This is a genomic window from Anaerofustis stercorihominis (assembly GCF_005844425.1).
GTDB classification, from domain to species: Bacteria; Bacillota; Clostridia; order Eubacteriales; family Anaerofustaceae; genus Anaerofustis; species Anaerofustis butyriciformans.
This window is the reverse complement of sequence record NZ_SPHL01000009.1, coordinates 1-55309: the sequence shown is the minus strand read 5'-3', so window position 1 is coordinate 55309 and position 55309 is coordinate 1. Positions and strand designations below refer to the sequence as shown.

Here is a 55309-nt window from a genome sequence, read left to right as displayed (position 1 = left end):
GTTTTGACCACTGAAGATTCCATTTAAATTATCTTCTCTATCCATATCTACCTCTCTTTTAAGTTTGTAAATATTTTTCAGTTGGATTATAAAAGCAATGTTTTCCTATTTTGGTTATTAAACTTCCAACTTCGCTTGGAAAAAAATCTCTACAGTTATTTTGAAAAGGGTTATAAAACCAAAGTGCGTATCCAAGATTATAAAGCCGTCCTCCCGATATTGCCCAGTCTGCTATTTGATAATGAATATTTGTAGGATTCATATTGTATATGTTTTGTGGGTTATATTCTCCGTTTACAGTTTCCATGGCACAGGTAAATTGTCCTTTTTGATATATTATGTTTCTGATACTTCCTCCGTTTGAAACTCTTGAATATTCTCCATATGGAGTATAAACTCTGTTCATGACTACACTTGCTACTGCGGCCATACCTTCATTACCTTCGCCTCCCGCTTCGCACTCAATTAATCTTGCTAAAAGTTCTCTGTCCGAATAAGCCATTGCTTCCTCCAATAAATGTTATAATATATTTATATTGTGTTATTTTCTTAATATGACAAAATAAAAAAAGGATTTGTTTTAACTGGATTAAAAAAAATTTTGATAAATTATTATTAATTTAAAAATACATATGGAAATGAAAATGTATTAATATTAAAATGCAACTTAATTAATTCATAAAATATAAATTTTATATTTTATTACAATTTATTATATTTTATTTATAAATTATAAGATATATTATCCTATGAATTAAAATGAAAATATGATAAAATATACTGATACATAAATAAAGAATAATATTAAATTTACATATGTGAGGTATGAACTTGGCAAGAAAGAAAACAACGGCAAGGAAAAGAACTCAAACATCATCAAGAAGAACTACAAAAAAGCAGCTTGAACAAGAAATGTTTAAAAAGAAAATAATTCAAAATGAAATAATAGGTGTTATTATTTTCTTTTTTGGTGTTTTTATGCTTTATTCTATATGGTCAAAAGACAGTGGTGTTTTTGGAAATAATTTGCATAATATTTCTATGTTTCTATTTGGTAGTGTAGGAGCTTTTTTAATAGGAGTATCATTTTTAGGTCTTGGTGTTTATATAACATCTAAATTAAAACCTTTTAGTGAAACACTTACTTTAGCTTGTATTGTTTTTATTATATTTAACATAATGGCATTTTTTAATGTTGGAGGAGACCTTTTAAAATATGGTGCTTTTACAAATCAGCTTTTTAATGCTGTGCTAAATGTTGTAACAAAAGGCGGCATAATAGGTATATGGCTCGGAGGTTTATATACGACTTTCCTTGGTGAAACAGGTGCATATATATTTATTTTTGCCTGCATTATAGTTTGTTTAATATTAATATTCAAAGACAATATTGCAAGTTATAAAGAAGATAGAAAAGCAATAAGACAAAAAGAAAGAGAAGTAAAAAAAGAGATAAAAGCTCAAAGATTGACAAAGAAAATACAAGACAGAGAAGAGCAGTTAAGAACAAAAGCAGATAGACAACCTGTACGAACATCTTTCTTTCCTTCTTTTAAAAGTAAACTTATAAAAAATCCATATGATGAAAAAGATGCAATAAAAACAAGTAAGGATAAAGAAGAAGTTTTAAATAAATGGGAAGATGAATATAAGAAAAGCAAAAATCCATTTAAGAAAAAAGATAATAGTGAGAATGTAAAACAAGAAGTAAAGAAAGAAGAACCTATAATAAGGACTTATTATAGAAATGAAAATGGAGACTTTAAAAAAGAAGTTAACGAAGAAAAGCCAAAAGAAGAAGTTATTCAAAATGAAAAACTAAGTAAAGAAGAGATAAAAAACAAAGTAAGAGAAGAACAAGGCTTTGATGAGATAATAAAAGAAACTCAGGAAAAGCAAGATGAAACAAATAAACAAATTGAAAGAACAAAAGACTTTGTAAATCATAAACCTATAAATAAAGAAGATTTTATTGAAGATGGGGAAGAAATACCTATTGAAAGAATTGATATAAGTGATATAGACAGAGCCAATAAAGCTCAAAGAGAGCAACTTGATAAATTAAGAGTTGCAATGGATAACGGAAGTATTGCAAAAATTACGGAAATAGAAGATAAAGAACCTTTAGTTACAGAAAAAGATCAGATACCTTATGTATTCCCTGATTCATCTCTTTTAAAACCAAATAAAAATAGAAATAATAAAGGGGAGAGAGACAGGGTTTTAGAAAACACAAGAATACTTGAAGAAACTCTTGCAAACTTTAAAGTTGGGGCAAGAGTAACTGAAGTTAGTATAGGACCTACAGTTACAAGATATGAAATGGAACTTGAGCCGGGTATAAAAGTAAGTAAGGTTGTAGGGCTTCAAGATAACTTGGCAATGGCTCTTGCAGCAAATGGAATTAGAATGGAAGCTCCTATTCCAGGGAAAAGTGCAATAGGTATAGAAGTTCCTAATAAAGAAGTATCTGTTGTAGGATTTAGAGAAATTGTAGAAGATGAAAAATTCAAAAATGCAAAATCTAAATTATCTGTTGCCCTTGGTAAAAATGTTACGGGAGATATGGTTATAATGGATATAGCCAAACTTCCGCATTTATTAATTGCCGGTGCCACAGGTTCAGGAAAAAGTGTTTGCATTAACGCAATAATAAATTCTATTTTATTCCACGCAGATCCAAACGAAGTAAGGCTTATTTTAATAGATCCTAAAATGGTTGAGCTTAATATATACGAAGGCATTCCTCATTTGCTTGTACCAGTAGAGACAGACCCAAATCATGCGGCAGGAGCTCTTAAGTGGGCTGAAAAGCAAATGAAAATAAGATACGATTTATTTGCTCAAAACAGAGTAAGAGACATAAACGGATATAATAAGAAAATGGAAAAGACCGGTGGAGAAAAAATGGCACAGTGGGTTATCATTATAGACGAGCTTGCGGATTTAATGATGACTTGTGCTTCTCAAGTTGAATCGGCAATATGTAGACTTGCTCAGCTTGCAAGAGCTGCAGGTATACATTTGGTTTTAGCAACTCAGCGTCCATCTGTTGATGTTATTACGGGGCTTATTAAAGCAAATATACCTTCTCGTATATCCTTTGCCGTATCATCGCAAATTGATTCAAGAACGATTCTCGATATGGCAGGAGCAGAAAAACTTTTAGGAAGAGGGGATATGTTATATTCTCCTGTGGGAAGTAATGCTCCTATGCGTGCACAGTGCGCTTTTATTAGTGATGAAGAAGTTGAGTCGGTTGTAAAATTCATTAAGGAAACACAAAGACCAAATTATGATGAAGATGCAATAAAAGGTATTGAAACAGTTTCCGCTGAAGAAAATATGCCGGGAAGTAAGGAAAATCTTCACAAAGAAGATTTCATTGACGAAAAGTTTAATGATGCACTTAACTTAGCATTTGAACTTGGGGAAGTTTCAACGTCAATGCTTCAAAGAAGACTTAGAATAGGTTATGCAAGGGCTGGAAGTATTATTGATGAATTGGAACAAAGGGGAATCATTTCTCCTAAAGATGGAAGTAAACCAAGAAAAGTTTTAAAAAAGAGAGAGGATTTCTTCTCCAATAGTGTTGTAGAAAGTGATGAAGTTTATCCTGAGGGAACACTGGATATAGAAGATGAAATAATGTAATGGAGATAGATATGAAAAAAGTATTTATTTTAACTTTGGGATGTCCAAAGAATACCGTAGACAGTGAAAATATAATGTATTTATTAAAAGAGCAAGGGTATGAGATTGTTGATGATGCAACAATAAGCGATTATATAATAATCAATACTTGTACTTTTATTCATGATGCAATGGAAGAAAGCATTAATTCGATACTTGAAGCTACTTTGGTAAAAAAAGACAGAAATGAAGTAAAAATAATAGTTACTGGATGTCTTGCTCAAAGATATCATGAAGAGTTATTAAAGGAAATACCTGAAGTTGATGCTTTTGTTGGAACAGGTGAATTTTATGATATGGCAAAAGTTCTTGAAAAACTTGATAAAGATAGTGAAAGTACTTTAGTTAATGTTGAAAATATAAATTGTCCTATTGTTGAAACAGACAGAATATTGTCTACACCTTCATATACGGCTTATTTAAAGGTAAGTGAAGGATGTGATAAACATTGTACATATTGTGTCATTCCAAGTATCAGAGGAAAACAAAGAAGCAGAAAGCTTGAAGATATAGTATCTGAGGCAAAAAGACTTGCCCAAAGAGGAGTTAAAGAAATAATCTTAATAGCTCAAGACGTTGGAGAATATGGTACTGATTTATATGGTAAGAGAAGACTTCCTGATTTGCTTGAGGAATTAAATAATATTGAGGGCTTAAAGTGGATAAGAGTTTTATATATTTATCCTGAAACTATTTCAGATGAGCTTATCGATAAACTTGCAAAACTTGATAAAGTTGTAAAATATATAGATATGCCTCTTCAACATATTAATAACGATATATTAAAGAAAATGGGAAGAAGAACTTCAAAAGAAGATATACTTTCTATTATAAGGAAATTAAGAAAGAATGTTGAAGGAATAAAAATCCGTTCTACATTCATTACAGGTTTCCCATCAGAAACAAAAGAGCAGCATGAAGAACTTTTAGAATTTATAAAATTATATCAACTTGACAGGGTAGGGTTCTTTAAATATTCCAGAGAAGAGGGAACGCCTGCTTACAATATGGATAACCAAATTGATGAAGAAATTAAAGAAGAAAGATATATTGAACTTATGCAAGCTCAGGAAGAAGTTTCTGAAGAGCTTATGGAAATGTATCTAGATAAGACATTAGAGGTTCTTGTTGAAGAAGAAGTAGAGGGAGAAGATAATGTTTATATAGGAAGAAGCTATATGGATTGTCCTGAAATTGACGGAGAAGTTTATATTTATGCCCATAAACCTTTAGAAATAGGTGGGTTTTATGATATATTAATAGAAGATTCAATGGAATATGATTTAATAGGAAGGACGATATAATGAATTTAGCAAATAAAATTACGTTATTCAGAGTTTTTATGATACCTGTATATGTTGTTTTTATGATGCTTACAGGTATACAAAATAATTATATGATTGCTGGAGCGATATTTATCATTGCTTCAATATCAGATTTTGTTGATGGTCAGATTGCAAGAAGATGTAATATGGTTACAGATTTTGGAAAATTTGTTGACCCTCTTGCAGATAAACTTCTTGTAATGGCAGCGATGCTTTGCTTCGTTGAAATAAACTTTATTCCTTCATGGGTTGTAATTGTAATTCTTGCAAGAGAGTTTATTGTAACTGGGCTTAGAGTTCTTGCTGCATCTGCGGGAGTTGTTATAGCAGCTGATAAAATAGGTAAGTTAAAAACGACTACTCAAATGATAGCATTGGTATTAATGCATTTTTCAGCTTTAAGTAATATTATTTTTAATATTTCTTTAGGCCTTATGTATATAGCATTAATTTTAACTGTAGTTTCAGGAGTAAATTATTTATATTTAAACAGAAGTTTATTTAATGTAAAAGAGTAATTTTAAATTACTCTTTTTTTATAAAAATAAAATATATTAATAAATATGGTTTTGAAGATAAAAAATATAACACTATAATAAGTATAAAATATTTTAAATAATATATAGAAAAATATGTAAATTGATACAATTATAATGTAGTATTTTATGAGTATATGAAAGTTTAAGTTATGAGAGGATGTATAAAAATGATAACTGTTAATATAAAAGATGTTATAGATAGTGATATACATAAAGTTTGGGAAATGACTTTAAATGTTAGTAAATATAATACATGGCGAAGTGACCTAAGTAAAACAAAAATTGTTAGTCAAAATCAATTTGTTGAATATACGAAAAAAGGTTATTATACAATTTTTACAGTTACTTTATTACAGCCTTATAAAAGATGGGAATTTGATATGGAAAACAGCAATATAAAAGGTCATTGGATTGGCGTTTTTACGTCAAAAGAAGATAAGACTCAGGTTGATTTTTCAGAACATATAACAGTAAAGAAAAAAATTATGAAGCCTTTTGTAAAATTATATTTAAAGAAACAACAGAAACAATTTATTAAAGATTTAAAAAAAATATTAGAATAAAAAAATATGAAATAAAAAAGCCTCTATAAAGAGGCTTTTTGTTTTAGAAGAATAAAACTGTTTGTGCAAGTATTAATGCATTTAATATTAAAGCTTGTATAAATGCGTTTAGTCTCGTTGGTGAATCAACGGCTTTTAATAGTTTTCCAACTGCAAGTACAAACACAAGTAGGAAAACAAGTCCCATAAAACTTATTGCAATCGAAAATTGACCCATTATTAACATTACTATGGCAACAATAGGAATAATAAGGAAGTTAAAACATGATATTATAAATCTTTGCATTTGTGTTGCAATCATAACTTCTTTTTCTCTTTCTTCTATGTAGAATATAAAATAACATAGTATTGTTGAAAGTATTAGCCAAAATACTTTTATTGATGTAATGTTGAAAACAACATTGCATCCTGCTACCGAAAGAAGGTATAGTATTGCAATTATACCAATAGCAACAATTAAACCGCCTTTAACATTCTTTTTAGGATCTTTATAAAATATCTGACTTCCTATATCGCAGGCAAAATTTGTTCTATAGTAAAGATAGAATATTATCATTCCGTAGCATGATAACAATGATAATTTAACTAAAGTGTAATACGGAATTGACATAATCGGACTTAATAAAAAGTATAGTGCTACCGGAAGTAGGAATACCATAATTAAGGATGGTATTACTGCCAAAAGTTTTGATATTACAAATTCCTTGTTAAAAGGTATTGTTCCTTTTTCTTTATAATAATCTTTTTCAACTATTTTATAGGAAAGGAATATTATAAAGAAAGCAATTATGCAAAGTACAGCAGGTAACATTGTTTTTAATGTTAAGAATTTACTTGGGGTATATTCATACCCATCTCTTTGAGCTATATAACTTACTGTTTCTTTTATTATTTTGCTGCTTGTAATTTCATTTGTTGGTAAAACATTTTGTGTAACTGTTAGAGTTACTTCATTTTCTTCTGGACTTCCTGTTTTTCCTTGTTCTAGTCTTGTTTTTAAAGCTTCGTTTTCTTTAACACTTGATTGATCATTTAAGTTTGATGTTATTAAGTGAATATTTTCTCCGGGGTTTGAAGCATTAAGTTCTTTCATGAACGTAACATTTTCTTCTTTTACAAAGTTAATTACATCTAAATCGATTTTTCCAAGTATATTTGTTTTAGTTGAAATTAATGTTAGATCTTTAGGGTTGAAAAATCTTTTAGTTGCTGTTTGAAGAGCTGTTCTTGCACTTTCACCTACGGCAACAATATGTATGTTTTCTTCATTTAGTTTTGCCATTTGCGAAAATGCTACAATAGCCGAATAATATTGTTCTGCCAAGTATTCATTTTGTTTATATCCAAATTCGATGTGTCCATCAGAATGTCCTTGACTTGGATAATCAAAAACATAAACGCTGTAACCAAGCTTTGCAAATTCTTCAACCATAAACCATGTGTCTTTTGCGTTGGCGCTTAAATCATTTGCTATAAATACACCCATGTTGGTAGAACCTTTATAATATCTTGCGGATATTTCTTCTTCATCTAAGTTGTAAAATTCTACTTTATCCATTTTATAATATGTATTTGTTGAGTATAATTGCGTAAAGCATCCAGCTATAAATAAAAATATTAATATTATTAATGCAATTTTTCTTTTTGAATTTATTTTAAGTTTCATGTTAAACCTCTGTTTGGGGATTAAAAATTTACTGATAATAAATTATATCATAATATTTTTTTTTTAACAATAAACATAATATACTTGTTCTTTAGTTTCTTTATAAATAAAAAACAAGCATATTGCTTGTTTTTTTATAAAGTAAGTTTTGCTATATTATAAACTATTAAAGCAATTACATAAGCTATTCCTGTTTGGTACATAGCAGTTAAAACAGCACCTTTAAATGAACCTATTTCTCTTTTTGCTGCTGCAAAAGCTGCTGCGCAAGGCATATAAAGAAGCGTAAATGTTAAAAATGATATTGCAGCAGGAAGAGAGAGCATTGTGCTTAAAATTTGAGGTAATGTATTTAGTGTACTTCCCGTAAGTACTGCAAGTGTACTTACAACGACCTCTTTTGCACTAAATCCTGCAATAAGTGAAGTTACGAATTTCCAATCTCCAAAACCTAAAGGTTTAAAAATTATTGCAAGATAGTTTCCTATTGAAGCAAGTATGCTTGAAGATGGGTTGTCCACCATATTAAATCTAAAATCAAAGTTTTCAAGTACCCATATAAGTACACTGGCAACAAATATTATAGTAAATGCTCTTGTTACAAAATCTTTTGCTTTTTCATAACTAAGTCTTGTAAGAGATTTGATTGATGGAAGTCTGTATGGAGGAAGTTCCATTACAAAAGGCATTGATTCTCCTTTGTAAATTGTATTTTTTAATAAAAATCCTGAAAATACAGCTGTTAATATTCCAAGCAGATAAAAACAAATCATTACAAGAGGAAGATTATCTCCAAAAAATGCTGCCGCAAATACAGTATATATAGGAAGTTTTGCACTGCATGACATAAAAGGTGTTAAAAGCACCGTCATTTTTCTGTCTCTTGAACTTGTAAGAGTTCTTGTTGCCATAATTCCCGGAACAGAACATCCAAAACCTATTAGCATAGGAACAAAGCTTTTACCGCTTAAACCTATTTTTCTTAAAGGTTTGTCCATGATAAATGCTATTCTTGCCATATATCCGCTGTCTTCTAGTAATGATAAGAAGAAGAATAACGTTACAATGATAGGTAAGAACGATAATACAGATGATATTCCGTTATATGCTCCGTCTATTATTAATGAACGAAGTGTTGGGTTTATTTGAAGTGTTGTAAGTCCTCCGTTTAAAAAAACTTTTATGTGTTCAAGTAAAAGTTCAAATGCATCGCTTAAAAATGCGCCGATAACTCCAAAGGTTAGATAAAATATTGCTCCCATAATAAGTATAAAAATAGGTATTGCAAAGTATTTGTTTGTAAGGAAATTATCTATTTTTACGCTTTTAATATGTTCTTTTGTATGAGAGACTTTATGTACAGTGTCTTTGCATAGGTTTTCTATAAAATCATATCTCATTTCTGCAATTGCAGCGGCTCTGTCAAGACCTACATCTTTTTCCATTTCGTCTACAATGTGCATTATTATATCTTTGTCCGCATCGCTAAGTTCAAGTTTATCTTCCATTAAGGAATCACCTTCAACTATTTTTGAAACACAAAATCTTACAGGAAGATTTTTTTCTTCTGCATTTGCTTCTATTATATGAGATATTGAATGTATTGCTTTATGAATATATCCGCTACAAAAATCAATTTTGCCTCTATACGCATTTTCTTCAAGTAAGTCCGTTGCAACGGCAATAAGTTCTTCTGTTCCTTGATTCTTTGCGGCTTGTATAGGAATACATTCTACATTTAATCTTTTTGAGATTGTATCAATATCTATACTATTTCCGCATGCTATCACTTCATCCATCATGCTAAGTGCAATAACCATTGGAATATTTAATTCAAGTAGTTGAAGTGTAAGATATAAATTTCTTTCTATATTGGAAGCATCTATGATGTTTATTATTAAATCAGGTTTTTCTTCCATTAGAAAGTCTCTTGTAACTATTTCTTCACTTGTATAAGGTGAAAGTGAATATATACCCGGCAGGTCTACAAGGTTTATGTTTTCATGTCCTTTTATTGGACCTTCTTTTTTGTCTACTGTAACACCTGGGAAATTCCCAACATGAGCATTACTTCCCGTAAGGGCATTAAATAATGTCGTTTTACCACAGTTTTGATTACCTACAAGTGCAAAGGTTCTTTTCATATTAAAGCACCTCTACTTCAATTTTTTTTGCGTCTTCTTTTCTTAAAGTAAGTTCAAAACCTCTTAGATTTATTTCTATCGGATCTCCAAGAGGGGCTACTTTTCTGATAAATACCACTGTTTTAGGTATTAGTCCTATATCTAAAAGTCTTCTTCTTATGGCAGGTTCTCCGCCTGTACTTTTTATTACTGCTTTTTGACCAATTTCAAGTTTGTCTAAAGTCATTTTTTATCCCTTCTTTTTTATGTCGTTTGTTCCGTTTTTGATTATACATTCAATATAATATTTAAGTCAATGGGAAAGAGCATTGTTATTAGTGAAAACTAACAAAATATTTTCATCTATGAACAAATGTTTGTTTTATTCCCGTTTGTGTGGTATATTTTTATTATAAGAAAGGTGAGTAAGAAAAATGGAGAAAATTATATTTCACATTGATGTTAATTCTGCGTTTTTATCATGGCACTGTGCGTATAATAAAAAAATCAATCCGGACTTTTTGGATTTAAGGAAAGTTGCTTCTGTGATAGGTGGCGATGAAGAAGCAAGAAAAGGTGTTGTTCTTGCAAAATCAGAAGAGGCGAAAAGGTATGGTATAAAAACGGGAATAAGTTTATTTGAAGCAAAGAGGCTTTGTCCTAATCTTGTAATAGCTAAACCTGACTTTAAAATTTATAGGATGTATTCAAAAAAAATGTTTGAACTTCTTTCAATGTATAGTGATAAAATAGAGAGGTTTTCCATTGATGAAGGATTCTTGGATATGAGCGAGAGCATAAAGCTATTTGGTCAGCCTGTTGAAGTTGCATATAAAATAAAAGAAAGAATAAAAAAAGAGCTTGGATTTAGTGTGAACGTGGGAGTTTCCTGTAATAAACTTCTTGCAAAGATGGCAGGGGATTTAGAAAAGCCCGATAAAGTAATAACTCTTTTCCCAGATGAGCTGGAAGAAAAATTATATCCCCTTGGTATAGATAATCTTTTTATGGTTGGTAAAAAAACAAAAGAAAAACTTAATAAGCTTGGAATAAATACAATTGGTGAACTTAGTAATTGTTCCCTGCAGTATCTTATTACTCACTTTAAAAATTCACAGGGGATAATGCTTTATAATTATTCTCATGGCATAGATGATTCTAAAGTAGAAGTTGAAAGAAAAATAAAATCTGTTGGAAATAGTACAACCTTAAGTGAAGATACTTCTGATATTTTAAAAATAAGAAAAATTATTCTTGCTTTATGCGATAGCATAGGTTCAAGGCTTAGAGAGAAAAATGTAAAAGGAAATGTTATTGTTGTTACAATAAAATATAGTAATTTTAAAGTATTTTCACATAGAAAGACCTTGTCATTTTATACCAGCTCCACTGATACAATTTATAAGCAGGCTTTATTATTGTTTGATGAATTATGGAACGGAAACAGTGTAAGACTGCTTGGTGTTAGTATATCCGGAGTAAGTGAAAATACAGTATCTCAACTGTCATTAATTGAAAATAATGCTGAAAATGATAAAATGGGAAAAGTGGAGAAAGTTATGGATAAACTTAGAGAGAGTTATGGTAAGGATATAATAAAAAGAGGTATGCCTGAGGGAAAGGTTAGTAAATCAATAAAAGATAAATGGGAATAAAAAAGAGAATATTAATATTCTCTTTTTTTATAATACTAATTTATCTCCGTCAAACTTATAATCTTTATTTTTTTCTTTCATTAATGTATGTTTTATAAAATGTAGAAGTTCTTTTTCACCTTTATCTCTTAACATAATAAGAAGATATTCTGTAAGTTTCTTGCTGTCTTCGTCAATAATATAGAAGTCTTTTCCTTTTAGCCAGTATTTTAAAGGTTCGTCTTCTTTGTAATTTCCGTTTAAATAATTTTTTGAAGCGCTTATTCTATCAATTACCATTTCTGCAACATATCTTTTAGGCATTTTTACGCCCATTAATCCTTCGTGAGGATTAGGTTTATAATCTATCCAATATTCAAAATGATGTCTATTTCTTCCTTTATGGTGAAGCCAGCCAAGAGCATATCCATTAACTTCTTTTTCTTTGTTTATTGGGCTTCTTTTGCCTCCTTGGTAGTATTTTACGCCTCGTCCAAATTCTATAAAGCTGTATTTTGAAAGGTCATGAAGCAAACCTTGTTTATATAATCCTGCTTTAAAACAGGTTTTTAAAACTATAATTTTGTGTCTTGTGATGGTATAAAAATGTCCCCAAATTTTGCTCATTGTTTCACTCCTGTTTTATAAATCTGCATTTTTATTATAACAGAAATAAACTTATAATGTTATTCAAAATATTAAATTTTACTTTTTTAAGACAAATGTAACTTTTGTGACTAAAATGTGACCTGTTTGCTTCATATTATTGTCTAAATGTTTTTCGTGTATATAATAAAATCAGAATAAAATTTTATTCATATTATTTTATGATAAAAAAATAATATTGATAAAAATGAGGGATTGGTATGAGTAGTATATTGAAAGATTTATATGAGGGCAATATAAATCCTTATGCAGAGATGAAAATTGCTTTGGATGAATATGCTTTAGAACTTAGAGAGATGACTAAAACGGAAGAGAATTTTATAAAAAAGCTGGATGAAGATATGCAAAATGAATTTTATAAAATTATAGAAAGATGGATAAGTTTATATCCTTTAGAGCTTAGAGATGCATATATAAAAGGATATAAACTTGGGGTAAAGATGATGGCAGAAGTTTATAAATAAAAAAAAGGAGCATACTCTTTTTTTATTTTATATATTCTTCCCATTCTTTTTCTTTAAATCCTGTAAGTATTTTATCTTTACCTATTATTATAGGTCTTTTTACAAGCATGCCGTCAGTGGACAAGAGAGAAATCATTTCATCTTCATTCATTTCCTTTAATTTATCCTTTAGGTTAAGTTCTCTGTATTTCATACCGCTTGTATTAAAAAATCTTTTTATTGGTAGATTACTTTCTTTAATCCACTCTGTAAGTTCTTCTTTTGTAGGGTTATTTTCGATTATATGTCTTGATGTAAAATCAATATCATTTTCAATAAGCCATTTTTTTGCTTTTTTGCAAGTAGAACATTTTGGGTATTCTAAAAATAAATATTTCATTGTAATTTCTCCATAATATTTTTATTTTATTTCATATTTTATTATACATAAAAAAATAAAAAAAATAAATTTTTAAAAAAATTTTTGTTTATTAATAAAAAATATGGTAAAAATTATTGATAAATGTTACAATTTTTTTACGTAAAATTTTTATAAAAAAAATAAAAAAAAATGTAAAAAAAGCCTTGCATTATAGGGTTTTATAGTGTATTATTAGTAGGCTATGACAGAAGAAAATGCGTTGAAGCGGGAGGTTGCCGTGTGAACGGGTTTTTCCGTGGAGTATGTCACCATCTAGAATGGGGCGGCATGCTTGGTGTTTTTGTGCGTCTAACTCACAAGTGAAACACACGGAACAGTGTATCAAGCATGGTCGTACTGTCGAATCATAATTAGGAGGAAGAAAGTATGGCAAATCAAAAAATCAGAATTAAGCTAAAAGCCTATGATCACGCAGTGATTGACAAGTCAGCAGCTAAAATTGTTGACACAGCAAAAAGAACAGGAGCGGAAGTATCTGGTCCTATTCCACTTCCAACACAAAAGGAAGTAGTTACAATCATCAGAGCGGTTCATAAATATAAGGATTCTAGAGAACAATTTGAAATGAGAACTCATAAGAGAGTTGTAGACATCCTTAACCCAACACCAAAAACTGTTGAAGCTTTAATGAAATTAGACTTACCAGCTGGTGTTGATATTGAAATCAAGTTATAAAATTATGACTACCAAAAAGTAGTCCGCTAATGGAGGTAAAAACATGAAAAAAGCTATTATGGCTAAAAAAGTCGGAATGACTCAAGTTTTTGCAGAAGACGGAAGAGTTATTCCAGTAACTGTATTACAAGCTGGTCCTTGCTGTGTATTACAAGTTAAAACAATCGAAAAGGACGGTTATGAAGCTGTACAACTTGGTTACGGTGAAATTAACGAAAAAAATGTAAACAAACCTTTGAAAGGTCACTTTGAAAAAGCAGGTGTTAAACCTGTAAGAAAAATCCAAGAATTCAGATTTGAAGATTGTTCAGGTTATGAAGTTGGAAATGAAATCAAAGCTGATGTATTTGAAGCCGGAGATAAAATTGATATTACAGGTATCAGCAAAGGTAAAGGATACCAAGGTGCTATCAAAAGACACGGTCAATCAAGAGGTCCTATGGGGCACGGTAGTAAATCTCATAGAGTAGTTGGTGCTATGGGTGGAGCTTCTTTCCCTGGTAGAGTTATGAAGGGTAAGAAAATGGCCGGACATATGGGTAGCGAAAAAGTAACAGTTCAAAACTTAACTGTTGTTAAAGCTGATAGTGAAAATAACATGCTCCTTGTTAAAGGTGCTGTTCCAGGGTCTAATGGTTCTATCGTAACAATTACTGATAGTATCAAGGCTTCTAAATAGAGAGTACTAGGTAAGGAGGATAGAAATGAAAGCAGATGTATTAAACATAAAAGGCGAAGTAGTTGGAAGCGTTGACTTAAACGCTGAAATTTTTGAAATAGAGCCTAACATGCCAGTTGTTCATCAATATGTTAAAGCTTACCTTGCTAATCAAAGACAAGGTACTCAAAGCGCTAAAACAAGAGCAGAAGTGCGTGGAGGCGGAAGAAAACCATGGAGACAAAAAGGTACAGGTAGAGCTAGAGTTGGTTCTTCAAGAAACCCAGTTTGGACTGGTGGTGGGGTAGCATTTGCTCCAAAACCAAGAGATTATTCTCAAAGCATTAACAAAAAAATGAGAAGATTAGCTATGAAATCTGTATTCTCAGCTAAAGCAAGCGATAAAGAATTATTCATCATTGATGAACTTAAGCTTGAAGCTCCAAAAACTAAAGTAGTTGTTGATATGTTCAAAAACTTAAACATTGACAAAACTTTAGTTGTTATTGATGAAAATGACGTAAATGTTGTTAATTCAGTAAGAAACATTAAAGATGCTAAATGTTCAACAGTTGGAACATTAAACGCATATGAAATGTTAAAATACAACAATTTAGTTTTAACTAAAGATGCATTAAACAAAATAGAGGAGGTATATAAATAATGAATCCTCATGATATTATTATTAAACCAATCGTTACAGAACAAAGTATGATTGATGCAGCAAACAAAAAATACACATTCAAAGTTATGAAAAATGCAAACAAGTATCAAATTAAAGATGCTGTAGAAGCAATTTTCGATGTTGATGTTAAACAAGTTAATGTTATGAACATGAACGGAAAAGTTAAAAGAATGGGTAGAACACAAGGTAGAAGAGCTAATTGGAAAAAAGCTATTGTTACTTTAACAGAAGCTAGTAAAGAAATTAAGTTCTTTGAAAATATCTAAGGAGGCTATTACTGATGGGTATTAAAAAATATAAACCAACCTCACCAGGTCTTAGAGGTATGACAGTTTCTACTTTTGAAGAAATCACAAAGACTTCTCCAGAAAAGAGACTTGTTTCTAAGAAAACAAAAACTGCCGGAAGAAACAACAACGGTAGAATCACTGTTAGACATCATGGTGGCGGTGCTAAACAAAAATATAGAATCATTGATTTTAAAAGAAATAAAGATGGTATTCCAGCAAAAGTAAATGCTATCGAATACGATCCAAACAGAAGTGCAAACATTGCATTATTATTCTACGCTGACGGCGAAAAAAGATATATTATCGCTCCTAACAACTTAAAAGTTGGCGATACAGTAATGTCAGGTAAAGATGCTGATATTAAAGTAGGTAATGCATTAAATCTTGAAGATATTCCTGTTGGTACAATTCTTCACAATATTGAACTTAAAGCAGGAAAAGGTGCTCAAATGGCAAGAAGTGCCGGAACTTATGTTCAATTAATGGCTAAAGAAGGTAACTATGCAACATTAAGACTTCCTTCTGGCGAAATGAGACTTGTAAGAAAAGAATGCAGAGCTACAATCGGTCAAGTAGGAAATCTTGAACATGAAATTATTACTATCGGTAAAGCTGGTAGAAAAAGACATATGGGTATTAGACCAACAGTAAGAGGTTCTGTTATGAACCCTAACGACCATCCACACGGTGGTGGGGAAGGTAAAGCTCCAATCGGTAGAAGTGGTCCTGTTACTCCTTGGGGTAAACCAACACTTGGTTATAAAACTCGTAAGAAAAATAAACATTCTGATAAATACATTGTAAGAAGAAGAAACGGTAAATAGGAGGTAGGAGATGAGTAGATCAACTAAAAAAGGCCCTTACGTGGATGAAAGACTTCTAAAAAGAATAGAAGCAATGAATGAAAGCGGCGATAAACAAGTAGTAAAAACTTGGTCTCGTGATTGTACAATCTTCCCTCAAATGGTAGGACATACCGTAGCAGTTCATGACGGTAGAAAACATGTTCCAATCTTTGTTGTTGAAGATATGGTAGGACATAAATTTGGTGAATTTGCACCAACAAGAACATTCAGAGGCCATGCAGGCGAAAAGAAAACTGGAGTTAAAAAATAAGGCTTAATAGGAGGAAAAGTAAATGGAAGCAAAAGCAACTGCAAAATATTTAAGAGTTTCACCTATTAAGGTAAAAAGAGTTGCTTCTTTAGTAAGAGGTAAAGATTTAGGCGAAGCTATTAATATTTTAAAACTTACAGGTAACAAACCTGCAAGAGAAATCGAAAAAGTAGTAAAATCAGCAGCAGCAAATGCTGAAAATAATCATGATATGGACGTTACAAAGCTATATATCTCTGAAATTAGTGCTAATCAAGGACCTACACTAAAAAGATTTAGAGCTGGTTCTCAAGGTAGAGCGTCTATGATATTAAAAAGAAGCTCACACATTAGTGTAGTTCTTAAAGAAAGAGCATAAGGAGGAGAAAATCTAAATGGGTCAAAAAGTAAATCCACATGGTTTAAGAGTTGGCGTAATCAAAGATTGGTCTTCAAGATGGTATGCTAAAGATAAAGACTTTGGAGACTTATTAGTAGAAGATTACAATATTAGAAAATATATTAAAACAACACAATACAATACAGGTATTTCAAGAATCGAAATCGAAAGATTCGGTGAAAAAATTAAAATCTTTATCTATACAGGTAAACCTGGAAAGATTATTGGTAAAGCCGGTTCAGGTATTGAAGCTGTAAGAAAACAACTTCAAAAAATGACAGGCAAAAATGTTTATATCAACATTATCGAAGTAAAAAATGTTGACTGTGACGCTCAATTAGTTGCTGAAAACATAGCAGCACAACTTGAAAGAAGAATTTCTTTCAGAAGAGCTATGAAACAAGCTATCGGCAGAGCCTTAAGAGGTGGCGCTGAAGGTATTAAAACAAGCGTTTCAGGAAGATTAAACGGTGCTGAAATGGCTAGAACTGAACAATATAGTGATGGAAACGTGCCACTTCAAACATTAAGAGCCGACATCGACTATGGTTTTGCGGAAGCAGATACAACATACGGTAAACTCGGTGTAAAAGTTTGGATAAACAAAGGCGAAGTTCTTCCAACTAAAGGTGAATAATCAGTATTTCAATTAAGGAGGATAAATAACAGTTATGTTAATGCCTAAAAGAGTAAAACATAGAAAAGTACATCGTGGCAGAATGAAAGGAAAAGCTACGAGAGGTAATAAAATAACTTACGGTGAATACGCTATTCAAGCATTAGAACCAGCTTGGATTACTTCAAATCAAATTGAAGCAGCCCGTATCGCCATGACAAGATATATCAAAAGAGGCGGACAAGTTTGGATTAAAATTTTCCCAGATAAGTCTGTAACAAAGAAACCAGCCGAAACTCGTATGGGTAAAGGTAAAGGTGCTCCAGAATATTGGGTAGCGGTTGTAAAACCAGGTAGAGTTATGTTTGAACTTGCTGGTGTAAATGAAGAAACAGCAAGAGAAGCTATGAGACTTGCTCAACATAAACTACCAATCAAGACAAAATTTATCACTAGAGCAGAACAAGAAAAATTAGTAGGTGGTGAAGCATAATGAAAGCGCAAGATATTAGAAATATGAGTGAACAAGAATTAAATAATCAACTTATCTCTTTAAAAGAAGAATTATTCAATCTACGTTTTCAACATGCAACAGGACAACTTGATAATCCTTTAAAAATTAAGGAAGTTAAGAAAGACTACGCTAGAGTGAAAACTGTGCTTAGAGAAAGGGAATTACAAGCTAACGCTTAGTAATTTTTAGGTAGGATAATATGGAAAGAGGAAATAGAAAAGTAAGAATTGGTAAGGTTGTTTCAAACAAAGGTGATAAAAGCATCGTTGTTGCTATTGAAACAATGGTAAACCATCCATTATATAAAAAGCGTGTAAAGAAAACAACTAAGTTTATGGCTCATGATGAACAAAACATGTGTGATGTTGGAGATATTGTTAAAATTATGGAAACAAGACCACTTAGCAAATCAAAACGTCATAGATTAGTTGAAATCGTAGAAAAGGTTAAATAGCCTTTCGGCGTTTTAAGGAGGTTTAAAGAATGATACAACAAGAAAGTAGATTAAAAGTAGCTGATAACAGTGGTGCAAAAGAACTATTATGTATCAGAGTTCTTGGAGGAAGCAAAAAGAAAACTGCTAACATCGGTGATGTTATCGTAGCAAGTGTTAAAAGTGCTGCTCCAGGCGGAATGGTAAAAAAAGGTGATGTTGTAAAAGCTGTTATCGTTAGAACTGTAAGCGGTGTTAGAAGACCAGACGGTACTTATATCAAATTTGATCAAAACGCTGCTGTTATATTAAAAGAAGATAATCAACCAAGAGGAACACGTATTTTCGGACCTGTTGCTAGAGAACTAAGAAGTAAGAAATTTATGAAAATCGTTTCACTAGCTCCGGAAGTACTATAAGGAGGCTTTTATAATGCATGTAAAGAAAGATGATAAAGTAATTGTTATTTCTGGTAAAGATAAAGGAACTATTGGCAAAGTTATAAAAAGCTTTCCAAAAGAAAACAGAGTAATAGTTGAAAATGTAAATGTAAGAAAAAAACATTTAAAAGCAACAAATCAAATGCAACAAGCAGGTATTGTCGAAGAAGCATGTCCTATTGATGCTTCAAACGTTTTATTATACTGTGACACTTGCAAAAAAGGTGTTAGAACAGGTGTAAAAGTTAACGACGGCAAAAAAGAAAGATACTGCAAAAAATGCAATGCAACTTTTAAATAGTAGGGGGCAGTAATTAATGAGTAGATTAAGAGAAAAATACAAAGCTGAAGTTATAAATGCACTTACTGAAAAGTTCGGCTATACAAACGTAATGCAAGTACCAAGACTTGAAAAAATCGTTATTAACATGAGATTTGGGGATTGTAAAGACAACTCTAAACAAATGGAAGCAGCTGCAAACGAACTTGCTTTAATTTCTGGACAAAAACCAGTTATGATCAAAGCAAAAAAATCAGTATCAAACTTCAAATTAAGAGAAGGTATGACAATCGGTGCGAAAGTAACACTTAGAGGTGAAAGAATGTATGAATTCGCTGATAGACTTCTAAATGTTGCTATTCCAAGAATCAGAGACTTCAGAGGTGTAAATCCAAAGAGTTTTGACGGAAGAGGAAATTATTCTTTAGGTATTAAAGAACAACTTATCTTCCCTGAAATTGATTATGATAAAATTGAAAAATTAAGAGGAATGGATATCGCATTCGTTTCTTCAGCAAATACAGATGAAGAAGGCTATGAATTACTTAAATTAATGGGTATGCCTTTCAAAGAAGCATAGGAGGATAAGATATGGCTAAAAAAGCAATGGTAGAAAAGCAAAAAAGAACACCAAAGTATTCAACAAGAGCATATACAAGATGTAAAATATGCGGAAGACCTCATGCTTACCTAAGAAAATATGGTATTTGTAGAATATGTTTTAGAGAACTTGCTTACAAAGGTGAAATCCCTGGCGTAAAGAAAGCAAGTTGGTAGAAATAATTTTAAAGAAAGTAATTAAGGAGGTTTTCTAATATGTCTATGACAGATCCAATTGCGGATATGCTAACTAGAATTAGAAACGCAAATAACGCAGGACACAAAGATGTAATGGTTCCAGCTTCTAATATTAAAAAAGCTATCGCAAACATTTTATTAGAAGAAGGTTATATAAAGAAAGTAGATTTTATAGAAGATAATAAACAAGGCATGCTTAAAATTACTTTGAAATACGGTCAAAACGGTGAAAAAGTAATTGCAGGCTTAAAGAGAATTTCTAAACCAGGTCTTAGAATTTATGCTTCAAATGAAGATTTACCAAAAGTTTTAAATGGTTTAGGGGTAGCAATTATATCAACTTCAAAAGGCGTTATGACAGATAAATTAGCTAGAAAAAATAACGTTGGCGGCGAAGTAATATGCTACGTATGGTAGAAAAAATAGGAGGAAGAAATAGATTATGTCTAGAGTAGGAAATGCACCTGTTAATTTACCAGCTGGAGTTGATGTAAAAGTTGACGAAAATAACGTAGTTACAGTAAAAGGCCCAAAAGGTGAATTAACACAAGCTATAGATAAAGATATCATTATTGAAATTAATGATAATGTTTTAGAAGTAAAAAGACCTAGTGACGACAAAAGACATCGTTCACTTCATGGTTTATCAAGAGCTTTAATTCAAAACATGGTAATTGGTGTTACTAATGGTTTTGAAAAGAAACTTGAAATTGTTGGTGTTGGTTACAGAGCACAAAAACAAGGTAAAACATTAGTACTTAGCCTTGGATATTCTCATCCAGTAGAAATGGAAGATCCAGAAGGCATCGAAACTGTTGTTGAAGGACAAAACACAGTTATCGTTAAAGGTATTGATAAACAATTCGTTGGCGCACATGCTGCTAATATCAGAGCTAAAAGAAGTCCTGAACCATACAAAGGTAAAGGTGTTAGATATGCTGACGAAAGAGTAAGAATTAAAGAAGGAAAATCAGGTAAATAGGAGGGCGAATAGATGATATCAAAAGTTAATAAAAATGAAATCAGAAAGAAAAGACATCTTAGAGTAAGAAATAAGATTAGCGGCACTCCTGAAAGACCAAGACTAAATGTTTTTAGAAGCAATAAGCAAATTTATGCTCAGCTTATTGACGATGTAAACGGAGTAACTCTTGCAGCTGCTTCAAGCTTAGATGCTACAATCAAAGAAGAATGCGCTAAGTTACCAAAACTTGAAAGTGCAACATTGGTTGGTAAAGAAATCGCTAAAAATGCTAAAGAAAATAACATTAGCGAATGCGTTTTCGATAGAGGCGGATATGTATATGAAGGTAGAGTAAAAGCTCTAGCTGAAGGTGCAAGAGAAGCTGGACTTGAATTTTAAGGAGGCTAAAGGGAAGAATGAATAAAAATTTTAATCCTGAAGAATTAGATTTAAAAGATAAAGTTGTTGCCATAAACAGAGTAACAAAAGTTGTTAAAGGTGGTAGAAATTTCCGTTTTAGTACTCTTGTAGTAGTAGGCGATGAAAACGGCCACGTAGGTGTAGGCCTTGGTAAAGCCATTGAAATTCCTGAAGCAATCAGAAAAGGTATTGCTGATGCTAAAAAGAACATGATTGAAGTTTCTTTATCAGGCACAACAATTCCTCACGAAACAATCGGAAGATTTGGTGCCGGAAAAGTGTTAATGAAACCGGCTGCTAAAGGTACAGGAGTTATCGCTGGTGGTCCTGCCCGTGCAGTAATCGAACTTGCTGGAATCAAAGATATCAGAATTAAATCTTTAGGTTCAAACAATGCAAGCAACATGGTAAAAGCCACATTAGCAGGTTTATCTGGTTTAGTAACAGTTGAAGAAGTTGCTAAAAAAAGAGGTAAGACTGTAGAAGAAATCTTAGGATAAGGAGCGTGAGAGAATTGGCTGGAGAAAAACAATTAAAGATTACGCTTAAGAAAAGCTTAATAGGTAGAAATGAAAAACAAAGAAGAAGTATTGAAGCTTTAGGACTAAGAAAAATCGGTCAAAGCGTTGTAAAACAAGATAATCCTCAAATGAGAGGTATTTGTCAAAAAATGGACTTCATGTTAGACGTTGAAGAAATATAATAGGGGGTTAGCAATAATGAGATTACACGAGCTAAAACCTGCTGAAGGTTCAACAAGAAAGACTATTAGAAAAGGTAGAGGTACAGCTACAGGCAGAGGTAAAACTGCAGGTAGAGGTCAAGACGGACAAAAATCACGTTCAGGCGGCGGAGTAAGACCTGGATTTGAAGGTGGTCAAATGCCACTAACAAGAAGAGTTCCTAAAAGAGGTTTCTCTAACTATCCTTTCAAAAAAGAATTTGCTGTTGTTAATCTTGACAGATTAAATGAAATTGAAAAAGACAGCGTTGTAACTAATGATCTTTTAAAAGAACTAGGTATGGTTAAAAATAAATATGAATATGTTAAAGTTTTAGGAAACGGAGAAATTACTGTTCCTTTAACTGTTAAAGTTGATAAAGTAAGTAAATCAGCTAAAGAAAAAATAGAAGCAGCAGGCGGGAAAGTAGAGGTATAATAGAATGCTTACAACTATCAAAAATGCCTGGAATATCCCAGAATTAAGAAAAAGAATTTTATTTACACTTGCTATGCTTTGTATCTTTAGACTTGGCGGTTTTATAACCGTTCCGTTTATCGATACAGCTGCAGTAGACTCAATGGTAAATAACAATTCAATGTTCGGACTTTTAAATATTATCTCTGGTAATAACTTTAGAACATTTTCTATTTTTGCTATGTCAATTACACCTTACATCAATGCATCAATTATTTTGCAATTATTGACAATAGCTATTCCGGCGTTAGAGAGACTTTCTCACCAAGGAGAAGAAGGAAGAAAGAAAATCTCTTCTTATACAAGATATTTGACTGTTGTTTTGGCATTAATTCAAGCACTTGGAATTTCATTTAGTTTTAAAGAAATTTTAACTAGTGATTCAGCACTTGCAATGGTTATGGTTGCACTTGCAATAACAGCTGGTACAACATTCTTAATGTGGCTTGGAGAAAATATAACTGAACATGGTATCGGTAATGGTATATCAATTCTTATCTTTGCCGGTATTATAGCTAATATTCCATCAGCTTTAGGTTACTTGTATGAACAAGTAACTTCTGGTGCGATTAGTTCAGTAATGCTTATACTATTCTTAGTATTCGCTATTTTAGTTGTAGCGGGAGTTGTAGAAATAAATCAAGGAGTTAGAAAAATTCCTGTTCAATATGCAAAAAGAGTTGTTGGTAGAAAAATGTATGGTGGACAAAATACACATATTCCTCTAAAGATAAATCAATCAGGGGTTATGCCTATTATCTTCGCCAGTGTAATTACAATGTTCCCATCAACACTTGCATCTTTCTTCCCTAACTGGGGATTTTCAGCATGGCTAAGCAAAGCCTTAGCATGGGGAGGAACAGCTTCTACTATACTTTATATAGTGTTAATAATATTCTTCACATATTTTTACACTATTGTTACATTTAATCCTGATGATGTTGCTAAAAACTTAAAACAATACGGTGGATTTATTCCAGGTATCAGACCCGGTCATTCTACGATTGTTTATTTAAAAAGAACATTAAACAGACTTATGGTTGCCGGAAGTTTATTCCTAGTTGTTATAGCTGTACTTCCTATTATCGTAGGTAATGTAATGGATTTAAGTTTACAATTCGGTGGTACAAGTTTGCTTATCGTTGTAGGTGTTGCTCTTGAAACTGTAAATCAATTAGAACAACAAATGATTATGAGAAACTACAAAGGTTTCTTAAAATAGTAGGTGATTAAAATGAAATTAATACTTTTAGGCCCTCCAGGAGCTGGAAAGGGCACACAAGCAAGCAAGATTGTTGATAAATATAATTTAGTTCATATTTCTACAGGAGATATTTTTAGAAAAAATTTAAGTGAAAATACTCCTCTTGGTCAAAAAGCAAAAGAATATATGGATAAAGGTTTGCTTGTTCCTGATGATGTAACGGTTGAAATGGTTGAAGATAGATTATCTTGGGATGATATAGAAGGAAGCTATATGCTTGATGGTTTCCCAAGAACAATTTCTCAAGCAGAATCTTTGGATAAAATTCTTGAAAAAAATGGTGAAAAATTAGATTTGGCCCTTTGTATCGAAGCAGATTATTCACTACTTACAAAGAGAATTACTGGCAGAAGAATGTGCAAATGCGGTGCAACTTATCATGTAGAATTTCAACCACCAAAAACTGCAGGTATTTGCGATAAATGCGGTGGAGAATTATACCAAAGAGACGACGATAAAGAAGATACTGTAGTAAAAAGATTGAAAGAATATGAAGAAAAGACACAACCTCTAGTAGATTATTATAAAAAACAAAATATACTAAAAACAGTAAATGGGTCAAGAACAGTTGAAGAAGTATTTGAAGATATTTCAAAAATTCTTGATGAGTGTAAATAATGATTATATTAAAATCAAATCATGAAATAGAGCTTATGAAAAAAGCCGGAAAGATAACAGCAAAGGCTCATGAAGCTGTAAAAAAATATATTAAACCTGGTATGAGCACTCTTGAATTAGATAAGATAGTTGAAGATGTTATCTTATCTAATAATGCTATACCAACATTTAAAGGATATATGGATTATCCAAGAAATATATGTGCATCAGTTAATAATGAAGTTGTACATGGAATTCCAAGCAAAGATGTTATCATTAAAGATGGAGATATAGTTAGTGTTGATATCGGAGCGACTTATGAAGGTTATGTTGGAGATCAAGCGAAAACTTTTATGGTAGGCAATGTGTCTGAAGAGGCAAAAAAACTTGTAGAAGTAACAAGACAAAGCTTTTATGAAGGTTTGAAATTCGTAAAAGAAGGATACAGAATAAGTGATGTATCAAGAGCTATTCAAGATTACGCTGAAAGTTATGGTTTTAGTTTGGTCAGAGATTATACAGGTCATGGAGTTGGACAAAACATGCATGAAGATCCTTCAGTTCCAAATTATGTTGGAATGAGAAAAGGTCCAAGACTTCAAAAAGGTATGACTATAGCCATTGAACCAATGGTTAATCAAGGAACATACGATGTTCATGTTTTGGATAATGGTTGGACAGTTGTTACCGATGATGGTAAACTTTCTGCCCATTATGAACATTCCGTAGCTGTTACGGATGGTGAACCCATAATTTTAACTTTATTATAAGGTGAAATATGAAATATGAAATAGGCGATTTGGTGTTATCAAAAGCCGGAAGAGATAAAGCAAGTTTTCTAATTGTGGTTGGTGTTTTGGATGATAAAATGGTTTTTCTTGCTGATGGAAAATCAAGAAAAATAGAAAAGCCGAAACTAAAAAAAATTAAACATATTTCCAAAATAAATGTAAAAAGTACATTAATTTGTGATAAAATAAAATGTAATGAAAAAATTCCCAATGCACTTATTAGAAAAGAAATTGAGAGAATTAAAGAAGAATTGTAGGAGGATGTGTTTTAAGTGAGTAAAAGTGATTATGTGGAAGCAGAAGGAATTGTTGTTGAAGCAATGCCTAATACTACTTTTAAAGTAAAGTTGGATAACGGACACGAAATTACAGCACATATATCTGGAAAATTAAGAATGAACTACATTAAAATATTACCGGGAGATAAAGTAATTTTAGAAATTTCCCCATATGATTTAACAAAAGGTAGAATCATTTGGAGAGAAAAAGGTAAATAAAATTACTATATAGTAGGAGGAAAAAATAATGAAAGTAAGACCTAGTGTTAAGCCTATTTGCGAAAAATGCAAAGTTATTAAACGTAAAGGCAAAGTAATGGTTATTTGTGAAAATCCTAAACACAAACAAAAACAAGGTTAATTAATTTGGTATAAAGTATTTTGTCGCGGCTGGAATTTATCTGACAAAATCTTTTATATATATAAATTTTTAGAAAATAATAGTTAAACATTAAACTTAAAAAATCATACGGAGGTGCGATTGATGGCGAGAATAGCCGGCGTGGATTTACCTAAAGATAAAAGAGTAGAAATAGGTTTAACTTATATCTACGGAATTGGTCAAGCTACTTCTAATAATCTTTTGGCAAAAGCAGGAATCAATCCTGATACAAGAGTTAAAGATTTAACAGAAGATGAAGTTAACAAACTTCGTGCTCTTATTGATGAAGAAGTAACTGTTGAAGGTGACTTAAGAAGAGAAGTTTCACTTAACATAAAAAGACTAATGGAAATTGGTAGTTACAGAGGACTTAGACATCGTAGAGGATTACCTGTTAGAGGTCAAAAAAGTAAAACAAACGCTAGAACAAGAAAAGGTCCTAAGAAAACTGTAAGTAGAAAAAAATAAATAAATAGATAGATTATTATTCTCACAAATTAAGGAGGATTTAAAATTGGCTGCAAAGAAAGTAGTTAGAAGAGGAAAAAAGAGAGTTAAGAAAAACATTGAAAAAGGACAAGCGCATATTCGCTCTACTTTTAACAATACAATTGTTACTTTAACTGACGTTGCAGGTAATGCTTTGGCATGGTCAAGTGCCGGAGAATTAGGCTTCAAAGGTTCAAGAAAAAGTACTCCATATGCTGCTCAATCAGCTGCAACAGAAGCTGCTAAAAGAGCTATGGAACATGGTTTAAAAACTGTTGATGTATTTGTAAAGGGACCTGGTTCAGGTAGAGAAGCTGCAATCAGAGCACTTCAAGCTGCTGGACTAAACGTTATTTCAATTAAAGACGTTACTCCTATCCCTCACAATGGTTGTAGACCACCTAAACGTAGAAGAGTCTAATTTGGGTTAGTTAAATTTGTATTATAAAGAATTGAAAATTTGTAGGAGGAAAAAATTAATATGGCTGTAGATAGAGTTCCTGTTCTTAAAAGATGCAGATCTTTAGATTTAGATCCTGTATATTTAGGAATTGATAAAAAGTCAAACAGACAAGCAAAAAGATCTGGTAATTTAAGCGAATACGGTCTTCAATTACGTGAAAAACAAAAAGCGAAATTCATTTACGGAGTATTAGAAAAACCATTCAGAAATTACTACAAAAAAGCTGAAAAAATGAGTGGTGCTACAGGTGAAAATCTAATGACTTTATTAGAATCAAGACTTGATAACATCGTTTTCCGTATGGGATTTGCTAGAACAAGACGTGAAGCAAGACAAATCGTTGATCATAAACATGTACTTGTTAACGGTAAACAAGTTAACATTCCATCATACTTAACAAAAGCAGGAGATGTTATCGAAATTAAAGAAAAACATAAAAAATCTCCAAGATATAAAGAAATTGTTGAAGTGACTGGTTCACGTGTAGTTCCTGAATGGCTAGATGTAGACATTGAAAAATTAAGCGGAACTATCAAAGAACTTCCTAAACGTGAAGCAATAGATGTTCCTGTAAATGAAATTTTAATTGTCGAATTATATTCTAGATAAGATATAGTTTTGATATATTGTTGGTTATATTTAAGGAATTGAGAGGTTTTATATATGTTAGAATTTCAAAAACCTAATATTGAGATTGCGGAAATTAGTGCAGATAGAACTTATGGTAAGTTTGTTGTAGAACCACTTGAAAGAGGATATGGTATGACAATCGGTAATTCTCTTAGAAGAATTATGTTATCATCATTACCTGGTGCTGCTGTAACAAACATTAAAATTGAAAATGTATTACATGAATTTGCTACAGTTGATGGTGTAGCAGAAGATGTATTGCAAATTATTCTAAATTTAAAAGAACTATCTGTAAAGTTACATTCTGATGGACCTGTGGATGTTCATATTCACGCTGAAGGAGAAGGAGAAGTAACTGCGGGAGATATAATTTGCGATAGCGATGTTGAAATTGTAAATCCTGATTTGCATATAGCTTCACTTATGAATGATGCTGTACTTGATATGACTATTACTATTGATAGCGGTACAGGATATGTTCCAAGCGAAAAGAATAAAAAGGAAGATATGCCAATAGGTACACTTCCGGTGGATAGTATTTTTACACCTGTAAAGAAAGCAAACTTTACTGTTGAAAATACAAGAGTTGGTAATGTTACTGATTATGATAAATTAAATATTGAAGTTTGGACAGACGGAACTATTTCTCCGGAAGAAGCTGTTTCACTTGCAGCAAAAGTAATCAATGACCATCTTCAATTATTTATAGATATGAATGCAAATTTACCAAATGCTAGTTTAATGGTTGAAAGAGAAGAAAACGAAAAAGAAAAAGTTTTAGAAATGTCAATTGACGAATTAGAACTTTCTGTTCGTTCAAGCAACTGCTTAAAGAGAACTAGTATAAATACGGTTGAAGAATTAATTTCAAGAAGTGAAGAAGATATGTCTAAAGTAAGAAACTTAGGTAAGAAATCTTTAAATGAAATTAAAAAGAAACTTGCCGAAATTGGTTTATCATTTAGACAAGGTGATGAATAGTAAACACTAATAAAGGAGGTTTATAATGTCAGGATATAGAAAACTTGGTAAAGCTAGTGATAAAAGAAAAGCTATGCTAAGAGGTTTAGTAACAGATACACTTAGATATGAAAGAATAAACACTACTCTATTTCGTGCAAAAGAAGCAAGAAAAATCGTTGATAAAATGATTACTTTAGGTAAACGTGGCGATTTACATGCTAGAAGACAAGCTCTTGCTTACATTTATGACAAACGTGTAGTTGATAAATTATTCAATGAAATTGCTCCAAAGTATGAAAACAGAAACGGTGGATACACAAGAATCTATAAACTTGGTGCAAGACGTGGTGACGGCGCTGAAACAGCGATTTTAGAGTTAGTAAGTGAATAATCTAATAAAATATAGTACAAAGGGACAGTATAAGCACTGTTCCTTTAGCTCTATATAATATATATTATAAATTTGTATAATTTGAAATTGTGTAAGTTTATAATATATATAAGAGAGAAAAAATATGAGCGAAATGATAGAAATAAAAAACGTTAATTATTCTTATAAGGATAATGAAGGAAAAACGATTGTAGAAGCATTGAAAGATGTTTCTTTTTGTGTTGAAAAGGGAAGTTTTGTTGGTATAATCGGAAGAAACGGTTCCGGAAAATCAACCCTTGCAAAATTGTTAAATGGTATTTTACTTCCTGAAAGCGGCGATATTTTAATTGACGGAATGAATACCAAAGATGAAAAAAAGATATGGGATATTAGACAAAAAGCCGGTATGATATTTCAAAATCCTGATAATCAAATGGTTGCAACAATAGTAGAAGAAGATGTTGCCTTTGGACCTGAAAATTTGGGGGTTGAGCCAAGTGAAATAAGAAAAAGAGTCGATGAAGCTCTTTTAAGCGTAAGCATGAGCGAATTTAAAGATAAAAAGCCTCACGAACTTTCCGGAGGACAAAAACAAAGGATTGCAATCGCAGGAATTCTTGCTATGAACCCTGAATGTATTATTTTGGACGAGCCTACAGCCATGTTAGACCCAAAAGGAAGAAATGAAGTAATTAATACAATCAAAAAATTAAATGAAAAAGGTACAACCATTGTTTTAATAACGCATTATATGGAAGAAGTAGTAAATGCAGACAAGGTAATAATTCTTGATAGAGGAGTAAAGGTCCTTGAAGATGAACCAAGGGAAGTTTTTGCAAAGGATGATATTTTAAAAGAACTAATGCTTGAACCTCCATATGCTACTAAAGTTGCATATGAGTTAAAAAAACAAGGAAAAATAAAAAATGATAAAATCCTTACGTTAGATGAATTAGTGGAGGAAATATGTCAGTAAAAGTTGTAGATTTATGTCATACATACGGAAAAGACAGTATATTTGAGTTTAAGGCTTTAAAAAATATAAATTTTGAAGTTAATAATGGTGAATTGGTTGGAATTATAGGTCATACGGGAAGCGGAAAATCCACTTTGATTCAACATATAAACAGGTTATTAACACCCACAAGCGGGGATATATATTTAGATGAGCTTAATATAAATGAAAAAGGCGTATTAATGAAAGATATATGCTCAAAAGTAGGTCTTGTATTTCAATATCCTGAATATCAATTATTTGAAGAAACAATATATAAAGATATTGCTTTTGGTCCTAAAAATATAGGCATGGAAGATATTGACGGAGCAGTAAGAAAAGCAATGGATATGGTTGGGTTGGATTTTGAAACTTATAAAGATAAATCTCCTTTTGATTTATCGGGAGGTCAAAAAAGAAGAGTTGCAATAGCCGGTGTTATTGCTATGGACCCGGATGTACTTATATTGGACGAACCTGCAAGCGGACTTGATCCAGTGGGAAGAAAAGAGATACTTGATAATATATATAAACTTCATAAAGAAAATAATTTGACAACTTTTTTAGTATCTCATTCAATGACAGACGTATGTGAATATGCAAGTAAAATAATGGTGTTTTCTTCGGGAGAATTAAAACTTTATGATACACCAAGAGAAGTTTTTAAAAATGTTGAACTTTTAAGAAGCATAGGTTTAAATGTTCCGGAAGGAAAAGAACTTATGTTAAAACTTAAAGAAAAAGGAATTAATGTAGATACAAACTTATTTACATTTAATGAAGTAATAAAAGAAATAGAAAAAGTTATTTAAGGGGATAAATATGTTAAATGATATTACAATAGGACAATATTATCCAACCGGATCGATGATTCATAAATTAGATCCGAGAAGTAAAATAATGGCTACTTTTTTGTATATGATTTTACTTTTTTTTGTTAAATCTTTTATTGGATTTTTGGGAATGTTTATTTTATTGTTAATTCCTTTAATTATTTCAAAAGTTCCGGTAGGATATCTTCTTAGAGGTTTAAAAGCACTGATTATTATTATTTTATTTACCGTTTGTCTTAATATGTTTATGACACCCGGTAATGTAATATATCAATTAGGTTTTTTAAAGATTACCGATAAAGGACTTCATAACGCCATATTAATGGCTGTAAGGCTTGTTTTGCTTGTTACGGGTACTTCTTTATTAACACTTGTAACATCGCCTATATCTCTTACTGATGGCTTAGAAAGACTAATGAAAAAAGTACCTTTATTAAAAAAATATGCACATGAACTATCTATGATGATGAGTATTGCACTTAGATTTATTCCAACACTTATGGAAGAAACAACAAGGATTATTAATGCCCAAAAATCAAGGGGTGCAGATTTCGAAAGCGGAAATCTTATAAACAGAGCAAAAGCTTTTATTCCGGTTTTAATTCCTTTATTCTTATCTGCTTTTCAAAGAGCAGAGGATTTAGCTCTTGCAATGGAAGCAAGGTGTTATACCGGCGGAGAAAACAGAACAAGAATGAAAGAATTAAAGTATACAAAAAATGATTTTTATACTTATTTATATATTGTATTCATGATAATTTTTACAGTAGTAACAAATATTCTTTATACTAAGGGGATTATTTAATGAAAAATATAGTCCTTACAATACAATATGACGGTAAAAATTATGTTGGCTGGCAGATGCAAAATAACGGAATGAGTGTTGAAGAGAAAGTAAAGACAGCTGTTGAAAGTCTTGTAAAAGAAGAGGTTAAACTTTACGGAAGTGGAAGAACAGACAGCGGAGTACATGCATTAGGGCAAAGAGCAAATTTTTATACAAATTCTAATATATCCATAGATAAATTTCCTTATGGTATTAATGCATTTTTACCAAAAGATATAAGGGTAATAAAGGCAGAAGAAAAAGATGAGAATTTTCATGCCAGATATGATACCACAGGGAAAGAATATATGTATTTAATTTATAATAACAGTATAATGAATCCTCTTTTTATAGGAAGGGCAACTCATGTTTTTTATAAACTTGATTTGGATAAGATGACTAGAGCCTCAAAAAAACTTATTGGTGAGCATGATTTTGCTGGATTTATGGGAAGTGGCAGTAATGTTAAAAGTACCATAAGAGAAATATATGATGTTAAAATAACTAAAAAAGATGATTTAATTATTTTTAAAATAAAAGGTAATGGCTTTTTATATAATATGGTAAGAATCATTGTTGCAAGTCTAATTGATATAGGAAGAGGAAGATTTGACGAAAATAGAATAGATGAAATCTTAGAAAGTAAAAACAGAAGCATGGCAAATGTTACAGCACCTGCGGAAGGGCTTTATTTAAAGGAAGTTTTTTACTAAAAACTTACATATTATAAAAAAATATATTGACATAAAAGGTAAAATAATCTAAAATATATAGGCTAGATATTTTTCGTGTATCGTTAGCCCCGTGCATGGAAAGTGTAGAGCAGATAATCTAAAATAAAAATATTATACGTATTGTGGAGGTTTAACGAAATGTTAACAAAGTCAACTAGTATTGCTAAACCCCAACAAATTGATAAAAAATGGTATGTAGTTGATGCTGAAGGCAAAACACTTGGTAGATTATGTAGTGAAGTTGCAAAAGTATTAACAGGTAAAAACAAACCTTGTTACACACCTAATATTGATACTGGGGATTATGTAATTGTAATTAATGCAGAAAAAATTCATCTTACTGGAAATAAATTATTAGACAAAAAATATTACAGACACACAGGATATCCTGGTGGAAGAAAAGAAGTAATGTACAAAGATTTAATTGCTAATAAACCAGAATTTGTAATCGAAAAAGCAGTTAAAGGTATGCTTCCAAAAAATAAACTTGGAAGAGCTCAATTTAAGAAATTAAAAGTATACGCAGGTAGCGAACATGAACATGCAGCACAAAAACCTGAAGTACTTGATATTAAGTAGGAGGAATAGATGGCAGAACAAGTTATGGCTACAGGCAGAAGAAAAAATTCTGTTGCAAGAGTAGTTTTAAAACAAGGTAGTGGAAAGATAACTATTAATGGTAGAGATATAGAAGAATATTTCGGCGGTAATGATACACTTAAAGTAATTGTTAGACAATCATTAGTTTTAACAGACAACGCTGACAAATATGATGTAAGCGTAAATGTATACGGCGGCGGAATTTCTGGTCAAGCAGGAGCAATCAGACATGGTATTTCAAGAGCTTTAGTTGCAGAAAACCCTGATTTAAGAAAAGAAGTTAAAAAAGCAGGTTTCTTAACTAGAGACTCAAGAATGAAAGAAAGAAGAAAATATGGTCTTAAGAAAGCTAGAAAAGCTCCACAATTTTCAAAAAGATAATATATTATATATATGGGAACAGCCTATGGCTGTTCTTTTTTTATTACGAAAATATAAATAGTCTGAATATTTTTAAATTGAAAAAGTGGGTTTGCTTTTTCCTACAGATATGGTAGGATATGAAAAATTTTGAAAAACATATTGAAAAAAAGTGGAGGGAATCATGAAAAGAATATTAAGTATATTTCTTACAGTGATGCTAGTATTTAGTATTATACCCCCTATTTATGCATCTAACGAAGAAAACGTTAATGCTACAAATATTACATTTAACAAAGATGAATTAGTATTAAACGGTATAGGAGAATCATTTAAATTAGAGGCAGCGATTGAGCCTGCGTCATATGATAAAGACTTAATTTACTGGAACAGTACTGATAAAAATGTTGCAAGTGTAGATGCAGATGGTGTTGTTGTTTCTTCAGGGGTTGGGACAGGTACTATTTTTGCAATGACAGCAAACGGTAAAAAAGCAGAATGTAAAGTAACTGTAAATGAAGTTAAAATTAATGGAGTTAATGTAATAGGTCCTGAAAGTATTTACATGGGTGGTGGAGATTATTACTTTATTAAATATTTACCTTCAAATACTACAGACAGATACGTTACTTTAACATCATCAAATGAAGATATTGTATCATATCCAAAATCATTCTACAGTTCAAACAGCTTTAAACTAACAGCAAAAAAAGTAGGTACTACAACAATAACAGTTAACATGGGAAATGGTGTAAGTACATCTTTTGAAGTTAGTGTAAAACCTGTTATGGCAAGTTCTTTAAGACTTGATTACAGTACTTTAAATTTATTTAAAGATGAAGAAAAAGTTGTAACATATGAAGTTTTGCCTAAGAATACAACTGATAAAACAGTAAAATGGGAAAGCATTAATCCTTCAATTGCAACAGTTGATAATAATGGTAAAATAAAAGCAATTAAAGAAGGGAAAACAATAATTATTGCAAGTACAGTAAATAATATTGTAAAAACAGTTGAAGTAAATGTTTCACCAAAAAAGGTAACAGGTATTTCTCTTGATAAAGAAAATGTAACATTAGATGTAGACGATACTGTAAAATTAAATGCATCAATTTATCCAATAGATGCTAAAAATCAAGATGTAAAATGGGAAAGTGAAAATATTAATATTGCTAATGTAGATGAAAATGGAGTTGTAACAGCTCAAAATTCAGGAAATACAAAAGTTAAAGCAATTTCTAAAGAAAATGGAAATATTATTGCGGTTTGCAGTATTAATGTAAATAAAGTTAAAACAGAAAGTGTTACATTAAATAAAACAAATGTACAATTAAATAAATTGACTGATGTTGTATATTTAACAGGAGAAGTTTATCCTTCAAATGCAGATGATAAGACAATACAGTGGAGCAGTAGCAATACAAAAGTTGCAAAAGTTGAAAATGGTAAAATTACACCTGTTGCAGACGGAAGCGCTGTTATTAAAGCTGAAACAAAAGATGGGAAAATAGCATATTGCAATGTTAAAGTTAATCTACCAAAAAAGAAAATTACAGTTGGAAAAGTAAATTCATTAAAAATAAAAAGCGGAAAGAAAAGTGCAACAATCACAATTTCAAAAGCTTCAAATGCAAAATATTATGAAATTTACAGATCAACAAATAAATCAACAGGATTTAAAAAAGTTGCAACTGTGAAATCAACAAAATATGTGAATAAAAAACTTACATCAAAGAAAACTTATTACTACAAAGTAAGAGCCGTAAACGGAAGTACAAAAGGTTCTTTCTCAAAAGTATATAAAGTAAAAGTAAAATAAAAAACATCCTTATGGATGTTTTTTATTTTACTTGCTATTGAATAAAATGTATATTTTTGATATCCTTTTTTATGGTAATTAAAAAATATGGAGAAAGAATTTGAGAAAATTAGCAGTACTTGGACCAAAGGGAACATTCAGCGATAATGCTTGCAGTTTATTTTTAAATGAAGAAAACGGAGATTTTGATGTAGTATATTATAATACCATTGATGAAACTTTTCACAGCATTGGTAAAGAATGCGATATGGGAATAATTCCAATAGAAAATACACTTGATGGATTCGTTCAAAGAACGCTTGATTTACTTCTTGAAATGGATGTTCATATTGTAAGAGAAATAAGTGTTCCTGTTCAGTTTTCTTTTATAGGTAACAGTGAAAATATCGAGCAAATAAAAAAAATATATGTACAATTTAAAACAAATGGTCAATGCAGAAAGTTTTTAGATTCGTTAGATGATGTAAATATTATTACAACCGACAGTAATATGGAATCTTATAATAACGTAAGTAAGGGGATATTGGCAGAAGGCGGTATAATACCTATGCATATGCTAAAATATGCAAATGCTAAATGTAAAATAGAAAATGTAACGGATGCATCTAATAATTTTACAAGATTTGTTGTTGTGGAAAAAGGTGAAAATGAATATGCGGCTCAAGAAAATAAGAATTTTAAAGTTCCAATGTATATTATGCCAAATATAGATAGACCCGGAATCCTTTTTGATATATTACATGAGTTTTCTATAAATAAAATAAACCTGGTTGCAATAATGTCTAGACCAACAAAGACAGATATGGGGAAATATAATTTTTATTTGGAGATTAATGGAGATTCCAATCAGATGGAAATTGTACAAAGATCTTTGGAAAACATTAGAAAAGAATACGGATTAAAAGTATTAGGATTTTATTCAATATAAAAGACCGATTTAGCGGTCTTTTTTTAATATGGCAAGTGCTTTCTTATATTTTTCTATCCTTTGTAAATCTTTGTTTGTAATTTTAGATAATCTTTTTACATCAAGATTATGTTCAAGATCTAAAATTTTAATTTTTTTAGCTAGTGTATTTGATTTAACTTTATTTATGTAAGAAAAATAATCTTCATTTCTTTTTCTTGTTAAACAAGATAAAGCATTTATTACATTTTCATTAAAGCCAAAGTCTATTAAATCTTTTTTTGTAATATTACTGTCTTCCATTACATCATGTAAAAGTGCAGTAATTATTTCATCTTCGCAATTTAGCATTTTTGCAATATGAATAGGATGGTTTATATAGGGCTTTCCACCTTTATCAAATTGATTTTCATGTGCTTTATATGCAATTTTCAGAGCTTTTTCTATGTTTTTATTTTGCATTTTATTACCTCTTTTATATTATATCATAAAAAAATTTGATTAAATTTGTGCATTAGTGGACTTTATTAAAAAAAACGAATATAATACATAGATATGGCATATATTTTGCTATATTATTTTGAAGCAAGTATCTGAATAGGAGGGGTAATAATGAAGTTTGCAGATAGAATGGATATGTTCCAAGAAGGGATTTTTTCCAAACTTGCTCATTTAAAAGAAGAAAAAATAAAAGAGGGAATGCATGTAATTGATTTAAGCGTAGGCGCTCCAAATATTCCGCCTGCAAAGCATATTGTAGATGCTTTAATAAAACAAGCCGGGAATTTGGAAAGTTATTTGTATCCTTTAAATGATAAAGAAGATTTAAAACAGGCTGTGAAAGTATGGTATAAAAATAGATACGGCGTTGATATTGATCCTGAAAGTGAAGTTACATCTTTACTTGGTTCACAAGAAGGTCTTGCTCATATAGCACTTTCAATAGTCAATCCTGGAGATACTGTTTTAGTTCCGGATCCATGCTATCCTGTTTTTGCCGACGGTCCAAGACTTGCAGGGGCAAAGCTATACTATATGCCTCAAAGAGAAGAGAATGGTTATATAATTGATTTAGACGAGATACCGGAGGATATAAGAAGAGAAGCTAAGTTTATGGTAGTTTCATACCCTAATAATCCAACAACAGCTATGGCGCCTGACAGCTTCTATAAAAAGCTAATAGCTTTTGCAAAAAAATATGACATTATTGTTCTTCATGACAATGCATACAGCGATTTGGTTTTTGACGGGAATACCTGTGGAAGTTTCCTTTGTTATGAAGGTGCAAAAGATGTAGGGGTAGAATTCAATTCTTTGTCAAAAACATATGGACTTGCAGGGGCAAGGGTAGGTTTTTGTATTGGTAATAAAGAAGTAGTTAAAAACTTATCAAATTTAAAGTCAAATATGGATTATGGTATGTTTTTACCTGTTCAAAAGGCGGCAATTGCTGCTATAACAGGAGATCAATCTTGTGTTGAAACCGTAAGAAAAGCATACGAAAACAGGAGAAATATTCTTTGTGACGGATTAAATGAAATAGGATGGAAAATGAATAGATGTCCTGCAACAATGTTTGTATGGGCAAAGATTCCAAGCAAGTATACTTCTTCAGAGAAATTTTGTATAGAACTTCTTGATAAAACCGGAGTTTTGGTTACTCCCGGAAGTGCTTTTGGACCATCGGGAGAAGGGCATGTGAGAATGGCACTTGTTCAAGATGAAGATGAGATGAAAAAAGCAATTGAAAGCATAAAAAACAGCGATATATTAAAATAAAATTTTGAATGTACATTGATTTATTTCTTTGTACATTCTTATATTTTATAGGGGAAAAATAAAAAGAAATAAGGAAAATTTTTCTCATTATTGTAAATAAAAAATTTTTATGATAATATCAGTTTAATGTAAAAAAGGAGGGGACAATGTCAGATAAAATTGTTATAAGAGGCGCTAAAGAAAACAATTTAAAAAATATAAATTTAACAATTCCAAGAGATAAACTTATTGTTTTTACAGGACTTTCAGGTTCCGGTAAATCATCTCTTGCTTTTGATACTATATATGCAGAAGGACAAAGAAGATATGTTGAAAGTTTATCTGCATATGCAAGACAATTTTTAGGTCAGACAAATAAACCAGATGTAGAGAGCATAGAAGGTTTAAGTCCTTCTATTTCTATCGATCAAAAGACAACAAACAGAAACCCTCGTTCTACCGTTGGAACAGTAACAGAAATATATGATTACTTCAGACTTTTATATGCAAGAATAGGTATCCCTTACTGTCCAAAATGCGGTAAAAAAATAGAAAGTCAAAGTATAGATACTATTATTAAAGATATATTATCTCATGAAGAGGGTACAAGGGTTCAAATATTGGCTCCTGTAGTAAGAGGAGAAAAAGGAACTCATAAAAATTTAATAGAACATTTAAAAAAAGATGGCTATTTAAGAGCATTTATTGACGGGGAAATGTTCGACCTTGATGATTCAATAAAACTTTCAAAAAATAAAAAACATAACATAAACGTTGTAATTGACAGACTTAAAATAAGAGAAGGAATAAAATCAAGACTTAATGATTCTGTTGAAACGGCATTAAAACTTACTGATGGTTTGGTAGTTTGTAAATTTAATGATGAAGATAAACTTTATTCGGAAAAGTTTGCATGTATGGATTGTGGAATTGCAATGGAAAAGCCTGAACCAAGAAACTTCTCTTTTAATGCTCCTTTTGGAATGTGTATGGATTGTAATGGTATAGGATATCATCAAACCATAGATCCAGACCTTGTTATTCCAAATAAAGATATTTCTATAAAAGAAGGTGCTCTTTCTAACTTTATAAGTTCAGATGACAGTACTTATTATTCTGTAATAATAAAAACGTTAGTTGATAAGTATAATTTTTCTATGGATAAACCTTTAAAAGAAGCAAGCGATGAATTTATGAATGCTCTTTTATATGGAGATAAAGGCAAAATTAAAATAGGATTTAATTCTCATTTTGGAGGATACAAAGAAAGAGAAGTAGAGTTTGAAGGAATAATAAACAATATTCAAAGAAGATATTTTGAAAGCAACAGTGAATATATAAAAGCGAAATTTGCTAAATTCTTATCAAATATAACTTGTAGTTCATGTCACGGAAAAAGGCTTAATCCAAACTCTCTTGCAGTGAAGATAAACGGAGTAAACATAATTGAGCTTACGGAAATGTCGATAAAAGACTGTAAGAAATTTATTGATAATTTAACTTTAACAGAAAACGAAGCTAAAATTGCAGAACTTATTTTAAAAGAAATAAAATCAAGGCTGGGGTTTTTAATAGATGTTGGACTTGATTATCTTACTTTAGACAGAGCAGCATCAACTTTATCAGGTGGTGAGAGTCAAAGGATAAGACTTGCTACACAAATTGGTTCAAAACTTACGGGAGTACTTTATGTTTTAGATGAACCAAGTATAGGGCTTCATCAAAAAGATAATGATAAATTATTAAAGACACTTCGTGATTTAACAGATATTGGAAATACGGTAATAGTAGTGGAACATGATGAAGATACAATGCGTGAGTCGGATTATATAGTCGATATAGGTCCGGGAGCAGGAATTCATGGTGGAGAAGTTGTTGCAAGCGGTCCTCTTGAAGAAATCATTGATAATAAGAACTCTATAACAGCAGATTATCTTTCTGGAAGAAAGAAAATAGAGGTTCCAAAACAAAGACAAGAAGGAAACGGTCAGTATCTTGAAATAATAGGGGCAAAGGAAAATAACCTTAAAAATATTGATGTTAAGATAGAACTTGGTAAAATGACTTGTGTTACAGGTGTTTCAGGTTCAGGAAAAAGTACTCTTGTAAATGAAATACTGTTTAAATCTTTAAGGAAACAGATTCTTGGTTCCCTTGAAAGACCGGGAAAACATAAGGAAGTAAAAGGGGCAGAGTATCTTGATAAGATAATAGACATAGACCAATCTCCGATAGGAAGAACGCCAAGGTCAAATCCTGCAACTTATACGGGAATGTTTGATATGATAAGAGATGTTTTTGCATCAACTAATGAAGCAAAAATGAGAGGTTATCAAAAAGGACGCTTCAGTTTTAATGTTAAAGGTGGAAGATGTGAGCATTGTAAGGGAGATGGAATAATAAAAATTGAAATGCACTTCTTACCTGATGTTTATGTTCCTTGTGAAGTCTGCGGCGGAAAAAGATATAACGATGAAACTTTACAGATAAAATATAAAGGAAAAACCATTGCCGATGTATTAGATATGAGTGTTGAAGAAGCTCTTGATTTCTTTGAAAATATCCCTTCAATTAAATCAAAAGTACAGACTCTTTATGATGTAGGGCTTGGTTATATAAAACTTGGACAACCTTCTACAACTCTATCGGGAGGAGAGGCTCAAAGAATAAAACTTGCAACATATTTATCAAAACGTCAAACAGGCAAAACATTATATATTCTTGATGAACCTACAACAGGTCTTCATATGGAAGATGTAAAAAAACTCCTTGAAGTTCTTTATAGGTTAAGAGAAGGTGGAAATACTATTCTTATAATAGAGCATAATCTTGATGTTATAAAATGTGCAGATTATATAATTGATTTAGGTCCTGACGGAGGAGATAACGGCGGCGAAGTTATTGCAACGGGAACACCAGAAGAGGTTGCTAAAGTTAAAAATAGTTATACGGGACAATATCTAAAGAAAATATTAAAATAAAAAGACTCTTAATAGAGTCTTTTTTTTATAAAAATAATGAATAATTTAATTATATATACTGTAATTTTGAATTTTTAAATAGTATAATTTAAAATAGCAATGTAAATTTATGTGTTAAAGGAGAAAATATGAAAGCGACAATAATGTGCATAGGCGATGAAGTTTTATGTGGAGATGTATTAAACTCAAATGGTACTTTTTTTGCAAAAGAACTTACTGAAATAGGAATTGAAGTTGTTAAACATGTGGTTGTAAGTGATGACGAAGATATGGTAGAAGGCGCATTTATGGATGCGGTTAAATTAAGTGATGTTATCATTACAACAGGAGGTCTTGGACCAACTTTGGACGATATGACAAAAGAAGCCATTGCAAAGGTTACAAACAGACCTTTGGAAGAGAATGAAGAAGCAAGAAAACACGTTGAAAGTTATTTTATCAGAAAAGGAAAAGATTACGTTTTAACACCTAATAATTATAGACAAGCATTATTCCCAAAAGGAGCAAAAATTTTAGATAACGACAGAGGAACTGCTCCCGGAGCGCTTCTTGAAATTGAAGATAAAATGATTATTATGCTTCCTGGACCACCAAGAGAAAATACAAATATGTATTATAAACATATTAAAGAATACTTGGTTAATAAATTAAATAAATTCTTTGCCGTAAAAGATTATATGACTTCAGGTATTGGTGAATCTGAAATAGAATATAAACTTAGAGATTTGCTTCCTGATATTGAAGGAGTAAATGTAAATACATACTTTAATGACAGCGGTGTAAAAGTTAAAGCTGTTTCAAAAGCTGATAACTTAAAGCATGCTGTTGAAAACTTAGACAAGGTAGATAAAATAATAACAAGTAACTTTAAAGAATATATTTATTCTGTTAAAGGAGAAACTCTTCCTCAAAAATTAATTGCAACATTAAAAGAAAAAGGACTTACTTTTTCTTGTGCAGAATCTTGTACGGGAGGTCTTCTTGCAAGTTATATTACAGAAATTGCAGGAGCAAGTGAAGTTTTTATGGGTAGTGCAGTTACATATACAAACGAAGTAAAACACTCCCTTCTTGGTGTAAAAGAAGAAACTCTAAAGAAGTATGGTGCGGTAAGTGCAAACTGCGTAGAAGAAATGGTTGTAGGATGTGCCAAATGTTTTAACACTGATGTTGCAATTTCCATAAGCGGTATTGCAGGCCCGGGAGGAGGAAGTGAAGAAAAACCTGTAGGAACAGTGTATATGGGATTTTATTATAATGGAAAAGTAACTTCAAAACTTTACAACATAACAGGTGAAAGAAAAAGAGTTCAAACAAGAAGCGCATATTATGCAATTAATAATATATTAAAAATAATTGATGAAAATATTGACTAATTTTTAAAGTAATTGTATAATATAAAAGAACAAATGTTTGAAAGGACGTTAAGATATGAATCCAGATAAAGAAAAAGCCTTAGAGCTTGCAATGAAAAATATAGAAAGTAGTTTTGGGAAAGGTGCGATAATGAAGCTTGGTGACAAACCGGCTGTTACCATTGATACCATTTCTACATCTTCAATTTCTCTTGATGCTGCCCTTGGGGTAGGAGGACTTCCAAGAGGAAGAATTATCGAAATATACGGACCTGAGTCTTCAGGTAAAACAACAGTGGCATTACACGTTGTTGCAGAAGCACAAAAAGCCGGCGGAGTTGCCGCTTTTATAGATGCTGAACATGCTCTTGACCCTGTATATGCAGAAGCTCTTGGTGTTAATATAGATGAATTAATTGTTTCTCAGCCTGATACAGGAGAACAAGCTCTTGAAATAACAGAAGCACTTGTAAGAAGTTCTGCAATTGATGTTGTAGTTGTGGACTCTGTTGCGGCATTGGTTCCAAAAGCTGAAATCGAAGGAGATATGGGAGATAGTCATGTAGGTTTACAAGCAAGACTTATGTCTCAAGCTTTGAGAAAACTTGCGGGAGCAATAAATAAATCAAATACAACAGCTATATTTATAAATCAATTAAGAGAAAAAGTAGGGGTAATGTTTGGTAATCCTGAAGTTACTCCGGGAGGTAGAGCTTTAAAATTCTATTCTTCAGTAAGACTTGAAGTGAGAAGAGTTGATTCAATAAAAAGCGGTCAAGACATTATAGGCAACAGAACAAAAGTTAAAGTCGTAAAAAATAAAGTTGCACCACCATTTAAAATTGCTGAATTTGATATTATGTATGGAAAAGGAATATCAAGAGAAGGCGATATAGTTGATATGGCGGCAAAATACGGTATTATCAAAAAGGCAGGAGCTTGGTATTCTTATCAAGATGAAAAAATAGGACAGGGAAGAGATAAGGCAAAACAATTCCTTAAAGATAATCCGGAAACTGCTAAGATTATAGAAAACTTAGTATTAGATGAAGTTCTTGGAAGAACTCATGAAGAAGAAGAAAATATTGAAGAATAAAAAAAGAACAGCTTAGCTGTTCTTTTTTATATTATTCATATAATTTATCTGAAAGCGTAGCACACATTACCGCTTTAATTGTATGCATTCTGTTTTCTGCTTCGTCGAATACTTTAGAATGTTTACTTCTGAATACTTCATCAGTTACTTCCATTTCTTTTAATCCGTATTTTTCATAAACATCTTTTCCTATTTCAGTATTTAAATCATGGAAAGAAGGTAGGCAGTGTAAGAATATTACATTTTCATTTCCTGTCTTTTTAAGCATATCCATGTTAACTTGATAATCTTTTAAAAGATTGATTCTTTCTTCAAATTTATCTTCTTCACCCATTGACACCCAAATATCTGTATATATTGCATCAGAATCTTTAACGGCTTCATCAACATTATCTGTTATAAGAATTGTACTTCCGTTTTCTTTTGCGATTTCTTCCATTTCTTTTACTAGATTTTCATCAGGCCATAAAGATTTTGGAGCTGCCGCAGCAAAATTTATTCCAAGTTTTGCGCATCCTATTAGTAAAGAATTTGATACATTGTTTCTTGCATCTCCAACATAAGTAAGTTTCATATCGTTGTTGTTGTCTTTATCAATGTTTTCATACATTGTAAGAACATCTGCAAGAAGTTGTGTTGGATGATATAAATCTGTTAGACCATTCCAAACAGGAATCCCTGAATATTTAGCAAGGTCTTCAACTGTTTCTTGTTTAAAACCTCTGAATTCAATACCATCAAACATTCTGCCAAGAACTTTTGCTGTATCTTCTAAAGATTCTTTTTTACCCATTTGTGAATTTGTTAAGAATGTTGCATGAGCACCTTCGTCATATGCTGCAGTTTCAAATGCACATCTTGTTCTTGTTGATGTTTTTTCAAAAAGTAAAACGATGTTTTTACCTCTTAGTAAATCACCGATTTCGCCTCTTTTTTTCTTTGCTTTAAGTTCTTTTGCCAAATCAAGTAAAAATTTGATTTCTTCTGTTGTATAGTCTCTAAGTGTTAAAAAACTTCTTCCTTTTAAATTAACGCTCATTTGTTCCTCCTAAAAATCTATGTCTTCTCTAACTAAAGGCATACTCATACATCTTGGGCCGCCTCTTCCTCTTACAAGTTCGCTTCCTTCTATTGAAAGAACTTTAATACCGTTTCTGTCAAGTATTTCGTTTGAAATTTCATTTCTGTTATATGTTATAACAACTCCAGGGGAAATGGCAAGTGTGTTTGTGCTGTCATTCCATTGTTCTCTGGCTGAAATAACACTGCTGCTGCCACCGCTTTTTATAAGTTTTACGCTTGGAAGATTTAAAGCTTTTGCAAGCGCTGTTTTTAAGCTTTCTTCTTGTTCGTATTTTAATGTATTTTTTTCTCCTGCTGTTATACTTACCACTTCAATGTCTTTTAATATATTAGGGAAGATTATGAATTTATCATAGTCTACCATTGTAAATACCGTATCAAGATGCATAAATGCTCTTTCATGTGGAATTTTTACGGCTAATACTTTCTTAACTCCACTACCTGAAGTTAAAAGATTTTGTGCAAGCCTGTCTATTCCTTCAAGAGATGTTCTTTCTGAAAAACCTACAAGAACACATTCTTTACTTAAAATAAGAACGTCCCCGCCTTCAAGTGTCATTCTCTCTCTTTCGTTGTCAAAATATACAGGGGAACCTGAAAAATCAGGATGATATTTATAAATAAGTCTTATTATTAAACTTTCTCTTCTTCTGATATGAGTTCTCATTTTAGAAAAAGCAACACCGTTTTTTATTACAACCCCTACATCTCTCATGAAGTAAAGATTTGGTATTGGTTTAAAATAATAAGGATATTTATCTTGCATATAATCAGATAATGTAACTCTATTTGATTTTATTTCGCTTTCGCTAAGTCCTGCAATAACACATCTTATAAGTTCTTTATTATCAAGGCTTAATAAAAATTCCCTAAGTCCCATAACAGTTATATCGTCATATTGTACTTCTCTTAATACAATATCAACAAGCTCTTCTTTTGCCTGCTTATTATTACTTATAACGTGAAGTAAACAGTCTGTTACATATAATACTTCCGTTCCTGTTTGTCTTAGGATATTTGCGAAACCGTCATGTTCTTTTCTCATTCTGCTCATCCATGGGATGTCATCAAATAAAACTTCTTTTAGATCGTCAGGTGTAATTCTATCAAGTTCAAAGCCCGGTCTATGAAGTAATATTTTTTTTAACTTACCAATTTCATTGTTAATTAATAATTTATCCATAATAACCTACTTTTTTTATTTTTTTTTGATATAATAATATCTATACTGTAATATATTAACATATTATAACATGGTATTGAAACAAGATTGAAAAAAATTTATAAAACTTTATATAAAAGGAGTAATATTATGTTTCCCAAAATTAAAATAAACTTAGCAGGAATAAGGGAGAATACTTCAAAAGTATGTGAAAAATGTGCAAAGTACGTTATTAATGTAACAGCTGTAACAAAGATGTTTTTGGCGGACGAGAATATTGCAGAATGTTTTGTTACAGGTGGAGCAAATGCATTTGGTGATTCCAGAATTGAAAATCTTAAAAAGTTAAGTTGTTTCAATATGCAAAAATGGCTTATAAGAATTCCTATGGAATGTGAAATAGAAGATGTTATCAGATATAGTGATGTATCTTTAAACAGCGAATTAAAAACAATAAGACTATTAAATAAAGAAGCATATAAACAAAATAAAGTACATAAAGTTATTTTAATGGTAGATCTTGGGGATTTAAGAGAAGGTTATTTTAGTACTGATGATTTATATAGTGATATAGATAAAATATTACAGCTTAAAAATATTGAGCTTTATGGAATAGGAACAAATCTTACTTGTTTTGGTGGTGTTATTCCAAGACCTGATAATCTTTCAAAACTTGTTAAAATTAAAGAAAGAATTGAAGAAGATTTTGATATTGAGTTAAAAGTTGTTTCAGGAGGTAATTCAAGTTCTTATACTTTAGTTGAAAGTGGAGAGATGATAAGCGGAATAAACAATCTAAGACTTGGTGAAGTTATATTATTAGGTAATGAAACAACTTATGGTAAACCTGTAGAGGGGCTTTATCATGATAACTTTATTTTAGAAGCTCAAATAGTGGAATTAAAAGAAAAACCTTCTGTTCCAATTGGAGAAATTGGTATGGATGCATTTGGGAATACTCCTGAATTTACGAATAAAGGAACAATGAGAAGAGCAATTGTTGCTTTAGGAAGACAAGATGTAAAAACAGAGGGAATGCAGCCTGTTGATAGTGATATAGAAATTTTGGGAGCGAGCAGCGACCATACTATACTTGATTTAACAAATGCCGATAAGATGTATAAGCTTGGTGATGTAATATCTTTTAAACTTGATTATGGTGCAGCTCTTGCGGCAATGACAAGTAATTATGTTGAAAGAGAATATGTTCATTTTAAATCAAAATAAAAAAAGCACTGATTTCAGTGCTTTTTTTTATATGAATTCCATCATTACAACATTTGCAAAATCCAGTCCTTTATATGTTAAAGAAAAATGATTGTTTTTTATTTGTACAAGTCCCATTTCTTTAAATTTATTTATTTTGTCTTTATATATATCCTCAAAATCTAAATTAAACTTTTTATTAAAATCATCTATGTCTAAGCCTTTTGTTTTTCTTAATGCTAGCATAATATAATCTCCAATTAATTCTTCATTTGTAAGTATATGTTCTTCTTTTATTGGAATAGTATCTTTTTTTATGTCTTCAATATAATCTTTTATATTTTCTTTATTTGTACTCCGTTTATTATCATTAAAGCTTGAAGCATTGCTCCCAAATCCTACATAATCATAAAAGTCCCAACATCTTAAATTATGTCTGCTTTCATATCCATCTTTTGCAAAGTTCGAAATTTCATATTGATTATATCCATATTCATTTAATTTTTGTATTAAATAATGATACATTTGTCTGTCTAAATTATCGTTTTGCTCTATATTGTTGTTTTGGTAATAATCGTAAAGCTTTGTACCTTTTTCCAATATAAGAGAATAGGTAGAAATATGTTCTGGATTAAGGGATAATACAAATTCTAAAGAATCAATAAAATTTATTAATTTTTCATTCGGTAGAGAAAACATTAAATCTACATTTATATTGTTAAAGCCTTCTTCTCTTGAAAGGAGAAAAGCTTCTTTAAATTTCTCTACAGTGTGTATTCTTCCTATCTTTTTTAAAGTTTCATTATTTGCAGATTGTAATCCCATACTTAGTCGGTTAAAACCAAAATTTTTGTAATCTTGAAGTTTTTCTTTTGTTACACTTTCGGGGTTAAGCTCTATTGTTATTTCAGCATTATCTTCAAAATTAAAATTTGATTTAATGATATTTATGATTTGACCTATATATTGGCTGTCTACATAACTTGGAGTTCCTCCGCCAAAATAAAGAGTAGAAATACTTCTACTCTTTAGCTGTTCCTTTTTTAAAAGAATTTCTTTACCTAATGCTTCATAATAATCTCTAATGTAGTTTTCACTATTTGCATAAGAAGCAAAATCACAGTAATAACATTTATGTTTACAAAATGGTGTGTGTATATATATTGAAATATTATTCATCTAATTTAAGCACTGCCGTAAATGCATCTTGAGGAACTTCAACTTTACCAACTTGACGCATTTTCTTTTTCCCTTCTTTTTGTTTTTCAAGAAGCTTTCTTTTTCTTGAAATATCTCCACCGTAACATTTAGCTAAAACGTCTTTTCTTAAAGCTCTTACGGTTTCTCTTGCAATGATTTTTCCGCCTATTGCTGCTTGAATAGGGATTTCAAACATTTGTCTTGGAATTTCTTCTTTAAGTTTTTTTACAATAAGTCTTCCTCTTGCTTGAGCTTTGTCACGGTGAACGATAAATGAAAGTGCATCTACCATTTCTCCGTTTAGAAGTATATCAAGTTTTACAAGGTCTGACTTTCTATAATCAAGTAGTTCATAATCAAGAGAAGCATATCCTTTTGTTCTTGATTTTAATGTATCAAAGAAATCGTAAATAATTTCATTTAAAGGCATTTCATATTTTAAGTTAACTCTGTTTTCATCAATGTAGTCCATTGTTTTGTAAATGCCTCTTTTATTTTGACAAATTTCCATAACAGCTCCAACATATTCACTTGGAAGCATTATATTGGCATCAACAAAAGGTTCTTCCATGTAACTTATTTCTTGAATTGGAGGAAGATTTGTAGGGTTGTCTACTTTAAGTTCACTGCCGTCTGTTTTTGTTACATGATATATAACGCTTGGAGTTGTTGTTACAATATCTATATTATATTCTCTGTCTATTCTTTGCTGTGTTACTTCTAAGTGTAAAAGTCCCAAAAATCCGCATCTAAAACCAAATCCTAGAGCAACGGAAGTTTCAGGTTCATATAATAAAGAAGCATCGTTTAATTTAAGTTTTCCCAAAGCTTCCTTTAAGTCCTCATATTTGCTTCCGTCAGCAGGGTAGATACCGCAGTAAACCATTGGAGTAATGCTTTTATATCCAGGTAGAGGTTCACTTGCCATGTTATGAGCATCCATTATTGTGTCCCCAACTCTTGTGTCTTCAACATTTTTTATGCTGGCACAAACATATCCTACATCTCCACTTTCAAGTTTTGTTACAGGAGTTAAAGTGCTTGTAAAGATTCCAACTTCTTCAACTTCAAATTCTTTTCCTGTTGCGTAAAATCTAATTTTTGTGCCTTTTTTTATTTCACCGTCAACTATTCTTGTACTTATAACAACCCCTTTATATTGATCATAATATGAGTCGAAAATAAGTCCTCTTAGTGGTTGTTTGTTGTTTTCTTTTGGAGATGGAATATCTTTTACGATTGCTTCTAAAACATCTTCTATATTTATTCCTTCTTTCGCTGAAATAAGAGGTGCTTCATCTGCAGGTAGACCGATATAATCTTCAATTTCCCTTCTTGCTATTTCAGGGTCTGCGCTTGGAAGGTCTATCTTATTTATTACAGGAATAATTTCAAGGTCGTTTTCAAGAGCAAGGTATACATTTGCCATTGTTTGTGCTTGAATTCCTTGAGTTGCGTCTACTATTAATATTGCACCTTCGCATGCAGCAAGAGAACGTGATACTTCATAAGTAAAGTCAACATGTCCCGGTGTATCTATAAGATTTAGATAGTATTCTTCACCGTCTTTTGCTTCATAAACAAGTCTTACAGCTTGAAGTTTAATAGTTATTCCTCTTTCTTGTTCAAGGTCCATTTTATCAAGAACTTGACTTGTCATATCTCTTTTGGCTATTAAGCCTGTTTTTTCTATTAATCTGTCTGCCAAGGTTGATTTACCATGGTCAATATGTGCAATAATGCAAAAATTTCTTGTTCTTTCTTGTTTACTTTTCATCTTTCACCTTATATTATTATAATAATGCTAATAAATTTTACCATAAAATAAACATAAGTAAAAGCATGATAAAAAAAATATTATAAAAAATAAAAAAAACATTTGCATTATTGTAAAAAAAATAGTATACTTATTAGGCTACGAATATAGTAAAAGAATATAAAATTATTTTTATATAATAATTTGTCAAAAGGGGTGAAAGAAATGAAAGAAGGAATCCATCCAAACTATGGTAAATGCACAGTTACTTGCGCTTGTGGAAATACTTTTGAAACAGGTTCTGTAAAAGACGAAATCCGTGTGGAAATTTGTTCAAAATGTCATCCATTCTATACAGGAAAACAAAAACTTGTAGATACAGGCGGTAGAGTTGATAGATTTAAGAAAAGATATAATTTGGACTAAGTATAATATAGAAGGAGGCATATTCTTATGAAAAGGACTTTTCAACCAAACAATCATAAAAGAAAGAAAAATCATGGTTTCAGAAGCAGAATGTCTACTCCAGGCGGAAAAAATGTAATCAGAAATAGAAGAAGAAAAGGTAGAAAACAATTATCTGCTTAGATATTAACTGCTAGGGCTACTGTAAATGTAGCCTTTTTTTATATATGATAAGGGTAAATCATGCAAAGATTAAAAAACAGTATAGATTTTAAAAGAGTTTACAACAACCAAAAATCTTTTGCAAACAGACATTTGGTTTTATATATTTTAAAAACCGATAATGAAAGCAGGATAGGTTTTTCGGTAAGCAAAAAAGTTGGTAATGCAGTAACAAGGAATAAAATAAAAAGAAGACTTAGGGAAATTTCTAGGTTAAATGCATACCAAATAAAAGAAGGCTATGATATAATATGCATTGTCAGAGTAAAAGCAAAAGATATTGATTATCAAACATTGAATAATTCATTTCTTCATTTGATTAAAAAACTTGGATTATTAAAGGTGAATGAAAATGGCTAAATTGATGACTAAACTGGTAATCTTTTATCAAAAATATTTATCTGGTTTAAAAAGACCATGTTGTAAGTATATTCCAACGTGCTCAAATTATGCTATTGAAGCATATAAAAAACATGGCTTTTTTAAAGGCACTATATTAAGTGTATACAGAGTTTTAAGATGTAACCCTTTTTCAAAAGGGGGATACGACCCGGTTCCGGAAAAATTTCTATAGGAGGAAAAAAGAAAAAACATGTCGTATTTATATATGTTATTTGGAAAGGTTTTGCTGTTTATCTATAATTTTATAGGTAACTACGGACTTGCAATCATTCTTTTTGCATTGTTTGCAAAAATTATTTTGCTTCCACTTACATACAAACAAATCAAATCAACACAAATTATGAAAGTTATCAATCCTGAAGTTATGAAAATTCAGGAAAAATACAAAAACGATAAAGCCAAACAAGGCGAAGAAATGTGGAAAGTTTATGAAAAATATAATTATAATCCAATGAGCGGTTGTCTTCCTTTATTAATACAAATTCCTATAATTTTAGGTTTGTTTGGTGTTATAAGACAGCCTGAATTATATGTTTTTACAGGGGGAATGACAAATGTTTCAATGTCATTTTTCTGGTTAAAAGATATTAGTATATCTGCAATGGATATTGTTAGAACAAGCGGATTTTCTCTTGATACTTTATATGCTTTGATTATTCCTATGATTACTACTTTAGCTACTTTTATTCAAATGAAACAATCAATGGCTAACCAACCTAATCAAATGGGCGGCAGTATGCAAATGATGAATTTTGTTATGACATTAATGATAGGCTGGATGTCTTTAACTTTCCCGGGAGCTCTTGCTATATACTGGGCAGCAACGACATTACTTGGTATTTTACAAACAGAAATTATGTATAAATTTATGCCTGTAACAGCTGAATCTTTACATGTAAAACCTATAAGTAATTATACGGAGGTATCTAATGGAAAGAAGAAAAAGCGCAATAGGAAAAGGTAAGACAATTGAAGATGCAATAAAAGATGCTCTTGAAAAACTTAATGCAACAAGCGAAGAAGTTGATACAAAAGTTTTAGAAATGCCTACTTCAGGTTTTATGGGAATAGGTGCAAAAAGTGCCAAAGTAGAAGTATTTTTAATTGAAAAATTTGATGAAATTGCAAAAGAATTCTTAGACAGTGTTTTAAATAAAATGGGTATTGAACATTCTATAAGCATTGATTATGATGAAAAAGATGAAAATATGTTTATTTCTCTTGATATAGAAAATACAGGTGTATTAATTGGAAAACATGGTCAAACATTAGATTCTTTACAATATTTAACAAGTCTTGTTGTAAATAAGAGTTCTGAAAATTATATTAGAGTAATTCTTGATATAAACAATTATAGAGAAAAAAGAAAAGAAACCTTGGAACATTTGGCAGATAAGCTTGCAACTAAAGCTTTAAAAAGAAGAAAAAATATTGAGCTTGAACCAATGAATCCTTATGAAAGAAGAATTATTCATTCATATCTTCAAGGTAGGGAACATATAACGACTTATTCTGTTGATGAAGGTACAAACAGACATTTAATAATAGAATATACTAAATAAAAAAAGACCTTACGGTCTTTTTTTTGTTATTTATTTCTTCCTGTTAAAGGATACTTTCCTAAATTAAAGAAAATCATAACATTTTTAAAATTAAAGGGGAAATTATATTTGTAAAACTTATTTGTTTTACAGTGTTTAGTATAATCGTATGCTATGATACTTTGTTGTTTTAATTGTGAAAAAAAAAGGAAAAAAATACACTTTTTTTATTAAAAAAAGATTAGAATATTAAATAATCCGTAATTTATCTTTTTAATAATATTTTTTTTGTAAAATAATAAAGTATTATTAAAAAAAGTATATAAAAAATAATTTTGTTAATATTGATTCCTATCCACATTTCATTCTCCTTTGTAAATTATATTAACAAAAACTTAAATAAGAACAATTTCATTGATTTATTTTTTTTATCATAGTAAAATAGTAGATATCTTAATAATAATTTTCGAAAGATTTATATATTTATTTTTTATTCTTTTCATTTTCCCGGAGGTATTTATGAATAGTAGTGATTTATCAAAATTAAAAGTGGCAGAGCTTAAAGAAAAAGCCTGTGAATATGGTATTACAAAAATAAGTGGGTTAAAAAAACAGGAAATTATTGATTTAATATTAGAAAAAGTAAACGAAGAAGAAGAAAATAAACGATATTCAAAACTTAAAGATCCAATTTCAAATAGTTTTAATATGGAAGGTGAAGTTCAAGTCTTACCTGAAGGCTTTGCTTTTTTACGTCCTAAGGATATGAAAAAGCCTGAAGATGCTGTTTATGTTGCTGCAAGTCAGGTTCAAAGGTTTAAAATTAAGACAGGAGATATTTTATCAGGAAAGGTAAGACCTCCAAAAGAAGGTGAAAAGTATTATGCAATGCTTTTTCTAGAAGGTGTAAACGGAAGAAAGACAAGTGATATTCTAAAAGAAGAAAAACAAAAACTTCAAAAAAATGATGAAAAAGATATGACTTTATATTCAGAAGCTCATGAAGGGGTTTTGGATATTTTATCAGACGGTTATGGATTTTTAAGAACAAATAATTATCTTCAAGGTGAAAATGATATATATGTGGCGCCTCAACATATAAGAAAGTATAAACTTAAAGCAGGGGATTTGGTAAGAGGAAGAATAAGGCTTTCGGGAGAAGGTGAAAAGTTTGATGCGTTATTATATGTAGAGCAGGTAAACGGAAAAGCACCTGAAAGTATTGTAGGAAGAAAAGATTTTGAAAAGCTTGTACCTATTTTCCCTGACGAGCGAATAAATCTTGAAACAGAAAAAAATATTATTTCAACCAGATTGATAGATATTTTTTCTCCTATCGGAAAAGGGCAAAGAGGACTTATAGTAGCAGCGCCAAAGGTAGGAAAAACTATTCTTCTTAAACAAATAGCAAAGGCAATAAGAGTAAATAATCCTGATATACATTTAATAGTTTTACTTATAGATGAACGTCCTGAAGAGGTAACTGATATACAACGTAGCATTGATTCTGACGTGGTTTATTCTACCTTTGATCAAAACCCTGCAAATCATATAAAAGCGGCTGAAATGGTCTTAGACAGGGCTAAAAGACTTGTTGAAATAGGTGAAGATGTTGTAATTTTAATGGATAGTATTACAAGATTTACAAGAGCAAATAACCTTGTTGTTCCATCTTCAGGAAGAACTTTATCTGGAGGACTTGATCCGGAAAGTCTTTATTATCCTAAGAAATTTTTTGGTGCGGCAAGAAATATAGAAAATGGCGGAAGTCTTACGATTTTAGCTACTGCATTGGTTGAAACGGGTAGCAGAATGGATGATTTGATTTTTGAAGAATTTAAGGGTACCGGAAATATGGAACTTGTGCTTGATAAATCGCTCGCAAGAAGAAGAGTATTTCCCGCAATTGATATTGTAAAATCAGGAGCGAGAAGGGAAGATTTACTTTTAAGAGAAGATGAACTTAATTGTGCTAATCTTTTAAGAAGAAACTCTATGGACAGCTTGGAGCTTTCTGAAAGAGTAATTAACCTAATGAAAAAGACAAGAAATAACAAAGAATTTATAAATGTTTGTACTAAAAATATTTAATTGAGTAATAACATAAAATAGCGATATATAAAAAAATATATGATATGTTTTCTAAATAAAATGTAGAATAAAAGACATAAAATGTTCTTAAAATTTTCACATTAAAAACAATATGGTATCAATTTATAATAGTATACTAACAGAGTAAAAAGTTGAAAAACTTTTTCATAATTTCCCCTAAATGATATGTAAATAAATTTTCATATCATTCCCTCATTTTATCATAAAAAGCTCCTCAAAAGAGGAGCTTTTTAAATTGCTTATAGTTTAGGGTTTCCATAACACTTTCTGCAAACCGGAAGATAATTTTGATTATCTCCGATTTGGATTTGTTTTCCTGAATAATTAGGTTTCCCATCTATTATTCTTAAATTCATTGTTGCTTTTTTATTACAAAACCAGCAAACTGTTTTAACTTCTTCTATTTTATCGGCATAAATAAGTAGGTTTAAACTTCCCTCAAATAAATTATTTTGAGAGTCATTTTTTAACCCATATACAATAACAGGGATGTTCATATAATCTACTATTTGTGTTAAGTCTAAAACATGTTGTCCTGTTAAAAATTGCCCTTCATCAATTAAAATACAATGAATTTCTTTTTCCTGCATTTGAACAATTTGTTTAAAGTCTGTTTTATCATTGAAAACAATAGCTTCTTTTTTTATGCCTATTCTTGATGCAACAAAACCTTTGCCGTATCTATTATCCAATTCAGAAGTAAATAATAATACATTCTTTCCTTGTTCTTCGTAGTTGTGAGCTATTTTTAATACTTCAATTGATTTTCCTGCATTCATTGTAGAATATCTAAAATATAATTGTGCCATATTAAATACTTTCTCCAATATTATTAAATATTTTATATTTTGTATAATCGAAGTCTTTTGATTTTTCGTTTATTTTATTTGCAAGACTGTTGTACTCTTTATCTATATCTAAATTATTTTTAGATAGAACAATACTTTCTTTTTCTATTGACATATCAATAATATTTTGAATATATTTTTGATAATTAATATTATTTGTATCTTTGAATGTTCTTAAAAATTCATTGTTTGATGTGATAACTTCATTTTTATTGTTTCTTTTTGTATAAGAAATACTATTTATTAGTCCATTCTTATATGTGACTGTTAATTCACCATCATAGCCATTTTTATCGTATGTTGTTGTTTTAGCATTAT

The 55309-nt window shown here is 30.8% G+C and carries 72 protein-coding genes (1 of these 72 cut by a window edge); 58 read left to right on the top strand and 14 right to left on the bottom strand.

What is annotated here, in order from left to right; all coding sequences use genetic code 11:
- Positions 1-45, bottom strand: the beginning of a protein-coding gene (locus FGQ49_RS04130) for a hypothetical protein (protein WP_138268616.1). 345 nt of this gene lie to the left of the window's left edge; 45 of the gene's 390 nt are visible here — the first part of the coding sequence; its start codon is at positions 43-45; its stop codon lies off the left edge, out of view.
- 13 nt (positions 46-58) lie between these two features.
- The gene (locus FGQ49_RS04125) at positions 59-502 is read right to left on the bottom strand and encodes a cell wall hydrolase (protein WP_138268615.1); all 444 of its coding nucleotides are present in this window, start codon (positions 500-502) and stop codon (positions 59-61) included.
- 329 nt (positions 503-831) lie between these two features.
- On the opposite strand from FGQ49_RS04125, the gene FGQ49_RS04120 reads away from it, so the two are divergent.
- From FGQ49_RS04120 to FGQ49_RS04105, 4 genes are all read left to right on the top strand, one after another.
- On the top strand, positions 832-3654 hold the full coding sequence (locus FGQ49_RS04120) for a DNA translocase FtsK (RefSeq protein ID WP_171020576.1): 2823 nt from the start codon (positions 832-834) through the stop codon (positions 3652-3654).
- Between the two features lie 11 nt (positions 3655-3665).
- On the top strand, positions 3666-4997 hold the full coding sequence (rimO, locus tag FGQ49_RS04115) for a 30S ribosomal protein S12 methylthiotransferase RimO (RefSeq protein ID WP_171020575.1): 1332 nt from the start codon (positions 3666-3668) through the stop codon (positions 4995-4997).
- Positions 4997-5536, top strand: a complete 540-nt coding sequence (gene pgsA / locus FGQ49_RS04110; protein ID WP_138268612.1) for a CDP-diacylglycerol--glycerol-3-phosphate 3-phosphatidyltransferase — start codon at positions 4997-4999, stop codon at positions 5534-5536. Before rimO ends, pgsA begins: the two co-directional genes overlap by 1 nt.
- A gap of 188 nt (positions 5537-5724) precedes the next feature.
- Complete coding sequence (locus tag FGQ49_RS04105; protein ID WP_138268611.1) at positions 5725-6120, top strand: SRPBCC family protein; 396 nt, start codon at positions 5725-5727, stop codon at positions 6118-6120.
- Between the two features lie 43 nt (positions 6121-6163).
- On the opposite strand, the gene FGQ49_RS04100 is transcribed toward FGQ49_RS04105, so the two are convergent.
- The 3 genes from FGQ49_RS04100 to FGQ49_RS04090 form a co-directional block, all read right to left on the bottom strand.
- Positions 6164-7786, bottom strand: coding sequence for a hypothetical protein (locus FGQ49_RS04100; RefSeq protein ID WP_138268610.1), 1623 nt, complete (start codon positions 7784-7786; stop codon positions 6164-6166).
- Between the two features lie 134 nt (positions 7787-7920).
- Positions 7921-9930, bottom strand: coding sequence for a ferrous iron transport protein B (gene feoB, locus FGQ49_RS04095; protein ID WP_138268609.1), 2010 nt, complete (start codon positions 9928-9930; stop codon positions 7921-7923).
- Position 9931: 1 nt separating this feature from the next.
- A complete protein-coding gene (locus FGQ49_RS04090) occupies positions 9932-10156 on the bottom strand; it encodes a FeoA family protein (RefSeq protein ID WP_138268608.1) in 225 nt (74 codons plus the stop codon).
- A 187-nt stretch (positions 10157-10343) separates the two neighbouring features.
- Here FGQ49_RS04090 and FGQ49_RS04085 point away from each other — a divergent pair, with 187 nt between their 5' ends.
- Complete coding sequence (locus FGQ49_RS04085) at positions 10344-11564, top strand: Y-family DNA polymerase (protein ID WP_138268607.1); 1221 nt, start codon at positions 10344-10346, stop codon at positions 11562-11564.
- Positions 11565-11591: 27 nt separating this feature from the next.
- Here FGQ49_RS04085 and FGQ49_RS04080 read toward each other — a convergent pair whose 3' ends face one another.
- Positions 11592-12170: a DUF5662 family protein gene (locus FGQ49_RS04080; protein WP_138268606.1), complete on the bottom strand. Its 579-nt coding sequence runs from the start codon at positions 12168-12170 to the stop codon at positions 11592-11594.
- 239 nt (positions 12171-12409) lie between these two features.
- On the opposite strand from FGQ49_RS04080, the gene FGQ49_RS04075 reads away from it, so the two are divergent.
- A complete protein-coding gene (locus FGQ49_RS04075) occupies positions 12410-12673 on the top strand; it encodes a DUF6809 family protein (protein WP_138268605.1) in 264 nt (87 codons plus the stop codon).
- Positions 12674-12695: 22 nt separating this feature from the next.
- Here the strand turns inward: FGQ49_RS04075 and FGQ49_RS04070 are convergent, their stop codons facing one another.
- The gene (locus tag FGQ49_RS04070; RefSeq protein WP_138268604.1) at positions 12696-13052 is read right to left on the bottom strand and encodes an arsenate reductase family protein; all 357 of its coding nucleotides are present in this window, start codon (positions 13050-13052) and stop codon (positions 12696-12698) included.
- 408 nt (positions 13053-13460) lie between these two features.
- Here FGQ49_RS04070 and rpsJ point away from each other — a divergent pair, with 408 nt between their 5' ends.
- From rpsJ to FGQ49_RS03870, 40 genes are all read left to right on the top strand, one after another.
- Positions 13461-13769 (top strand): 30S ribosomal protein S10, encoded by a 309-nt coding sequence (rpsJ, locus tag FGQ49_RS04065; RefSeq protein ID WP_138268603.1) that lies wholly within the window; start codon positions 13461-13463, stop codon positions 13767-13769.
- A 43-nt stretch (positions 13770-13812) separates the two neighbouring features.
- Positions 13813-14448 (top strand): 50S ribosomal protein L3, encoded by a 636-nt coding sequence (rplC, locus tag FGQ49_RS04060; protein ID WP_138268602.1) that lies wholly within the window; start codon positions 13813-13815, stop codon positions 14446-14448.
- A 25-nt stretch (positions 14449-14473) separates the two neighbouring features.
- Positions 14474-15091, top strand: coding sequence for a 50S ribosomal protein L4 (gene rplD / locus FGQ49_RS04055; RefSeq protein WP_138268601.1), 618 nt, complete (start codon positions 14474-14476; stop codon positions 15089-15091).
- Positions 15091-15378 carry a 50S ribosomal protein L23 gene (gene rplW / locus FGQ49_RS04050; RefSeq protein WP_207734408.1) on the top strand — a complete coding sequence of 96 codons (288 nt, stop codon included), beginning with the start codon at positions 15091-15093 and terminating at the stop codon, positions 15376-15378. Before rplD ends, rplW begins: the two co-directional genes overlap by 1 nt.
- A 14-nt stretch (positions 15379-15392) precedes the next feature.
- Positions 15393-16226 (top strand): 50S ribosomal protein L2, encoded by an 834-nt coding sequence (gene rplB / locus FGQ49_RS04045; protein ID WP_138268599.1) that lies wholly within the window; start codon positions 15393-15395, stop codon positions 16224-16226.
- Positions 16227-16236: 10 nt separating this feature from the next.
- Positions 16237-16518, top strand: coding sequence for a 30S ribosomal protein S19 (rpsS, locus tag FGQ49_RS04040; RefSeq protein WP_138268598.1), 282 nt, complete (start codon positions 16237-16239; stop codon positions 16516-16518).
- 22 nt (positions 16519-16540) lie between these two features.
- Positions 16541-16876, top strand: coding sequence for a 50S ribosomal protein L22 (rplV, locus tag FGQ49_RS04035; protein ID WP_138268597.1), 336 nt, complete (start codon positions 16541-16543; stop codon positions 16874-16876).
- Between the two features lie 16 nt (positions 16877-16892).
- Positions 16893-17534, top strand: a complete 642-nt coding sequence (rpsC, locus tag FGQ49_RS04030; protein WP_138268596.1) for a 30S ribosomal protein S3 — start codon at positions 16893-16895, stop codon at positions 17532-17534.
- A gap of 34 nt (positions 17535-17568) precedes the next feature.
- Entirely contained in the window at positions 17569-18006 is a 438-nt protein-coding gene (rplP, locus tag FGQ49_RS04025) for a 50S ribosomal protein L16 (protein WP_138268595.1), read from the top strand.
- Positions 18006-18206, top strand: coding sequence for a 50S ribosomal protein L29 (rpmC, locus tag FGQ49_RS04020; protein WP_138268594.1), 201 nt, complete (start codon positions 18006-18008; stop codon positions 18204-18206). Before rplP ends, rpmC begins: the two co-directional genes overlap by 1 nt.
- A gap of 20 nt (positions 18207-18226) precedes the next feature.
- Positions 18227-18481 (top strand): 30S ribosomal protein S17, encoded by a 255-nt coding sequence (rpsQ, locus tag FGQ49_RS04015; protein WP_007050812.1) that lies wholly within the window; start codon positions 18227-18229, stop codon positions 18479-18481.
- A 29-nt stretch (positions 18482-18510) separates the two neighbouring features.
- The gene (gene rplN, locus FGQ49_RS04010) at positions 18511-18879 is read left to right on the top strand and encodes a 50S ribosomal protein L14 (protein ID WP_138268593.1); all 369 of its coding nucleotides are present in this window, start codon (positions 18511-18513) and stop codon (positions 18877-18879) included.
- Between the two features lie 13 nt (positions 18880-18892).
- Positions 18893-19201 carry a 50S ribosomal protein L24 gene (gene rplX / locus FGQ49_RS04005; RefSeq protein WP_138268592.1) on the top strand — a complete coding sequence of 103 codons (309 nt, stop codon included), beginning with the start codon at positions 18893-18895 and terminating at the stop codon, positions 19199-19201.
- Positions 19202-19217: 16 nt separating this feature from the next.
- Positions 19218-19760, top strand: a complete 543-nt coding sequence (gene rplE, locus FGQ49_RS04000; RefSeq protein WP_138268591.1) for a 50S ribosomal protein L5 — start codon at positions 19218-19220, stop codon at positions 19758-19760.
- Positions 19761-19771: 11 nt separating this feature from the next.
- A complete protein-coding gene (locus FGQ49_RS03995; RefSeq protein WP_007050816.1) occupies positions 19772-19957 on the top strand; it encodes a type Z 30S ribosomal protein S14 in 186 nt (61 codons plus the stop codon).
- Between the two features lie 39 nt (positions 19958-19996).
- A complete protein-coding gene (gene rpsH, locus FGQ49_RS03990) occupies positions 19997-20395 on the top strand; it encodes a 30S ribosomal protein S8 (protein WP_138268590.1) in 399 nt (132 codons plus the stop codon).
- Positions 20396-20420: 25 nt separating this feature from the next.
- The gene (gene rplF, locus FGQ49_RS03985; RefSeq protein ID WP_138268589.1) at positions 20421-20960 is read left to right on the top strand and encodes a 50S ribosomal protein L6; all 540 of its coding nucleotides are present in this window, start codon (positions 20421-20423) and stop codon (positions 20958-20960) included.
- A gap of 12 nt (positions 20961-20972) precedes the next feature.
- A complete protein-coding gene (gene rplR, locus FGQ49_RS03980) occupies positions 20973-21341 on the top strand; it encodes a 50S ribosomal protein L18 (protein ID WP_138268588.1) in 369 nt (122 codons plus the stop codon).
- 17 nt (positions 21342-21358) lie between these two features.
- Complete coding sequence (gene rpsE / locus FGQ49_RS03975) at positions 21359-21862, top strand: 30S ribosomal protein S5 (protein ID WP_138268587.1); 504 nt, start codon at positions 21359-21361, stop codon at positions 21860-21862.
- A 5-nt stretch (positions 21863-21867) separates the two neighbouring features.
- Positions 21868-22065 carry a 50S ribosomal protein L30 gene (rpmD, locus tag FGQ49_RS03970; protein WP_138268586.1) on the top strand — a complete coding sequence of 66 codons (198 nt, stop codon included), beginning with the start codon at positions 21868-21870 and terminating at the stop codon, positions 22063-22065.
- Between the two features lie 16 nt (positions 22066-22081).
- Positions 22082-22522, top strand: coding sequence for a 50S ribosomal protein L15 (rplO, locus tag FGQ49_RS03965; RefSeq protein WP_138268585.1), 441 nt, complete (start codon positions 22082-22084; stop codon positions 22520-22522).
- A gap of 4 nt (positions 22523-22526) precedes the next feature.
- A complete protein-coding gene (secY, locus tag FGQ49_RS03960) occupies positions 22527-23783 on the top strand; it encodes a preprotein translocase subunit SecY (RefSeq protein WP_138268584.1) in 1257 nt (418 codons plus the stop codon).
- A 12-nt stretch (positions 23784-23795) separates the two neighbouring features.
- Positions 23796-24443 carry an adenylate kinase gene (locus FGQ49_RS03955; protein WP_138268583.1) on the top strand — a complete coding sequence of 216 codons (648 nt, stop codon included), beginning with the start codon at positions 23796-23798 and terminating at the stop codon, positions 24441-24443.
- Positions 24443-25192 (top strand): type I methionyl aminopeptidase, encoded by a 750-nt coding sequence (gene map, locus FGQ49_RS03950; protein WP_138268582.1) that lies wholly within the window; start codon positions 24443-24445, stop codon positions 25190-25192. The genes FGQ49_RS03955 and map overlap by 1 nt, the downstream gene beginning before the upstream one ends.
- Before the next feature lie 8 nt (positions 25193-25200).
- Positions 25201-25470 carry a KOW domain-containing RNA-binding protein gene (locus FGQ49_RS03945; protein ID WP_138268581.1) on the top strand — a complete coding sequence of 90 codons (270 nt, stop codon included), beginning with the start codon at positions 25201-25203 and terminating at the stop codon, positions 25468-25470.
- Between the two features lie 15 nt (positions 25471-25485).
- Positions 25486-25710: a translation initiation factor IF-1 gene (gene infA, locus FGQ49_RS03940; protein WP_138268580.1), complete on the top strand. Its 225-nt coding sequence runs from the start codon at positions 25486-25488 to the stop codon at positions 25708-25710.
- Positions 25711-25738: 28 nt separating this feature from the next.
- Positions 25739-25852, top strand: coding sequence for a 50S ribosomal protein L36 (gene rpmJ / locus FGQ49_RS03935; RefSeq protein ID WP_002509257.1), 114 nt, complete (start codon positions 25739-25741; stop codon positions 25850-25852).
- Positions 25853-25975: 123 nt separating this feature from the next.
- The gene (gene rpsM / locus FGQ49_RS03930) at positions 25976-26341 is read left to right on the top strand and encodes a 30S ribosomal protein S13 (protein WP_138268579.1); all 366 of its coding nucleotides are present in this window, start codon (positions 25976-25978) and stop codon (positions 26339-26341) included.
- A 46-nt stretch (positions 26342-26387) separates the two neighbouring features.
- Positions 26388-26783: a 30S ribosomal protein S11 gene (gene rpsK / locus FGQ49_RS03925; RefSeq protein ID WP_138268578.1), complete on the top strand. Its 396-nt coding sequence runs from the start codon at positions 26388-26390 to the stop codon at positions 26781-26783.
- Positions 26784-26843: 60 nt separating this feature from the next.
- Positions 26844-27434: a 30S ribosomal protein S4 gene (gene rpsD / locus FGQ49_RS03920; protein ID WP_138268577.1), complete on the top strand. Its 591-nt coding sequence runs from the start codon at positions 26844-26846 to the stop codon at positions 27432-27434.
- A 54-nt stretch (positions 27435-27488) separates the two neighbouring features.
- Positions 27489-28436 (top strand): DNA-directed RNA polymerase subunit alpha, encoded by a 948-nt coding sequence (locus FGQ49_RS03915; protein ID WP_138268576.1) that lies wholly within the window; start codon positions 27489-27491, stop codon positions 28434-28436.
- 25 nt (positions 28437-28461) lie between these two features.
- Entirely contained in the window at positions 28462-28809 is a 348-nt protein-coding gene (rplQ, locus tag FGQ49_RS03910) for a 50S ribosomal protein L17 (protein ID WP_138268575.1), read from the top strand.
- A 124-nt stretch (positions 28810-28933) separates the two neighbouring features.
- Positions 28934-29767, top strand: coding sequence for an energy-coupling factor transporter ATPase (locus FGQ49_RS03905; RefSeq protein ID WP_138268574.1), 834 nt, complete (start codon positions 28934-28936; stop codon positions 29765-29767).
- A complete protein-coding gene (locus FGQ49_RS03900; RefSeq protein WP_138268573.1) occupies positions 29758-30597 on the top strand; it encodes an energy-coupling factor transporter ATPase in 840 nt (279 codons plus the stop codon). The genes FGQ49_RS03905 and FGQ49_RS03900 overlap by 10 nt, the downstream gene beginning before the upstream one ends.
- Positions 30598-30607: 10 nt before the next feature.
- Complete coding sequence (locus FGQ49_RS03895; RefSeq protein WP_138268572.1) at positions 30608-31423, top strand: energy-coupling factor transporter transmembrane component T family protein; 816 nt, start codon at positions 30608-30610, stop codon at positions 31421-31423.
- Positions 31423-32157: a tRNA pseudouridine(38-40) synthase TruA gene (gene truA / locus FGQ49_RS03890; RefSeq protein WP_138268571.1), complete on the top strand. Its 735-nt coding sequence runs from the start codon at positions 31423-31425 to the stop codon at positions 32155-32157. The genes FGQ49_RS03895 and truA overlap by 1 nt, the downstream gene beginning before the upstream one ends.
- Before the next feature lie 159 nt (positions 32158-32316).
- Positions 32317-32757, top strand: a complete 441-nt coding sequence (gene rplM / locus FGQ49_RS03885) for a 50S ribosomal protein L13 (RefSeq protein WP_138268570.1) — start codon at positions 32317-32319, stop codon at positions 32755-32757.
- A gap of 9 nt (positions 32758-32766) precedes the next feature.
- Positions 32767-33159: a 30S ribosomal protein S9 gene (gene rpsI / locus FGQ49_RS03880; protein WP_138268569.1), complete on the top strand. Its 393-nt coding sequence runs from the start codon at positions 32767-32769 to the stop codon at positions 33157-33159.
- 163 nt (positions 33160-33322) lie between these two features.
- On the top strand, positions 33323-34957 hold the full coding sequence (locus tag FGQ49_RS03875) for an Ig-like domain-containing protein (RefSeq protein ID WP_138268568.1): 1635 nt from the start codon (positions 33323-33325) through the stop codon (positions 34955-34957).
- Between the two features lie 100 nt (positions 34958-35057).
- Positions 35058-35885 (top strand): prephenate dehydratase, encoded by an 828-nt coding sequence (locus tag FGQ49_RS03870; RefSeq protein ID WP_138268567.1) that lies wholly within the window; start codon positions 35058-35060, stop codon positions 35883-35885.
- A 9-nt stretch (positions 35886-35894) separates the two neighbouring features.
- Here the strand turns inward: FGQ49_RS03870 and FGQ49_RS03865 are convergent, their stop codons facing one another.
- The gene (locus FGQ49_RS03865) at positions 35895-36326 is read right to left on the bottom strand and encodes an HD domain-containing protein (protein WP_138268566.1); all 432 of its coding nucleotides are present in this window, start codon (positions 36324-36326) and stop codon (positions 35895-35897) included.
- Positions 36327-36476: 150 nt separating this feature from the next.
- Here FGQ49_RS03865 and FGQ49_RS03860 point away from each other — a divergent pair, with 150 nt between their 5' ends.
- The 4 genes from FGQ49_RS03860 (at position 36477) to recA (ending at position 43054) form a co-directional block, all read left to right on the top strand.
- On the top strand, positions 36477-37643 hold the full coding sequence (locus FGQ49_RS03860; RefSeq protein WP_138268565.1) for an aminotransferase class I/II-fold pyridoxal phosphate-dependent enzyme: 1167 nt from the start codon (positions 36477-36479) through the stop codon (positions 37641-37643).
- 146 nt (positions 37644-37789) lie between these two features.
- The gene (gene uvrA / locus FGQ49_RS03855; RefSeq protein ID WP_138268564.1) at positions 37790-40603 is read left to right on the top strand and encodes an excinuclease ABC subunit UvrA; all 2814 of its coding nucleotides are present in this window, start codon (positions 37790-37792) and stop codon (positions 40601-40603) included.
- A gap of 128 nt (positions 40604-40731) precedes the next feature.
- Entirely contained in the window at positions 40732-41979 is a 1248-nt protein-coding gene (locus FGQ49_RS03850; protein ID WP_138268563.1) for a competence/damage-inducible protein A, read from the top strand.
- Positions 41980-42034: 55 nt separating this feature from the next.
- Positions 42035-43054: a recombinase RecA gene (recA, locus tag FGQ49_RS03845; RefSeq protein ID WP_138268562.1), complete on the top strand. Its 1020-nt coding sequence runs from the start codon at positions 42035-42037 to the stop codon at positions 43052-43054.
- A gap of 31 nt (positions 43055-43085) precedes the next feature.
- Here recA and argF read toward each other — a convergent pair whose 3' ends face one another.
- A complete protein-coding gene (gene argF / locus FGQ49_RS03840) occupies positions 43086-44093 on the bottom strand; it encodes an ornithine carbamoyltransferase (protein WP_138268561.1) in 1008 nt (335 codons plus the stop codon).
- A 9-nt stretch (positions 44094-44102) separates the two neighbouring features.
- A complete protein-coding gene (locus FGQ49_RS03835; protein ID WP_138268560.1) occupies positions 44103-45320 on the bottom strand; it encodes an arginine deiminase in 1218 nt (405 codons plus the stop codon).
- Between the two features lie 129 nt (positions 45321-45449).
- Here FGQ49_RS03835 and orr point away from each other — a divergent pair, with 129 nt between their 5' ends.
- Positions 45450-46526 (top strand): ornithine racemase Orr, encoded by a 1077-nt coding sequence (gene orr / locus FGQ49_RS03830; RefSeq protein WP_138268559.1) that lies wholly within the window; start codon positions 45450-45452, stop codon positions 46524-46526.
- 27 nt (positions 46527-46553) lie between these two features.
- On the opposite strand, the gene hemW is transcribed toward orr, so the two are convergent.
- Together hemW and lepA are read right to left on the bottom strand one after the other, a co-directional pair.
- On the bottom strand, positions 46554-47684 hold the full coding sequence (hemW, locus tag FGQ49_RS03825; protein ID WP_138268558.1) for a radical SAM family heme chaperone HemW: 1131 nt from the start codon (positions 47682-47684) through the stop codon (positions 46554-46556).
- On the bottom strand, positions 47677-49482 hold the full coding sequence (gene lepA / locus FGQ49_RS03820) for a translation elongation factor 4 (protein ID WP_138268557.1): 1806 nt from the start codon (positions 49480-49482) through the stop codon (positions 47677-47679). Before lepA ends, hemW begins: the two co-directional genes overlap by 8 nt.
- Positions 49483-49686: 204 nt before the next feature.
- On the opposite strand from lepA, the gene rpmE reads away from it, so the two are divergent.
- The 7 genes from rpmE (at position 49687) to rho (ending at position 54122) form a co-directional block, all read left to right on the top strand.
- Positions 49687-49887, top strand: coding sequence for a 50S ribosomal protein L31 (gene rpmE, locus FGQ49_RS03815; RefSeq protein ID WP_138268556.1), 201 nt, complete (start codon positions 49687-49689; stop codon positions 49885-49887).
- 27 nt (positions 49888-49914) lie between these two features.
- Complete coding sequence (gene rpmH, locus FGQ49_RS03810; protein WP_138268555.1) at positions 49915-50049, top strand: 50S ribosomal protein L34; 135 nt, start codon at positions 49915-49917, stop codon at positions 50047-50049.
- Positions 50050-50109: 60 nt separating this feature from the next.
- Complete coding sequence (gene rnpA, locus FGQ49_RS03805; protein ID WP_138268554.1) at positions 50110-50448, top strand: ribonuclease P protein component; 339 nt, start codon at positions 50110-50112, stop codon at positions 50446-50448.
- On the top strand, positions 50441-50662 hold the full coding sequence (gene yidD, locus FGQ49_RS03800; RefSeq protein WP_138268553.1) for a membrane protein insertion efficiency factor YidD: 222 nt from the start codon (positions 50441-50443) through the stop codon (positions 50660-50662). The genes rnpA and yidD overlap by 8 nt, the downstream gene beginning before the upstream one ends.
- 18 nt (positions 50663-50680) lie before the next feature.
- Positions 50681-51454 (top strand): YidC/Oxa1 family membrane protein insertase, encoded by a 774-nt coding sequence (locus FGQ49_RS03795; protein ID WP_138268552.1) that lies wholly within the window; start codon positions 50681-50683, stop codon positions 51452-51454.
- Positions 51420-52052, top strand: coding sequence for an RNA-binding cell elongation regulator Jag/EloR (gene jag, locus FGQ49_RS03790; protein WP_138268551.1), 633 nt, complete (start codon positions 51420-51422; stop codon positions 52050-52052). Before FGQ49_RS03795 ends, jag begins: the two co-directional genes overlap by 35 nt.
- Positions 52053-52550: 498 nt before the next feature.
- Complete coding sequence (rho, locus tag FGQ49_RS03785) at positions 52551-54122, top strand: transcription termination factor Rho (protein WP_138268550.1); 1572 nt, start codon at positions 52551-52553, stop codon at positions 54120-54122.
- 260 nt (positions 54123-54382) lie between these two features.
- Here the strand turns inward: rho and FGQ49_RS03780 are convergent, their stop codons facing one another.
- Both FGQ49_RS03780 and FGQ49_RS10315 read right to left on the bottom strand, forming a co-directional pair.
- Positions 54383-54952: a thymidine kinase gene (locus FGQ49_RS03780; RefSeq protein WP_138268549.1), complete on the bottom strand. Its 570-nt coding sequence runs from the start codon at positions 54950-54952 to the stop codon at positions 54383-54385.
- Between the two features lies 1 nt (position 54953).
- On the bottom strand, positions 54954-55309 hold a 356-nt coding region (locus FGQ49_RS10315; RefSeq protein ID WP_207669784.1), incomplete at its 5' end, for a hypothetical protein.

What these genes read in the sequence shown, in the direction of transcription:
- FGQ49_RS04125 (WP_138268615.1), bottom strand. Translation starts at nt 502, where the DNA reads ATGGCTTATTCGGACAGAGAACTTTTAGCAAGATTAATTGAGTGCGAA.
- rimO (WP_171020575.1), top strand. Translation starts at nt 3,666, where the DNA reads ATGAAAAAAGTATTTATTTTAACTTTGGGATGTCCAAAGAATACCGTA.
- pgsA (WP_138268612.1), top strand. Translation starts at nt 4,997, where the DNA reads ATGAATTTAGCAAATAAAATTACGTTATTCAGAGTTTTTATGATACCT.
- FGQ49_RS04105 (WP_138268611.1), top strand. Translation starts at nt 5,725, where the DNA reads ATGATAACTGTTAATATAAAAGATGTTATAGATAGTGATATACATAAA.
- FGQ49_RS04100 (WP_138268610.1), bottom strand. Translation starts at nt 7,786, where the DNA reads ATGAAACTTAAAATAAATTCAAAAAGAAAAATTGCATTAATAATATTA.
- feoB (WP_138268609.1), bottom strand. Translation starts at nt 9,930, where the DNA reads ATGAAAAGAACCTTTGCACTTGTAGGTAATCAAAACTGTGGTAAAACG.
- FGQ49_RS04090 (WP_138268608.1), bottom strand. Translation starts at nt 10,156, where the DNA reads ATGACTTTAGACAAACTTGAAATTGGTCAAAAAGCAGTAATAAAAAGT.
- FGQ49_RS04085 (WP_138268607.1), top strand. Translation starts at nt 10,344, where the DNA reads ATGGAGAAAATTATATTTCACATTGATGTTAATTCTGCGTTTTTATCA.
- FGQ49_RS04080 (WP_138268606.1), bottom strand. Translation starts at nt 12,170, where the DNA reads ATGAGCAAAATTTGGGGACATTTTTATACCATCACAAGACACAAAATT.
- FGQ49_RS04075 (WP_138268605.1), top strand. Translation starts at nt 12,410, where the DNA reads ATGAGTAGTATATTGAAAGATTTATATGAGGGCAATATAAATCCTTAT.
- FGQ49_RS04070 (WP_138268604.1), bottom strand. Translation starts at nt 13,052, where the DNA reads ATGAAATATTTATTTTTAGAATACCCAAAATGTTCTACTTGCAAAAAA.
- rpsJ (WP_138268603.1), top strand. Translation starts at nt 13,461, where the DNA reads ATGGCAAATCAAAAAATCAGAATTAAGCTAAAAGCCTATGATCACGCA.
- rplC (WP_138268602.1), top strand. Translation starts at nt 13,813, where the DNA reads ATGAAAAAAGCTATTATGGCTAAAAAAGTCGGAATGACTCAAGTTTTT.
- rplD (WP_138268601.1), top strand. Translation starts at nt 14,474, where the DNA reads ATGAAAGCAGATGTATTAAACATAAAAGGCGAAGTAGTTGGAAGCGTT.
- rplW (WP_207734408.1), top strand. Translation starts at nt 15,091, where the DNA reads ATGAATCCTCATGATATTATTATTAAACCAATCGTTACAGAACAAAGT.
- rplB (WP_138268599.1), top strand. Translation starts at nt 15,393, where the DNA reads ATGGGTATTAAAAAATATAAACCAACCTCACCAGGTCTTAGAGGTATG.
- rpsS (WP_138268598.1), top strand. Translation starts at nt 16,237, where the DNA reads ATGAGTAGATCAACTAAAAAAGGCCCTTACGTGGATGAAAGACTTCTA.
- rplV (WP_138268597.1), top strand. Translation starts at nt 16,541, where the DNA reads ATGGAAGCAAAAGCAACTGCAAAATATTTAAGAGTTTCACCTATTAAG.
- rpsC (WP_138268596.1), top strand. Translation starts at nt 16,893, where the DNA reads ATGGGTCAAAAAGTAAATCCACATGGTTTAAGAGTTGGCGTAATCAAA.
- rplP (WP_138268595.1), top strand. Translation starts at nt 17,569, where the DNA reads ATGTTAATGCCTAAAAGAGTAAAACATAGAAAAGTACATCGTGGCAGA.
- rpmC (WP_138268594.1), top strand. Translation starts at nt 18,006, where the DNA reads ATGAAAGCGCAAGATATTAGAAATATGAGTGAACAAGAATTAAATAAT.
- rpsQ (WP_007050812.1), top strand. Translation starts at nt 18,227, where the DNA reads ATGGAAAGAGGAAATAGAAAAGTAAGAATTGGTAAGGTTGTTTCAAAC.
- rplN (WP_138268593.1), top strand. Translation starts at nt 18,511, where the DNA reads ATGATACAACAAGAAAGTAGATTAAAAGTAGCTGATAACAGTGGTGCA.
- rplX (WP_138268592.1), top strand. Translation starts at nt 18,893, where the DNA reads ATGCATGTAAAGAAAGATGATAAAGTAATTGTTATTTCTGGTAAAGAT.
- rplE (WP_138268591.1), top strand. Translation starts at nt 19,218, where the DNA reads ATGAGTAGATTAAGAGAAAAATACAAAGCTGAAGTTATAAATGCACTT.
- FGQ49_RS03995 (WP_007050816.1), top strand. Translation starts at nt 19,772, where the DNA reads ATGGCTAAAAAAGCAATGGTAGAAAAGCAAAAAAGAACACCAAAGTAT.
- rpsH (WP_138268590.1), top strand. Translation starts at nt 19,997, where the DNA reads ATGTCTATGACAGATCCAATTGCGGATATGCTAACTAGAATTAGAAAC.
- rplF (WP_138268589.1), top strand. Translation starts at nt 20,421, where the DNA reads ATGTCTAGAGTAGGAAATGCACCTGTTAATTTACCAGCTGGAGTTGAT.
- rplR (WP_138268588.1), top strand. Translation starts at nt 20,973, where the DNA reads ATGATATCAAAAGTTAATAAAAATGAAATCAGAAAGAAAAGACATCTT.
- rpsE (WP_138268587.1), top strand. Translation starts at nt 21,359, where the DNA reads ATGAATAAAAATTTTAATCCTGAAGAATTAGATTTAAAAGATAAAGTT.
- rplO (WP_138268585.1), top strand. Translation starts at nt 22,082, where the DNA reads ATGAGATTACACGAGCTAAAACCTGCTGAAGGTTCAACAAGAAAGACT.
- secY (WP_138268584.1), top strand. Translation starts at nt 22,527, where the DNA reads ATGCTTACAACTATCAAAAATGCCTGGAATATCCCAGAATTAAGAAAA.
- FGQ49_RS03955 (WP_138268583.1), top strand. Translation starts at nt 23,796, where the DNA reads ATGAAATTAATACTTTTAGGCCCTCCAGGAGCTGGAAAGGGCACACAA.
- map (WP_138268582.1), top strand. Translation starts at nt 24,443, where the DNA reads ATGATTATATTAAAATCAAATCATGAAATAGAGCTTATGAAAAAAGCC.
- FGQ49_RS03945 (WP_138268581.1), top strand. Translation starts at nt 25,201, where the DNA reads ATGAAATATGAAATAGGCGATTTGGTGTTATCAAAAGCCGGAAGAGAT.
- rpmJ (WP_002509257.1), top strand. Translation starts at nt 25,739, where the DNA reads ATGAAAGTAAGACCTAGTGTTAAGCCTATTTGCGAAAAATGCAAAGTT.
- rpsM (WP_138268579.1), top strand. Translation starts at nt 25,976, where the DNA reads ATGGCGAGAATAGCCGGCGTGGATTTACCTAAAGATAAAAGAGTAGAA.
- rpsD (WP_138268577.1), top strand. Translation starts at nt 26,844, where the DNA reads ATGGCTGTAGATAGAGTTCCTGTTCTTAAAAGATGCAGATCTTTAGAT.
- FGQ49_RS03915 (WP_138268576.1), top strand. Translation starts at nt 27,489, where the DNA reads ATGTTAGAATTTCAAAAACCTAATATTGAGATTGCGGAAATTAGTGCA.
- rplQ (WP_138268575.1), top strand. Translation starts at nt 28,462, where the DNA reads ATGTCAGGATATAGAAAACTTGGTAAAGCTAGTGATAAAAGAAAAGCT.
- FGQ49_RS03905 (WP_138268574.1), top strand. Translation starts at nt 28,934, where the DNA reads ATGAGCGAAATGATAGAAATAAAAAACGTTAATTATTCTTATAAGGAT.
- FGQ49_RS03900 (WP_138268573.1), top strand. Translation starts at nt 29,758, where the DNA reads ATGTCAGTAAAAGTTGTAGATTTATGTCATACATACGGAAAAGACAGT.
- FGQ49_RS03895 (WP_138268572.1), top strand. Translation starts at nt 30,608, where the DNA reads ATGTTAAATGATATTACAATAGGACAATATTATCCAACCGGATCGATG.
- truA (WP_138268571.1), top strand. Translation starts at nt 31,423, where the DNA reads ATGAAAAATATAGTCCTTACAATACAATATGACGGTAAAAATTATGTT.
- rplM (WP_138268570.1), top strand. Translation starts at nt 32,317, where the DNA reads ATGTTAACAAAGTCAACTAGTATTGCTAAACCCCAACAAATTGATAAA.
- rpsI (WP_138268569.1), top strand. Translation starts at nt 32,767, where the DNA reads ATGGCAGAACAAGTTATGGCTACAGGCAGAAGAAAAAATTCTGTTGCA.
- FGQ49_RS03875 (WP_138268568.1), top strand. Translation starts at nt 33,323, where the DNA reads ATGAAAAGAATATTAAGTATATTTCTTACAGTGATGCTAGTATTTAGT.
- FGQ49_RS03865 (WP_138268566.1), bottom strand. Translation starts at nt 36,326, where the DNA reads ATGCAAAATAAAAACATAGAAAAAGCTCTGAAAATTGCATATAAAGCA.
- FGQ49_RS03860 (WP_138268565.1), top strand. Translation starts at nt 36,477, where the DNA reads ATGAAGTTTGCAGATAGAATGGATATGTTCCAAGAAGGGATTTTTTCC.
- uvrA (WP_138268564.1), top strand. Translation starts at nt 37,790, where the DNA reads ATGTCAGATAAAATTGTTATAAGAGGCGCTAAAGAAAACAATTTAAAA.
- FGQ49_RS03850 (WP_138268563.1), top strand. Translation starts at nt 40,732, where the DNA reads ATGAAAGCGACAATAATGTGCATAGGCGATGAAGTTTTATGTGGAGAT.
- recA (WP_138268562.1), top strand. Translation starts at nt 42,035, where the DNA reads ATGAATCCAGATAAAGAAAAAGCCTTAGAGCTTGCAATGAAAAATATA.
- argF (WP_138268561.1), bottom strand. Translation starts at nt 44,093, where the DNA reads ATGAGCGTTAATTTAAAAGGAAGAAGTTTTTTAACACTTAGAGACTAT.
- FGQ49_RS03835 (WP_138268560.1), bottom strand. Translation starts at nt 45,320, where the DNA reads ATGGATAAATTATTAATTAACAATGAAATTGGTAAGTTAAAAAAAATA.
- orr (WP_138268559.1), top strand. Translation starts at nt 45,450, where the DNA reads ATGTTTCCCAAAATTAAAATAAACTTAGCAGGAATAAGGGAGAATACT.
- hemW (WP_138268558.1), bottom strand. Translation starts at nt 47,684, where the DNA reads ATGAATAATATTTCAATATATATACACACACCATTTTGTAAACATAAA.
- lepA (WP_138268557.1), bottom strand. Translation starts at nt 49,482, where the DNA reads ATGAAAAGTAAACAAGAAAGAACAAGAAATTTTTGCATTATTGCACAT.
- rpmE (WP_138268556.1), top strand. Translation starts at nt 49,687, where the DNA reads ATGAAAGAAGGAATCCATCCAAACTATGGTAAATGCACAGTTACTTGC.
- rpmH (WP_138268555.1), top strand. Translation starts at nt 49,915, where the DNA reads ATGAAAAGGACTTTTCAACCAAACAATCATAAAAGAAAGAAAAATCAT.
- rnpA (WP_138268554.1), top strand. Translation starts at nt 50,110, where the DNA reads ATGCAAAGATTAAAAAACAGTATAGATTTTAAAAGAGTTTACAACAAC.
- yidD (WP_138268553.1), top strand. Translation starts at nt 50,441, where the DNA reads ATGGCTAAATTGATGACTAAACTGGTAATCTTTTATCAAAAATATTTA.
- FGQ49_RS03795 (WP_138268552.1), top strand. Translation starts at nt 50,681, where the DNA reads ATGTCGTATTTATATATGTTATTTGGAAAGGTTTTGCTGTTTATCTAT.
- jag (WP_138268551.1), top strand. Translation starts at nt 51,420, where the DNA reads ATGGAAAGAAGAAAAAGCGCAATAGGAAAAGGTAAGACAATTGAAGAT.
- rho (WP_138268550.1), top strand. Translation starts at nt 52,551, where the DNA reads ATGAATAGTAGTGATTTATCAAAATTAAAAGTGGCAGAGCTTAAAGAA.
- FGQ49_RS03780 (WP_138268549.1), bottom strand. Translation starts at nt 54,952, where the DNA reads ATGGCACAATTATATTTTAGATATTCTACAATGAATGCAGGAAAATCA.